The sequence below is a fragment of the Dendronalium phyllosphericum CENA369 genome, assembly GCF_016056275.1.
Classification (GTDB): domain Bacteria; phylum Cyanobacteriota; class Cyanobacteriia; order Cyanobacteriales; family Nostocaceae; genus Dendronalium; species Dendronalium phyllosphericum.
This window is the reverse complement of record NZ_JAECZA010000018.1, coordinates 1-55934: the sequence shown is the minus strand read 5'-3', so window position 1 is coordinate 55934 and position 55934 is coordinate 1. Positions and strand designations below refer to the sequence as shown.

The 55934-nt window shown below is 41.1% G+C and carries 51 protein-coding genes; 36 read left to right on the top strand and 15 right to left on the bottom strand.

The genetic code is table 11. The features are described 5' to 3' along the window. Nucleotides 1-117: 117 nt before the first annotated feature. The 4 genes from bchH to moeB all read left to right on the top strand — a co-directional run bounded on the left by bchH (nt 118) and on the right by moeB (nt 6360). Complete coding sequence (bchH, locus tag I8752_RS07195; RefSeq protein ID WP_214431624.1) at nt 118-3837, top strand: magnesium chelatase subunit H; 3720 nt, start codon at nt 118-120, stop codon at nt 3835-3837. A 101-nt stretch (nt 3838-3938) separates the two neighbouring features. After that, nucleotides 3939-4490 (top strand): Uma2 family endonuclease, encoded by a 552-nt coding sequence (locus I8752_RS07190; RefSeq protein ID WP_214431623.1) that lies wholly within the window; start codon nt 3939-3941, stop codon nt 4488-4490. A gap of 155 nt (nt 4491-4645) precedes the next feature. Next, the gene (locus tag I8752_RS07185; protein WP_214431622.1) at nt 4646-5113 is read left to right on the top strand and encodes a Mov34/MPN/PAD-1 family protein; all 468 of its coding nucleotides are present in this window, start codon (nt 4646-4648) and stop codon (nt 5111-5113) included. Between the two features lie 74 nt (nt 5114-5187). After that, nucleotides 5188-6360 carry a molybdopterin-synthase adenylyltransferase MoeB gene (moeB, locus tag I8752_RS07180; protein WP_214431621.1) on the top strand — a complete coding sequence of 391 codons (1173 nt, stop codon included), beginning with the start codon at nt 5188-5190 and terminating at the stop codon, nt 6358-6360. 238 nt (nt 6361-6598) lie between these two features. On the opposite strand, the gene I8752_RS07175 is transcribed toward moeB, so the two are convergent. Then, nucleotides 6599-6973, bottom strand: coding sequence for a DUF4870 domain-containing protein (locus I8752_RS07175; protein ID WP_214431620.1), 375 nt, complete (start codon nt 6971-6973; stop codon nt 6599-6601). A 346-nt stretch (nt 6974-7319) separates the two neighbouring features. Here I8752_RS07175 and I8752_RS07170 point away from each other — a divergent pair, with 346 nt between their 5' ends. The 5 genes from I8752_RS07170 to I8752_RS07150 all read left to right on the top strand — a co-directional run bounded on the left by I8752_RS07170 (nt 7320) and on the right by I8752_RS07150 (nt 10588). Then, nucleotides 7320-7580 (top strand): hypothetical protein, encoded by a 261-nt coding sequence (locus tag I8752_RS07170; RefSeq protein WP_214431619.1) that lies wholly within the window; start codon nt 7320-7322, stop codon nt 7578-7580. A 44-nt stretch (nt 7581-7624) separates the two neighbouring features. Next, nucleotides 7625-8200, top strand: a complete 576-nt coding sequence (locus I8752_RS07165) for a 5-formyltetrahydrofolate cyclo-ligase (RefSeq protein WP_214431618.1) — start codon at nt 7625-7627, stop codon at nt 8198-8200. Between the two features lie 9 nt (nt 8201-8209). Continuing rightward, entirely contained in the window at nt 8210-9259 is a 1050-nt protein-coding gene (locus I8752_RS07160) for a catalase family protein (RefSeq protein ID WP_214431617.1), read from the top strand. A gap of 133 nt (nt 9260-9392) precedes the next feature. Continuing rightward, nucleotides 9393-9647, top strand: coding sequence for a hypothetical protein (locus I8752_RS07155; RefSeq protein ID WP_214431616.1), 255 nt, complete (start codon nt 9393-9395; stop codon nt 9645-9647). A 101-nt stretch (nt 9648-9748) separates the two neighbouring features. Continuing rightward, nucleotides 9749-10588 (top strand): carbohydrate ABC transporter permease, encoded by an 840-nt coding sequence (locus tag I8752_RS07150; protein WP_214431615.1) that lies wholly within the window; start codon nt 9749-9751, stop codon nt 10586-10588. Nucleotides 10589-10779: 191 nt separating this feature from the next. On the opposite strand, the gene I8752_RS07145 is transcribed toward I8752_RS07150, so the two are convergent. Together I8752_RS07145 and I8752_RS07140 are read right to left on the bottom strand one after the other, a co-directional pair. After that, on the bottom strand, nt 10780-11487 hold the full coding sequence (locus I8752_RS07145; protein WP_214431614.1) for a sugar transferase: 708 nt from the start codon (nt 11485-11487) through the stop codon (nt 10780-10782). Between the two features lie 340 nt (nt 11488-11827). Then, nucleotides 11828-15877 carry a hypothetical protein gene (locus I8752_RS07140; protein ID WP_214431613.1) on the bottom strand — a complete coding sequence of 1350 codons (4050 nt, stop codon included), beginning with the start codon at nt 15875-15877 and terminating at the stop codon, nt 11828-11830. Between the two features lie 775 nt (nt 15878-16652). On the opposite strand from I8752_RS07140, the gene I8752_RS07130 reads away from it, so the two are divergent. The 3 genes from I8752_RS07130 (at nt 16653) to cobT (ending at nt 19308) form a co-directional block, all read left to right on the top strand. Next, entirely contained in the window at nt 16653-17351 is a 699-nt protein-coding gene (locus I8752_RS07130) for a Crp/Fnr family transcriptional regulator (protein ID WP_214431611.1), read from the top strand. 10 nt (nt 17352-17361) lie between these two features. Then, the gene (locus I8752_RS07125) at nt 17362-18099 is read left to right on the top strand and encodes a DUF2232 domain-containing protein (RefSeq protein ID WP_214431610.1); all 738 of its coding nucleotides are present in this window, start codon (nt 17362-17364) and stop codon (nt 18097-18099) included. Between the two features lie 69 nt (nt 18100-18168). Further along, nucleotides 18169-19308, top strand: coding sequence for a nicotinate mononucleotide-dependent phosphoribosyltransferase CobT (gene cobT / locus I8752_RS07120; RefSeq protein ID WP_214431609.1), 1140 nt, complete (start codon nt 18169-18171; stop codon nt 19306-19308). A 256-nt stretch (nt 19309-19564) separates the two neighbouring features. Here cobT and I8752_RS07115 read toward each other — a convergent pair whose 3' ends face one another. Continuing rightward, complete coding sequence (locus I8752_RS07115) at nt 19565-19939, bottom strand: hypothetical protein (RefSeq protein ID WP_214431608.1); 375 nt, start codon at nt 19937-19939, stop codon at nt 19565-19567. A gap of 819 nt (nt 19940-20758) precedes the next feature. On the opposite strand from I8752_RS07115, the gene I8752_RS07110 reads away from it, so the two are divergent. Further along, nucleotides 20759-21964 carry an extracellular solute-binding protein gene (locus I8752_RS07110; RefSeq protein ID WP_214431607.1) on the top strand — a complete coding sequence of 402 codons (1206 nt, stop codon included), beginning with the start codon at nt 20759-20761 and terminating at the stop codon, nt 21962-21964. 260 nt (nt 21965-22224) lie between these two features. Here I8752_RS07110 and I8752_RS07105 read toward each other — a convergent pair whose 3' ends face one another. The 3 genes from I8752_RS07105 to I8752_RS07095 all read right to left on the bottom strand — a co-directional run bounded on the left by I8752_RS07105 (nt 22225) and on the right by I8752_RS07095 (nt 23350). Next, on the bottom strand, nt 22225-22758 hold the full coding sequence (locus I8752_RS07105) for a hypothetical protein (RefSeq protein WP_214431606.1): 534 nt from the start codon (nt 22756-22758) through the stop codon (nt 22225-22227). 100 nt (nt 22759-22858) lie between these two features. After that, nucleotides 22859-22999, bottom strand: a complete 141-nt coding sequence (locus I8752_RS07100; protein WP_214431605.1) for a hypothetical protein — start codon at nt 22997-22999, stop codon at nt 22859-22861. Between the two features lie 138 nt (nt 23000-23137). Continuing rightward, complete coding sequence (locus tag I8752_RS07095; RefSeq protein WP_214431604.1) at nt 23138-23350, bottom strand: plasmid partition protein ParG; 213 nt, start codon at nt 23348-23350, stop codon at nt 23138-23140. 517 nt (nt 23351-23867) lie between these two features. On the opposite strand from I8752_RS07095, the gene I8752_RS38350 reads away from it, so the two are divergent. The 8 genes from I8752_RS38350 to I8752_RS07055 all read left to right on the top strand — a co-directional run bounded on the left by I8752_RS38350 (nt 23868) and on the right by I8752_RS07055 (nt 33232). Then, nucleotides 23868-24917, top strand: coding sequence for an aromatic ring-hydroxylating dioxygenase subunit alpha (locus I8752_RS38350; protein ID WP_214431603.1), 1050 nt, complete (start codon nt 23868-23870; stop codon nt 24915-24917). Between the two features lie 298 nt (nt 24918-25215). Then, entirely contained in the window at nt 25216-26241 is a 1026-nt protein-coding gene (locus tag I8752_RS07085; protein ID WP_214431602.1) for an aromatic ring-hydroxylating dioxygenase subunit alpha, read from the top strand. A 185-nt stretch (nt 26242-26426) separates the two neighbouring features. Further along, nucleotides 26427-27431, top strand: coding sequence for an oxygen-dependent coproporphyrinogen oxidase (gene hemF / locus I8752_RS07080; RefSeq protein WP_214431601.1), 1005 nt, complete (start codon nt 26427-26429; stop codon nt 27429-27431). A 384-nt stretch (nt 27432-27815) separates the two neighbouring features. Beyond that, nucleotides 27816-28517, top strand: coding sequence for a helix-turn-helix domain-containing protein (locus tag I8752_RS07075; protein ID WP_318780822.1), 702 nt, complete (start codon nt 27816-27818; stop codon nt 28515-28517). A 68-nt stretch (nt 28518-28585) separates the two neighbouring features. Continuing rightward, nucleotides 28586-30004: an FAD-binding protein gene (locus I8752_RS07070; protein ID WP_214431599.1), complete on the top strand. Its 1419-nt coding sequence runs from the start codon at nt 28586-28588 to the stop codon at nt 30002-30004. Between the two features lie 30 nt (nt 30005-30034). Beyond that, nucleotides 30035-31249, top strand: coding sequence for an ABC exporter membrane fusion protein (locus I8752_RS07065; protein ID WP_214431598.1), 1215 nt, complete (start codon nt 30035-30037; stop codon nt 31247-31249). 53 nt (nt 31250-31302) lie between these two features. Continuing rightward, nucleotides 31303-32460 (top strand): ABC transporter permease DevC, encoded by a 1158-nt coding sequence (devC, locus tag I8752_RS07060; protein ID WP_214431597.1) that lies wholly within the window; start codon nt 31303-31305, stop codon nt 32458-32460. Nucleotides 32461-32518: 58 nt separating this feature from the next. After that, nucleotides 32519-33232, top strand: coding sequence for a DevA family ABC transporter ATP-binding protein (locus I8752_RS07055; protein WP_214431596.1), 714 nt, complete (start codon nt 32519-32521; stop codon nt 33230-33232). Nucleotides 33233-33369: 137 nt separating this feature from the next. Here I8752_RS07055 and I8752_RS07050 read toward each other — a convergent pair whose 3' ends face one another. Continuing rightward, nucleotides 33370-33759 carry a hypothetical protein gene (locus I8752_RS07050; RefSeq protein ID WP_214431595.1) on the bottom strand — a complete coding sequence of 130 codons (390 nt, stop codon included), beginning with the start codon at nt 33757-33759 and terminating at the stop codon, nt 33370-33372. Between the two features lie 595 nt (nt 33760-34354). Between I8752_RS07050 and I8752_RS37205 the strand changes: the two genes are divergently transcribed. Beyond that, nucleotides 34355-34543: a hypothetical protein gene (locus tag I8752_RS37205; protein ID WP_225895492.1), complete on the top strand. Its 189-nt coding sequence runs from the start codon at nt 34355-34357 to the stop codon at nt 34541-34543. Nucleotides 34544-34629: 86 nt separating this feature from the next. After that, a complete protein-coding gene (locus tag I8752_RS07045) occupies nt 34630-35427 on the top strand; it encodes a superoxide dismutase (RefSeq protein WP_214431594.1) in 798 nt (265 codons plus the stop codon). 157 nt (nt 35428-35584) lie between these two features. Here the strand turns inward: I8752_RS07045 and I8752_RS07040 are convergent, their stop codons facing one another. The 4 genes from I8752_RS07040 to I8752_RS07025 all read right to left on the bottom strand — a co-directional run bounded on the left by I8752_RS07040 (nt 35585) and on the right by I8752_RS07025 (nt 38007). Then, nucleotides 35585-35755 carry a diguanylate cyclase domain-containing protein gene (locus I8752_RS07040; RefSeq protein WP_263985291.1) on the bottom strand — a complete coding sequence of 57 codons (171 nt, stop codon included), beginning with the start codon at nt 35753-35755 and terminating at the stop codon, nt 35585-35587. Between the two features lie 7 nt (nt 35756-35762). Continuing rightward, nucleotides 35763-36842: a WD40 repeat domain-containing protein gene (locus I8752_RS07035; RefSeq protein WP_318780821.1), complete on the bottom strand. Its 1080-nt coding sequence runs from the start codon at nt 36840-36842 to the stop codon at nt 35763-35765. Nucleotides 36843-37136: 294 nt separating this feature from the next. Beyond that, nucleotides 37137-37430, bottom strand: coding sequence for a hypothetical protein (locus I8752_RS07030; RefSeq protein WP_214431627.1), 294 nt, complete (start codon nt 37428-37430; stop codon nt 37137-37139). Between the two features lie 406 nt (nt 37431-37836). Beyond that, complete coding sequence (locus I8752_RS07025; RefSeq protein ID WP_214431592.1) at nt 37837-38007, bottom strand: hypothetical protein; 171 nt, start codon at nt 38005-38007, stop codon at nt 37837-37839. Nucleotides 38008-38357: 350 nt separating this feature from the next. On the opposite strand from I8752_RS07025, the gene ald reads away from it, so the two are divergent. The 9 genes from ald (at nt 38358) to I8752_RS37960 (ending at nt 50365) form a co-directional block, all read left to right on the top strand. Continuing rightward, a complete protein-coding gene (gene ald / locus I8752_RS07020) occupies nt 38358-39449 on the top strand; it encodes an alanine dehydrogenase (RefSeq protein WP_214431591.1) in 1092 nt (363 codons plus the stop codon). Nucleotides 39450-39893: 444 nt separating this feature from the next. Then, a complete protein-coding gene (locus I8752_RS07015) occupies nt 39894-41339 on the top strand; it encodes a cytochrome ubiquinol oxidase subunit I (RefSeq protein ID WP_214431590.1) in 1446 nt (481 codons plus the stop codon). Nucleotides 41340-41347: 8 nt separating this feature from the next. Further along, nucleotides 41348-42361, top strand: coding sequence for a cytochrome d ubiquinol oxidase subunit II (cydB, locus tag I8752_RS07010; RefSeq protein WP_214431589.1), 1014 nt, complete (start codon nt 41348-41350; stop codon nt 42359-42361). A gap of 762 nt (nt 42362-43123) precedes the next feature. Beyond that, nucleotides 43124-44983, top strand: coding sequence for an NAD(P)H-quinone oxidoreductase subunit F (locus I8752_RS07005; protein WP_214431588.1), 1860 nt, complete (start codon nt 43124-43126; stop codon nt 44981-44983). Between the two features lie 158 nt (nt 44984-45141). Continuing rightward, on the top strand, nt 45142-45843 hold the full coding sequence (locus I8752_RS07000; RefSeq protein ID WP_214431587.1) for a carbonic anhydrase: 702 nt from the start codon (nt 45142-45144) through the stop codon (nt 45841-45843). A 121-nt stretch (nt 45844-45964) separates the two neighbouring features. Continuing rightward, nucleotides 45965-47464 (top strand): NADH-quinone oxidoreductase subunit M, encoded by a 1500-nt coding sequence (locus I8752_RS06995; protein ID WP_214431626.1) that lies wholly within the window; start codon nt 45965-45967, stop codon nt 47462-47464. Between the two features lie 287 nt (nt 47465-47751). Continuing rightward, entirely contained in the window at nt 47752-49059 is a 1308-nt protein-coding gene (locus I8752_RS06990) for a CO2 hydration protein (RefSeq protein ID WP_214431586.1), read from the top strand. A 355-nt stretch (nt 49060-49414) separates the two neighbouring features. After that, nucleotides 49415-50227 carry a nucleotidyltransferase domain-containing protein gene (locus tag I8752_RS06985; RefSeq protein ID WP_214431585.1) on the top strand — a complete coding sequence of 271 codons (813 nt, stop codon included), beginning with the start codon at nt 49415-49417 and terminating at the stop codon, nt 50225-50227. Nucleotides 50228-50242: 15 nt separating this feature from the next. Further along, a complete protein-coding gene (locus tag I8752_RS37960) occupies nt 50243-50365 on the top strand; it encodes a hypothetical protein (RefSeq protein WP_263985290.1) in 123 nt (40 codons plus the stop codon). Between the two features lie 359 nt (nt 50366-50724). Here I8752_RS37960 and I8752_RS06980 read toward each other — a convergent pair whose 3' ends face one another. Further along, nucleotides 50725-51075 carry a hypothetical protein gene (locus I8752_RS06980; RefSeq protein ID WP_214431584.1) on the bottom strand — a complete coding sequence of 117 codons (351 nt, stop codon included), beginning with the start codon at nt 51073-51075 and terminating at the stop codon, nt 50725-50727. 126 nt (nt 51076-51201) lie between these two features. Here I8752_RS06980 and I8752_RS06975 point away from each other — a divergent pair, with 126 nt between their 5' ends. Continuing rightward, nucleotides 51202-51651: a hypothetical protein gene (locus tag I8752_RS06975; protein WP_214431583.1), complete on the top strand. Its 450-nt coding sequence runs from the start codon at nt 51202-51204 to the stop codon at nt 51649-51651. A gap of 30 nt (nt 51652-51681) precedes the next feature. On the opposite strand, the gene I8752_RS06970 is transcribed toward I8752_RS06975, so the two are convergent. After that, on the bottom strand, nt 51682-52113 hold the full coding sequence (locus tag I8752_RS06970) for a hypothetical protein (protein ID WP_214431582.1): 432 nt from the start codon (nt 52111-52113) through the stop codon (nt 51682-51684). Nucleotides 52114-52169: 56 nt separating this feature from the next. Beyond that, complete coding sequence (cobU, locus tag I8752_RS06965; protein ID WP_214431625.1) at nt 52170-52718, bottom strand: bifunctional adenosylcobinamide kinase/adenosylcobinamide-phosphate guanylyltransferase; 549 nt, start codon at nt 52716-52718, stop codon at nt 52170-52172. Nucleotides 52719-52987: 269 nt separating this feature from the next. Here cobU and I8752_RS06960 point away from each other — a divergent pair, with 269 nt between their 5' ends. The 3 genes from I8752_RS06960 to I8752_RS06950 all read left to right on the top strand — a co-directional run bounded on the left by I8752_RS06960 (nt 52988) and on the right by I8752_RS06950 (nt 55886). After that, a complete protein-coding gene (locus I8752_RS06960) occupies nt 52988-53803 on the top strand; it encodes a hypothetical protein (protein ID WP_214431581.1) in 816 nt (271 codons plus the stop codon). A 193-nt stretch (nt 53804-53996) separates the two neighbouring features. Beyond that, nucleotides 53997-54929, top strand: a complete 933-nt coding sequence (locus tag I8752_RS06955) for a glycosyltransferase (protein ID WP_214431580.1) — start codon at nt 53997-53999, stop codon at nt 54927-54929. Nucleotides 54930-54944: 15 nt separating this feature from the next. Continuing rightward, nucleotides 54945-55886: a glycosyltransferase family 2 protein gene (locus I8752_RS06950; protein WP_214431579.1), complete on the top strand. Its 942-nt coding sequence runs from the start codon at nt 54945-54947 to the stop codon at nt 55884-55886. Nucleotides 55887-55934 lie beyond the last annotated feature (48 nt).

Below are 55934 nucleotides of genomic sequence, written 5' to 3'. Positions count from 1 at the left end.
CCCGACACCCTACCCCCCACACCCCGCCCCAACGGAGCTTGGTTAACAGTCAACTAAGGTTTTACCGCAGCAGCCGATTTAAGATCGAGATAAAGATATATTTTTTAGCTTAAAGACATGAGACGCATCGTCTTGATTGCTGGATTTGAATCGTTCAACGCTGACTTGTATAGAAAAGCAGCTTTTTTGGCTAACTCTCGCTGTCCCGATTTAGATATTCGGGTATTTAGCGATCGCAATATTACCAGCAATAGCAGCGAGGTAGAAGCAGCACTCCAAGGCGCTGACGTATTTTTCGGTAGCTTGCTATTTGATTATGACCAAGTTTTGTGGTTGCGCGATCGCATTGCTCAAATTCCCATCCGCCTGGTGTTTGAGTCCGCTTTAGAATTGATGAGTTTAACCAAGCTGGGTGCTTTTGCCATTGGCGACAAACCCAAAGGAATGCCTAAACCAGTTAAATTCATCCTCGATAAATTTAGCAATGGACGCGAAGAAGACAAATTAGCTGGTTATATTAGCTTCTTAAAAATTGGCCCGAAACTGCTGAAATTTGTACCAGTGCAAAAAGTCCAAGACTTACGCAATTGGTTAATTATTTATGGTTACTGGAATGCTGGCGGCCCGGAAAACGTCGCAGCATTGTTTTGGACGCTAGCAGAAAAATACTTAGAATTAAAAGTTGGCGATATTCCCCCGCCAATTGAAACCCCCAACATGGGATTACTCCATCCCGACTACCAAGGGTTTTTTGAATCGCCCCGCGAATATTTGGAATGGTATCAAACCTATTGTAGAGACGCGACGCCAGTCGCTACAACGGGGGAAACCCCCGCAACGCGCTGGCTCATTAATCGCGTCTCTACAACACCCATTGTCGGAATTCTCCTCTACCGCAAACATGTCATCACTAAACAACCATACATTCCCCAACTGATTCGCCGTTTTGAGGAAGCTGGGTTAATTCCTTTGCCCATCTTCATCAATGGTGTAGAAGGACATGTGGCGGTACGGGATTGGATGACAAGCGATTATGAAATTCAGCAACGACAAATTGGTAATATTGAAACGCCTTCACTTTCCGATGAAGCCGTCAAAGTAGATGCGATCGTTTCGACTATTGGCTTTCCTTTAGTAGGCGGCCCGGCTGGTTCAATGGAAGCAGGTCGTCAAGTAGAAGTAGCAAAGCGGATTCTTGCTGCTAAGAATGTACCCTACATCGTGGCAGCACCACTACTAATTCAAGACATTTACTCTTGGACGCGCCAAGGTATCGGTGGATTGCAAAGTGTGGTGTTGTATGCTTTACCGGAACTAGATGGGGCAATTGATGCTATTCCCCTTGGCGGTTTAGTGGGCGAAAAGATTTATTTAGTTCCCGAACGAGTGCAGCGATTAATTGGTAGAGTCAAAAGCTGGATTTATTTGCGGCAAAAGCCAGTATCCGAACGCAAAATTGCGATTATTTTGTACGGATTTCCTCCTGGATACGGTGCTGTTGGTACAGCCGCATTATTGAATGTACCGCGCAGTCTTTTGAAATTTCTTCACGCACTCAAAAGCCAAGGGTATACCGTTGGCGATTTTTCTGATGATGGCGAAGAATTGATTCGTCAAGTAAAACAAGCAGATGAAGCTTTTAGTTTTGATAACACGGAAAATATCCCCGCTTCTGTCAGCGCCCGCACTCTCGAAAAATGGTTAGGATATCTCCGCACCTCCCGCATTGAAAAACAATGGAAATCTCTGACAGGTAGTGGGATTAAAACCTCTGGCGATGAATTTCAAATTGGTGGGGTACAGTTAGGAAATGTGTGGATAGGCGTACAACCACCTTTGGGGATACAAGGCGACCCTATGCGGTTAATGTTTGAACGAGATTTGACTCCTCATCCGCAATATGCTGCTTTTTATAAATGGCTGCAAAATGAATATAATGCTGATGCTGTGGTTCACTTCGGGATGCACGGCACTGTGGAATGGTTGCCCGGTTCACCTTTAGGTAATACGGGTTATTCTTGGTCGGATATTTTGTTAGGAGATTTGCCTAATCTCTACATATATGCAGCGAATAATCCTTCTGAATCAATGTTGGCAAAACGTCGCGGTTATGGCGTACTAATTTCTCACAATGTACCGCCTTACGGTCGTGCGGGTTTGTATAAGGAACTAGTGGCACTGCGAGATTTAATCTCAGAATATCGAGAAGATCCACAGAAAAATTATGCACTGAAGGAAGCGATTTGCAAGAAGATTGTGGACACTGGTTTAGATGCCGATTGTCCGTTTGCGGATGCGAAAAAGTTGGGTATTCCTTTTACTCCAGAAAATATTCGGATGTTTAGCGCCCATGCTTTTGATGATTATCTGGTGAAGTTGTACGAATATCTACAACTTCTAGAAAATCGTTTGTTTTCTTCTGGGTTGCATACTTTGGGTGAAGCACCGAATGAGGAGGAGTTGGCTGCGTATTTGGAGGCTTATTTTGGAGAGGAAAACGAACCAAGGCGCGAAGGACACGAAGAGGAAGAAAAGCAAATTACAGATTTATTGATGCAAACTACGGATGAGTTGACAAATCTATTGCGAGGGTTGAATGGAGAGTATATTCCGCCTGCACCTGGTGGTGATTTGTTAAGAGATGGCCCTGGTGTTTTGCCGACGGGGAGGAATATTCATGCTTTAGATCCTTACAGAATGCCTTCACCTGCGGCGTATGAACGGGGAAAAGAAATTGCTCAAAAAATTATCTCTCAGCATTTGCAGGAACACGGAACTTATCCGGAAACTGTGGCGGTGTTGTTGTGGGGATTAGATGCAATTAAAACTAAGGGTGAATCTTTAGGAATTTTGTTGGAATTGGTGGGGGCTGAACCTGTTAAGGAAGGGACTGGGAGAATTGTGCGTTATGAATTAAAACCCTTGGCAGAGGTGGGACATCCGCGCATTGATATTTTAGGAAATTTATCTGGGATTTTTCGAGATAGTTTTGTAAATATTATCGAATTATTGGACGATTTGTTTCAGCGGGCTGCTGATGCTGATGAACCGGAAGAACAAAATTTTATTAGAAAACATGCTTTAGTTTTAAAAGCCCAAGGTGTAGAGAATGTATCTGCAAGATTGTTTTCTAATCCTGCGGGTGATTTTGGTTCGTTGGTAAATGACAAAGTTGTGGATGGAAATTGGGAATCTGGTGATGAGTTAGGCAATACTTGGCAAAGTCGTAATGTGTTTAGCTATGGTAGGCAAGATAAAGGTCAAGCTAGACCAGAAGTGCTGAATACTTTGTTGAAAACAAGCGATCGCATTGTCCAAGAAATCGATTCGGTAGAATACGGTTTAACCGATATTCAAGAATATTATGCTAATACTGGCGGTTTAAAAAAAGCAGCAGAAAAACAACGCGGTAAAAAGGTAACTACTAGCTTTGTCGAAAGTTTCTCCAAAGACACCACTCCCCGCAATTTAGATGATTTGTTGCGGATGGAGTACCGCACCAAATTAGTAAATCCCAAATGGGCGCAAGCGATGGCAAATCAAGGTTCTGGCGGTGCTTTTGAAATTTCTCAAAGGATGACGGCGTTGATTGGTTGGGGTGGAACAGCCGATTTTAAAGATGATTGGGTATACGACCAAGCAGCTGATACTTATGCTTTAGATGCCGAAATGGCAGAGAAATTACGCAAAGCCAATCCGGAAGCTTTTCGCAATATTGTTGGCAGAATGTTAGAGGCCCACGGGCGAGGTTTTTGGCAAGCTGATGATGAAAAGTTGGACAAGTTACGCCAATTGTTCGAGTTGACAGATGAAGAATTAGAGGGTGTGATACTTTAATCCCATCGGGCTACTAGTCTGAGAAAAGAATCGGATTCATGCAAGAGGTTTTGTGTCTAAAATCGGATAATATAAAGCATCATTGGGAGGAATCAATCCTCATGACTGTTATTGTTGCGAAGTGGACGATTGACGAATATCATCGTATGATTGACGCTGGCATTTTAAGCGATCGCCAAGTCGAACTACTTCAAGGAGAAATCGTAGAAATGTCGCCAGAAGGGGAACCCCATGCTTATTGTAGTGATGAAGCTGGTGAGTATCTCGCAAAGTTATTGGGCGATCGCGCTAAAATTCGTCATGCTAAACCAATTACCTTACCCAACGACTCAGAACCCGAACCAGATATTGCCATTGTCCAACGTTTAGGACGCGAGTATCGAGAGCATCATCCTTATCCAAAAAATATTTTTTGGTTGATTGAGTATGGTAACTCCAGTTTAGAAAAAGATTTAGAGATAAAAAGCAAAATCTATGCCCAAGCAGGTATTTTAGAATATTGGGTTGTCAATCTCCAAAAGCTACATCTAGTGGTGTTTCGAGAAATTTCAGACGGAGAGTATGGGACAAAACTCATCTTGAGGGCGGGAACAATTCAACCGCTTGCATTTCCAGATATTGCTGTTTCAGTAGAACAGATTATTAATAGCTAAGGGACTTTCATTAACTCACCCAACTGGAAAAATAAAAGCAATTTTTTTACTAAAGTTAGTAGTGCTTTACGAGATTTGCTCAAAATGTTACTCGTTAAACGCACACTAATAATATTGCTATTTAACTGGTAACGAACGTCTTTGATTCACTTCTCATGAATAATACAGTTCTTAAACTCCTTCCAGAACACTTGCAAAATATCCGCACTCATGCAGAAAGTACTTATCCAGATGAGTGTTGCGGTATTATATTGGGTTATCTGGCTATTGAGGGCAAAACTGCGGTAGAAGTTATGCCAACAGCAAATGCCTGGAGTACGGAAGCAGCTAATTTCTCTCAAGAGAACGCCATGGATAGTGAAAGACAGCGCTATGCGATCGCACCCCAAGTCATGCTACAAGTACAAAGAGAAGCACGCGATCGCTCGTTGAATATCATTGGTATTTATCACTCCCACACCGACAATCCAGCTATTCCCTCAGAATGCGATCGGATCTACGCCTGGCAAGGATACTCGTATATAATAGTTTCCGTTCAAAACGGTAAAGCCGGCGAACTCAAAAGCTGGAGTCTGGATAACAATCATCAGTTCCAACTAGAATCAATTGAAAACGTAAATTAACATCTTACAAAAAGTTATTAACACTGATATCGTTTTTCGATAGGATTAATACTCCGTTCCACAATCAAACTTCTATGCTTAATCCCAATCTGGACGAAATCCAGTTAACAAAGGACGATTACGAACGCTACTCCCGCCACTTGATTTTGCCAGAAGTCGGTATGGAGGGACAAAAACGCCTCAAGGCAGCCAGCGTGCTTTGTATCGGTACGGGTGGACTAGGTTCGCCACTACTTTTATATTTAGCAGCAGCCGGGATCGGACGCATTGGTATTGTTGATTTTGATGTTGTCGATACTTCCAACCTTCAACGCCAAGTGATTCACGGGACATCCTGGGTAGGTAAACCCAAGATTGAATCAGCAAAAAACCGCATTCACGAGATTAACCCCTATTGCCAAGTCGATCTCTACGAAACTCGCCTGAGTTCCGAAAATGCCTTAGATATAATTAAGCCTTACGATATCGTTGTCGATGGTACTGATAATTTCCCTACAAGGTATTTAGTCAACGATGCCTGTGTATTACTAGATAAGCCCAACGTCTACGGTTCCATTTTCCGGTTTGAAGGGCAAGCTACAGTATTTAACTACGAAGGCGGGCCTAACTACCGCGATTTGTACCCAGAACCACCGCCACCAGGAATGGTTCCTTCTTGTGCCGAAGGTGGCGTATTGGGAATTTTGCCAGGAATTATTGGAGTCATCCAAGCAACAGAAACTGTCAAAATCATTACCAAACAAGGTAATACCTTGAGCGGGCGACTATTGTTATATGATGCCCTAAACATGAAGTTTCGCGAGTTGAAGCTGCGTCCTAACCCCATCCGCCCAGCAATTGAAAAGCTGATAGACTACGAACAGTTCTGCGGTATCCCACAAGCTAAAGCACAGGAGGCGAAACAGCAGATGGAAATTGCGGAAATGACTGTTAAGGAACTAAAGGAATTGCTAGATAGCGGTGCAAAGGATTTTGTGCTGTTAGATGTCCGCAACCCTCATGAGTACGACATCGCTCAGATTCCTGGTTCGGTATTAGTGCCCTTACCGGATATTGAAAACGGGGATGGCGTTGCTAAAGTCAAAGAAATACTCAATGGGCATCGCTTGATTGCTCATTGTAAGATGGGCGGGCGGTCTGCCAAAGCCCTTGGCATCCTCAAAGAAGCTGGGATTGTTGGCACAAATGTTAAAGGTGGAATTACCGCTTGGAGTCGAGAAGTCGATCCCTCAGTCCCAGAATATTAAAAAGATTGTCTGTTGCGACTGGGTTAATGGTAGTTAGGGTATAGAGGTGTAAGGATTTTGTTCGCTTACACCTCACACTCTTGTCTAAACTTTGATTTTTAGGATCGGGGCGTAAATCCGATGAAAATTGTCCTAGATTCTCACCTAGCCTACAGCAAAGAGCGATCGCATCATAAATAAAAAAGGGATTTGTCTCAATCCCTTTTCTAAAAATCAACTTTATTTTGAGTAGTCGTAATTAGAACACTCGAAAAATAAACGGATAACGGAACGGTTCATCAGGATTGCTCAAACAGTGCAAAATTGCCCAAATTGTCAGTCCCCAATGCAACGCAAAACCTAAAGCAATAACCGGAAAGAACAAAATTCCGCCGAGACCAAGAGTTATCCAAGATATTATCCCAAGAGGGATTCCAATGACAGTTGCCCAGAACCAAACATTGAAGTGAAAATTAATCGATTCTTTCGCGTTACTTTTAACAACAAGATCGTCGGTAAGTAAGTTAATTACAATGGGAACTCCAATCGAAAACAATGTTGTACTAAAGAAAATCGCCCCATGACACAGAGATGATAATAATTTACGCTTATCATAATCGTATGTACCTTGCATCCTGTGTGGCTCCTCAATTCACTTTATAGCTTTGATTTTAACGGACATTTAATCAGTATAGTATTGCAGTTTACCGTACTCAGGAATTTTTTCGGCTTTGCCTTTAGATAGATTAACCTTGACGGTTAATTACGAACTATCGGTTATGAGGTTTACCGAACTTCCACGGTAAAATAACAGTTTGGTCTTATTTCCCTGCTTCTTCTACGATTCTTCAGTCAGTCTCTACCAAGAATTTTCGGTTTGACACATCAGTAGGCAAAACTGCTACACCTCAACTAACATCAGATTATATAAAGCAGGTATCTTGTTTGCCCCAATAATTACTTTATAAAGGTAGAAAAAAATGGGTCGCATAAATCCCTACACGCTGCAAATGCAGATTACCCGGATGTTTGAACAAGGGCAATCATTCTTTGCTACAACCAAGGTGCAGGAATGGTTGAAAGAACGCAATCATAATCCAATGGATTATGACATTGTTTTTAATAAAAAACCCGCTCCTCCTGGTTCTAAGGAAGTGATGGTAGTAGAAATTGAATTGCGTCGCAAAGATGGACAACCTGTAGATCCGTGGTTGCAAGAACAAGCTAACCTTCACGCCTGATTTTTCCAAGGGACTTGCATCTTAATTACCACAAATGCGATCTTATGCAAGATGTGCCAAAAGCAGAGCAAAAAGCAGAACTACGGCGGACTCTGCTGAAAGCACGACAATCAATGTCCGTGCGAGACTGGAGAGAAAAAAGCGATCGCATTTGCTCTCATCTGCAAACTTCTGTTTTATTCGCCCAAGCAAAAACAATACTTGCTTATTTCAGCTTTCGCCAAGAACCTGACCTCAGTCCACTATTTGCAAACACCAAATACCGTTGGGGATTTCCTCGTTGCGTAGGGAAATCCCTTCATTGGCATATCTGGGAACCTAACGACACTTTGCAATTTGGTGCTTATGGAATTAGCGAACCTCATGCAAACGCGCCAAGCATAGATCCAGCAGAAGTGGATTTAATTTTAGTCCCCAGTGTTGCTTGCGATTATCAAGGATATCGTCTGGGTTATGGCGGCGGATATTACGATCGCTTGCTTAATTCACCGGAGTGGTTCGCCAAGCCAACTATCGGCATTGTCTTTGATTTAGCTTATTTGCCCCAATTACCTATCGAACCTTGGGATAAACCTTTAAAAACTGTTTTTAGTGAAACTGGCTTGACTGGAAAAGGCTAAAGGTTGAGGATGATGAGGACACATCATCAAATATTTGCCATGAGCGATCCAGTTTCACCTACCACTAACCAAGAAGCACTAATCGATGAGATTATAGCAAGTAGCCTGCAAGTTCAGCAGCAAAACGGCCCAGACCTGCGGCAAATTCATAGCAAAAGTCATGGCCTCCTTTGGGGAGAGTTTATTATTGAACCCAACCTTCCCGAAGAACTGAGAGTAGGTTTGTTCAAAACCCCTCAAACTTATCCAGCATGGATTCGTTTCTCTAGTGGTGGTTCGCCGGAAAAACGTGGTAAATTCCGCTCTGATACCCAGCCTGATGTCCGGGGTATCGCCATTAAGGTGATAAATGTGGATGGGCAAAAAGTGCTGGATGACGAAGAAAAAACTCAAGATTTTATCCTCAACAATTATCCTATTTTCTTGGCCAAAAATGTTCGTGATTACGCCGATCTCTCCAAAGCGGGTAGCGGACAACTTACCCCAGAACGCATGGAGGAACTTGCTTACGTCTTTGAAATTTTGCAAAAAATTGGTAGCCAAAAGGTAGGCAATCCACTTTTGATTCAATATTGGAGTATGGCTCCATTTAAATTTGGCGATAAAATTGTCAAATTGTCTGTCAAATCTCAACAGCCAGAACAACCTCCTGAAACGCTTCCAGAATCAGAAAACTACCTGAGAGAAGCAATGGTCAAATATTTGACGGGAGAAGGACAAGAAGCTTATTTTGACTTCCTGATTCAGTTTTATGTAGATGATGAAAAAACACCAATTGAAAACCATATTCAGGAATGGCAAGAAACAGATTCACCATTTATTAAAGTTGCAACTGTCCGCATTCCCAGTCAGAAATTTGACTTTGAAGAACGCAAACGTCTCGATGAGGGTATGTTATTTTCTCCTTGGCATACACTGCTAGAACATGAACCTGTTGGCAGTGTAAATCTCTCTCGTAAAAGGCTTTACAGCGAACTTGCAAAGTACCGCCGCGAACAAATTGCCCAACGCTTGCGCGAACCACAACCTTATACAGTTGTTCAAGATCAACCAGTGTAAATCAGCTTGAAACTGCTTCAATTAATGATTATATTATGTTCGGATAATATGACTTATTATTTAAAATTATGTATGTCTTAACGACAGCCATCATGAGAAGTCTTTAACCGAACATAATATTACTCTAAATCTCATGCAGCAAAATACCTATTCTCAATTTGGTGAGTGGATTTTTTCTCTAATTACAGCTTGTATGATGTTGCTTTTAGTTTCTCTGCCTTTTATTCGTTCAGATATAGGAATTTATGAACAAACGTCTACAAAACTTGTATTTCAAATTAGGTTTGTAGGTTGGAGAGTTCTCAGCTTATTTTTTGCAGGATTTCCTTTTGTTATAGCAATTCTTTTACTATATTATGATGTTTCAATACTAAAAGCAAGTAGTTAAGAGGATAATTTTATATATTTTTATTGCCAAATTGCCGATTCATTGATTAAGTAATTTCCAGGTTTATAATTAGATTTCAAATCAGTAAACTCAGGTTATTTATGAATATTTTCAAGCGCAATTCCCAACTGAATATTGTGTTTATTTATGTAGTTTTAGGAGCGATCGCTCTTATAATGCTCTTCCCGTTGCTGTGGCTAGTTAGTACGGCTTTAAAATCGCCAACAGAAAGTATCTTTCAGTCACCGCCGCAGTTGTTACCAAGTCAGCCGACAGTAGAAAATTTTTCTAGGGTGTGGCAATCTTTACCTTTTGGGCAGTACATATACAATAGTACTTTGGTGGCTGTGCTGACCGTAGGCTTGAATCTCTTGTTTTGTGCTTTAGCAGCGTATCCTTTAGCACGATTGTCATTTCCAGGAAGGGATTGGATTTTTATTGCGATCGTCTCGACAATTATGATTCCCTTTCAAATTGTCATGATTCCTTTGTATATTTTGACAGTCAAAATAGGTTTGCGAAACACTTATTGGGGAATGATTTTTCCTAGTTTAGCTTCTGCCTTTGGCATTTTTTTACTGCGACAAGCTTTTATGGGTGTCCCCAAAGAAATAGAAGAAGCTGCACGGATGGATGGAAGTTCGGAGTTAGGTTTGTGGTGGCATGTGATGTTACCAGCAATTCGCCCGGCATTAGTCACTCTGGCTATTTTCGTCTTCATCGGTTCTTGGAGTGACTTTCTTTGGCCTTTAATTGTGATTCAAGATGAAAGCTTATACACACTTCCCTTGGGCGTAGCAAAACTGGCAGGGACATTTTCTCTGGATTGGCGTTTAGTTGCGGCTGGTTCAATAATTTCTGTGCTGCCAGTACTAATATTATTTCTATTTTTACAGCGCTATATCGTACCTACAGAAACTGGTAGTGGAGTCAAAGGTTAAAGTATTTAAGTAGAAGGCAGGAGGCAGAAGGCAGAAGGCAGAAGGGAAAAGCCAGTTGATAATAGGGTTTCACAAATTGACATTTTACATTTAATTATGTCCACCTACTTAATTCAAAATTCATAATTAAAAATACCCAAATTTTAAATTTGAAATTCTTAATTTTGAATTTTGATCGGTCTGATTAATAACTAATAAGCGCCACTCTTTTTCAACACCACCCAAATAGTTTTTAATATCAAATGCAAGTCATAAGCTACAGACCACTTACGCTGATATTCAACATCCATACTCACAATAGTTTCAAAATCTTTGATGCTGGAACGGCCGTTAGCTTGCCATTCACCGGTCATGCCTGGTTTGACTCGTAATCTTTCCCAGTGGTGTGGTTCGTAATGCATGACTTCATCAGGAGTGGGCGGACGAGTACCAACTAAACTCATGTCCCCCATGAGAACATTCCAAAATTGAGGTAATTCATCTAAGCTAGTGCGCCGTAGGAATTTACCTACAGGTGTAATCCGCGGATCGTCAACAGATTTAAAAATATGACCTTTGGCTTGATTTGTGACTAGATGCTTGAGTTTATCAGCACCAACTACCATAGAACGAAACTTCCAGATGCGGAAGGGTCTTCCGTTTAAACCACAGCGAATTTGAGAATAAAATATCGGCCCGGGATTACTAATAAAAGTAGCAATTGCGACTGGAATTGCGATTAAGGCTGTAATTATCAACCCAACAACGGCTCCTAGAAGATCGATTGTGCGTTTTGTAACACTTGCAGTTGAACGATGTAGAGGTTGTTGGGAAAAATTAACTGAATCAAGATAAGTTAATATGGCTAAATTATCCACAGCACAACCTCTTTTATTAGAAGTAAAAGTGGGCAGGGACATAATTTTTAATTTTTACTGATTTACTGTTTATTGCTTGATACAAGCTCTGTACTGAGTGATAATATAGACAAATTTTTTATATAGATACAACACAAATCTTAAAGTTTACACAATCTTTCAATTCAACTAGAGTATTTTAAATTTTGCGTATTTTTCCCTAAAATAAAAACATAACATGCTGTGCTAACGCGCACGCTAATTCAACTTCTTGCAGAAGTCGGGGAAAGGGGGAAAGGGAAAATAATAAACCTTTCCCCTTTAACATGAGTTTCTTTTCCCACCTATGAGCAAAAGTTCTTTTTGCTCATAGGTCTATTAAAGGTGTCTTGAGCGATCTAACTCAGGTCTTATGAGAAATTTCTGAGACAAAGTTCACAATATAAGGTTCTTCCAGCGACTGCTGAATACTAGCTTTAATGGCATCCAAATAGTGACGCAAAGCTAACATCTGTTGGGAATTGGGACGATAGGTAAGATTCCCTTGTTTTTCAAAAAGTGGTGCGTTAGCGATCGCTTGGTAATCAGGATTTTCATCAGAACTCTGGGCAAGCCAAGCAGCAGTCTCTAGAGTCGAAGGAATCAAACCTGGAGGTAATTCACCTTCTAAGAAAGCCAACAGGCGTTGCTGACAAATACTAGTATTGATGCCACGATTTTCAAACAGTTGCAGAACTTCGTTAAAAGATAAGGTGCGGTTGGGTAAAAGCCTTAACAATTCCGTAAACAGGAAATAGTCGGTGTACTGTTGTCTAGATTCTTCTAAAACCTGGGGATGCAGAGGCAGCATCGCTAAACCATAAGCAACTCGACTACAATTAGGAGCGCCATTTTCACCGAGATACAAATCTTGAATAATCCTGGCATTGGGAAGTTTTTGCCGCAGCCAATTGTTAGCAACTCCTAAAGAAGCCACTCCACCAGTCAAAACAGCTTGGTTAATTGCTTCTGTGGGTATCCCCCGCGCTACCAATAATTTATTGAGTTCGCGGTTGAGGCGGCGCACAAAGGGAACAAATACTTGATTTTCTAAATCTCGTCGCTGCAACACCCAGCGGCGATCGGCCAATTCGAGAGTAAAAGAATCTTGGTGTTGTAAAATCAGCTTCAGAGCTAGGGCTGCATCTAATACAGCTTGTCCCAACAAAGAGCTTTCTAAGCGTTGCTGGAGGCGAATGCGATCTGTGATGTCTGGTTCGCCGACTCTGGGTAAATCTAATGCTTCCAATCCCAAACTCTGCCAACGCATTTGGTCTAAGCCAGCAAAAGCGGGTTGCCATTGCCAAGGATTACTAGTAGTTGTGTCATCAGCTTGGTTTTCATAACGCGATCGCTGATACTTTGGGGGAAACAGCAATTGGCAAATAATATCCTGCTCAATTCCTTTACTGGCATAGGCAAAGCCATGCAGCATAAAATCTTGATGCGTTAATTGCAGCAAATTTTCTGGCAAATCGACCAATGCCATTTCTGTGGTGGTTGCCCCAATGTTAATGGCAAGGGTATTACCTACCAAAGGGCGATCGCTAGTATTGACCGGACGCAATCCTTGCAGATCGCTGATTTGGACTGGTTCGCCGTTATCGCCATCCAGTATACTCAGCATACTCGCGATCGCTTCTTCCACAAAAAAGACTTGCTGTGGATGTTGAACTAATTTACTCGTGAGTAAAGCTTCGCGCACGTTGAAACGATATTGTTCCGACCAGTTAGATGGGCAGGTGCAGATGATACCAGCTATGTTATTGATAATTTGATGGAAAGTCTGTGCTTCTACACCAATAGCTGTAGCAATTAAACCTTGAGTTGTGCTGTGGCGGTCTGATTTCAAGGTTAACAGCAGTTTCGAGAGCGATCGCACTACCCAAATCAAAGGCCCCGCAGAAAATTCATTGAATTGCAGTACGGGTTCCCACTTTTGTTGTCTACTTTTATAGGGAATAGCTACCTGTAAATACGGTTTTAACTGCGCTGAATAGAGATTTTTCTTTGGTGTCGCTTGTGTCTCTGTGTGAGGTACAGAAGCAGCCGGCAGATAAACTTCTGCTGGCAAACGAAAAGATTGCTGGAAGGAAGTGCCTCCTGGTTGGTTTTCTGCTGACCAGTAGATGGGATGAACAACAAAAGTTGAGCGATTTAAAAGTGCCGCAGAAATCCCAGTTGTCCCTAAATCAATTCCTAAATACCAAACTGAGTCAAGCAGATTATTTATCGAGGGGGAATCTGCAATGATGGAGTTGTTTTCCCCAGAAGTTGTAACTTCCTTTTTTTTTTCAGTTGTGGGGCTAAAGTCTAAGTCAGCTTCTGTTTGCGGTAAAGATATAGGCGCAATTTTGGAGACTTCCGCAGGGGAGAAAGTACCATTTTGTTGTTCGCTGAGAGATTCTAATGGCAAATGTGAGAAATCATCAGCTAAATCATCAGTACTACCAGTTATCGCGAAAAAGTCTAGCTGTTCGTCAAATTTTGCCAAATCTTGATGCAATTGCTGTAACTGCTCTTCGTCCAGAGAAATATCAGGTACATTTGTTGGTTGGTTGATTTCTGGCGAGAGTAAATTTTCTTGAGGTGAAGCGGAAATGTAGCTATCTAACAACTGCTCTTGCTTTTCGTCGTTGTTAATCTCTACTTCTTCCAAGTTTTGGGCAATTGTTGGCATTGGTGTTAGAGGGGCTGCTAAATCAGCAGCAACTGCTGACAACTGTTCCTCTGTTTCTACATCAGTTAATAAATCGGTCAAAGTTGTAATTGTATCAGCATTGCTGGGCTGAAATTGGATATTATCTGTAGCTAAATTTGCTTCTTGTTGCCAACTAGAAAGACCTGGAGGTGTAGCTGGGTGATTTTCCTCAAAAAACAATACTTGCCATGATTCTAATAAAGATGTGGGTTGTGTTAAATCATTTGATGCTTCTGAAAGATTTGTGTTGCTCAAATTCAGAAGACCTGCATCTGATTTTCCCAGCCAAGGATCTGGTGTAGCTACAGCATCTATTTGTTCTACGGGATTCTCTAAAGGTGCTGTACTGGGGATAGCTGCCGATACATCCTCTGTTTCTCTGAGATTTGTGCTAGGAGTAGTCGTAGTGTCGGCAATATTTGAAGAAGATAAGTCCTCTTTTGCCACATTTTGGTCGACTTGGCTAGAGTTAGCCAAGCTAGCAGTACCGAACAAACTGGCATAAAGTAAGTCTACTTCATCACCAACTAATTCTATATCGGGTGATAATTCTACGGTGGTGGAATCGGAACTAGAGAAAGGTGTATCTATACCAAGCTGTAAAAGCACTGCATCTAGGTCTTCTTCAATTGCTATATCCCCGTCTTCTCGTTCAAACAGGCGATCGCTATCGACAAATGTATTTTCTTCGCGATCGCTTGCAAGTGCAAATAAAGTCTCTGCCTCGCTTGATGACACTTGGCTGACAACTTCAGTACTTGGATCTGGTTTTACGGCTTCTGGAGTAACAGCATTTGCCTTAGTTAACAAAGATGGCGATCGCAGTTGCGTTTCATTCTCTCCTGTTGAGACAGGCTGAAGATTCAGAGATTGTTGCTGTAAATACTGTGTCAAATTGTTAAGAAAGCTTGCCATCAGCTGCTCGCCTTGCACTCCCGTACTGTGCATTCTGGCTAGTGCTTGAGATAAAGATTCATGATATGTATTAATATTGCGCTGTAATGCGTCAAAGACAACATTAACAGTGCCATCCAGCGATAATAAACGCCGATCTAATTCTTTAGCTAGCTGTGTTAAGCGTTGCGCCTGCTCTGATGATTCTAAGAATGGTTGAGTCGTTAGTTCTGGATTGCTTAGACGCAAAGCTTCTTGTTGCCAGACATCGCTGGCTTTGGCAGAATGATTAGGACTTGCTAAATTCTCTGTTAGTTGGGGTGTTAAATTTGGTACTAGGCGATTCGTAAGTACCTGTAAGAATTCAGAAATCATCTGCTCTTGGTTTGCCCACTGCTGGCTTAAGGAGTAGTGATGCAATCGCTTTTGCTCTAGTTGCCTAATTTCTTGCGCCAGAGTAGCCCGCTCTTGCAACATCGCCGTTAATTCCGCTTGCAGAGGCTGGAGAAATGCTGACAATTCGCTTTTTAATTCTTGGGGTATAAAATTACTTTGTTCTTGTGTCGAAGATTGGTTAGAACCGCGATCGGCAAATTTTGTCAACAAAGGCGATAGTTGTGGCTGTTCGGCGGACTTTTGAATATCGTTTTCTAGTGCCTGACTCTGGTTTAGCTGCACCAAAAAAGTACGGATGCGTTCTAAAACCTCTCGTGGTTCCGATCCCTGGCTAGAAAGAAGCTTAGGCAGGCGCTTGCCACTACTAAGTAAGTTGTCAATGTCTGCGATCAGTTTTTTTATTTCATCTTCGCGGGAAGTCACTTTAAATTACCTTAGCTAGAACTGTACGTTAACTGGTGTGGGAATTACTTTACAATTATTAAAGTATTGAATTTTAAAAGCTGCTCTTTGGACTCCTGAGTGTAATAATTGGCTTACTGGGAGTCGTAGCGATCGCCAATCAGCGCCTTTGAAAAAATTAGCTTGAGAGCTAGTTTAAAGTCTAGAAATACCAAAAGTATTTTGCAGTTGTCAGCACAAGGTGGTCGTTCGGGCGCTGTGCCTTTTCACCATACAGGCGATGTCATAGTCTATCGGCTTCATCTTTATCAAAAAAATCAAAAAATGCAACAGCCAAGCAAATAGTCTGAGATAGACAAATCTTGGTGACAGACACCGGAATCTACAAGACAAATATCCTCCTCTTTGCACCTACACGAGCAATTAATGTAGCCAAAGAGTAACTGAATGGCAAGATGGGTTTTTTACTTGATTCTCTATTAACGCCAACAGGTAAAAATTTTACCTTAGCAAAAATTAACTACGTTGAGTATCATTGATGTTGTTTACATATATTTTCAGTAATCATCTTTGCATTTGACACCCAAATAATACTCTAAGAGAGGATAAACTGCTGTGTGCTCAAGGTTGACGTAATTTCAACCCCTATTAAATGAAGATTGGTTGCCAAAAACGCTCTGGTCGTTTTCTAGTGTTACGTAGTTTTATTTTTGAAGGGGGCTGTGCTTTGATAGCTTAGGCTGAATATAGCGCTCTTGTTTGTTTTATAGATAGCAGCTTTAATTAAGATGTCGTAATGGAAGACCGATATAGCTTGCAAGCACCGACTAATCCCTGGATGTTCTCAGCTCCCTTTTTTCAAGGGTTGCCAGAACCTGTTGTAGAAATAGCTCTTACCAATCTTGTTACCCGCACGCACCCAGCCAATCAAGTAATTCTCTTAGAGAATGACTGGGGTGGTTCGGTCTATTTTATCGTTGATGGATGGGTCAAAATTCGCACCTACAATATGGAAGGGAAAGAGGTGACACTGAATATTCTTGGCAAGGGGGAATTGTTCGGTGAAATGGCAGCGCTAGATGAAGTTCCTCGTTCCACCGATGTAATTACCTTAACTGCCACAGTAATTGGTAGTATGCCCTCTCAGGATTTTGTCAAGTTACTTCAGACAGAACCTATGGCGGGAGTGCGATTGTCTCAATTGATGGCACGACGCTTGCGGCAAGTAAATCGGCGACTGCGCCTGCGAGAATCTGACAGTCAGTCGCGGGTGGCTGACACGTTGTTATTTTTAGCAGAAGGACAGGGCAAGCAGGGACAGACAGGAACCGAAATTCCTAATTTACCTCAACGAGAATTGAGTAGTTTAAGTGGACTAGCGCGAGAAACAGTTACAAGAGTATTGACAAGGCTAGAAAAAAAGGGGTTGATTAGACGGGATCAGGACACAATTTGTATTCCCGATCTATCAGCTTTAGAAAGAATGATAGTTTAACAAGTCCAAGATGAGCATTTTAGATTCGCTGCCAGACGAGCCAGAACAAGACAAATCTCCTGAATCTCCAACTCCCCTAAATCAAAGGTCAGATCGGCAAGAGCAGTTAAAGCCTCCACAGATGAAAGTTGAGGCTCCCTTGAGGATGGTAGAAACAGCGTTTTTAGCCAGTACTGCCAGCCTCATTTGGTTTATTAATTACTACTTTCCCTTGGGGCCAGTTTTGCGGATATTTTTTCCTGTGCCGATCGCTCTAGTTTACCTCCGTTGGGGCAAACGAGCAGCATGGATGGCGGCAGTTACCTCTGGGTTGCTGCTGTCGGTGTTGATGGGGCCAGTCCGCAGTTTACTGTTTGTCATGCCTTATGCTTTCATGGGCGTGCTGCTAGGAGCAACTTGGTATCGTCGCGTTCCCTGGATTGTTTCCATTACCTTGGGCACACTTTTAGGCACTTTGGGGTTCTTTTTTCGGATGTGGTTGCTGTCTGTGTTATCGAGTGAAGACCTATGGATTTATGTAATTAACCAAGTCACAGAAATTACAGAATGGGTATTTCTGAAGCTGCAATTATTAGCTACTCCTAGCGTGTTTTTGATTCAAATAGGAGCCATTGCCTTGATTGTCCTCAATAACTTTATCTATCTATTTGTGGTACATATTGCAGCATGGTTACTTTTAGACCGCCTAGGAAATCCCATCCCCCGTCCGCCACAATGGGTACAAGTTCTCATGGATTATGAAAGCTAGTCAGCGGTCAGTAGTTAGTGGTCAGTGACAACAAGACACAACTGACAACTGACTACTAACAAAAAACTTATGATTAATATTTATACTCAAATAGAACAGGGTAAAGAATGGCTTACGAAGTATCGCGGCTATTTACCCGTGTTTGCCTGTGTTTTAGGTTTTACCGAAACAGGGTTGATTCCAGGGATTTCAGCGGCTGGACTTACTCCTGAGGATCGAAAATATACTGCTTGTGCTGATGCCGAGTTTTTATATTATGGCCCGGAACGAAAACCCCAATATCCTCTACCACCACTAACAGCTGGAGCTTCACCCGTGCTGATTTCTCGTGCTGTGGTGGAAGCACTCAATATTCCAGTTTATTTATTTGATGCTGGCTTATCACAGCCACTAGCAGTGCCAGCAATTGATTTGGGTGGTACTCCTGCTAAATGTTTAAGTGAAGGTGCTGCTATGGAACTAGCAACAGTACGCCACCTACTAGAGCAAGGATTGCTTTGGGGAGAACGCCTTGCTGCCAATATCTCACAAGGGTATCTGATTATAGGTGAGTGCGTCGTTGGGGGAACCACAACAGCCCTAGCAATTTTAACTGGTTTGGGTATAAACGCAGCAGGGAAAGTCAATAGCAGCCACCCTATTTGTAACCACGCGCAAAAGTGGGAAGTCGTGCAAGCTGGGCTGGAAAGGTGGAGGGCTGGGGGAGATAAATTAACTTCCTCATCTCCCTCATCACTTCTATTTGACCCTCTACAACTCGTTTCTGCTGTGGGCGATCCGATGCAAGTAGTGGTAGCTGGGATGACGATCGCTGCTAGTCGCAGTTGTGGTGTTATGCTGGCAGGCGGTACGCAAATGCTGGCGGTTTATGCATTAACGAGTGCGATCGCTCAAGTTTATAATTTATCTTGGCAACCAACAGAAGTTGTTATAGGTACAACTCGCTGGGTAGCACAAGACCCAACTGGTGGTACTGTAGATTTAGCTCTCAGCCTAGGAGCCAAAAATCCTCCCCTACTGGCGACTGAACTAAGTTTTGCTAATTCTCGTTACCCCCAACTCCAAGCTTATGAGCAGGGCTTTGTAAAAGAAGGTATGGGCGCTGGAGCCGCTTGCATAGCCGCCCATCTCAGTCACAATTGGTCGCAACACCAACTTTTGACAGCCATTGAAGTTCAACTTGAGCGGCTTAGTCAAATCTGTAGATAGGGGTATAAGTATGGGTGTAGGTATTCTAAGTCAGTTTCTTCAACAGGTAGAGGCGGTTTAGTACAATGATGTTATTAATCTCGCGCTTTAATTTAAGAAGCTTGAACATGTAGTGCATGTAAAGGTTATGCAAGATTTTACCTTACACCCTACACCCTCATACTTTTACGTCCCTTTTGCGGTCAATAGTCAATAATAAAAGTACCGGACTCTGCAAGCTCCCGGTAAATCTTAGGTATATTGGCTATAAAACTAATTAGTGAATTCTTTCTCTAAGCAATTGTTCTTCTAAAGCGGCAATGCGATTATATGCTGCTGTTAATTGGGCTGTCAGTCGTTGTATTTGAATTTCTGGGGTCAAGTTCTTTTCTCCACCTTGACGATTCATGTCTGGATAAATGCCATCTATTAAAACATCCTTATGTTCTAATTCCGCATAAGAACTCATATGTGCTTTTAACTGATAGCTCCTTGTATTGCTATTTTCCAAATAATTTTCCTTTGCTTGGGAATTTGCTAAAGAGCATTCTGAAAAAGCTTGAGCAACTTTACCGTCAAGCTCCTCAATCACTTGATAGAGGGCATCCAGTTTCTGGCTCAAAGTCAAAATCTGATTTTGTAGTGGCTCCATTTAATACCCTCATCCGCATATTTTCTCTATGTTATTCAATTTACTTACAAAGTTAACCATACTTATGGATTATTTAATTTTTCAAATATTCTGTGGTAATGCGATATCTAAATAATTACTTTTAAATATAACTCAATATTTTTCAAGAGTATGATTTCAGCTTAGTATTGAGAAAAATTAAGTTAATAGCAGTTATTTTCCGAAAAACACGTAAATCTAGCTACCATTTCCCATTTGTTCGGAATTAACAGCTAAATCTAACTCTATCAGCACTTATGAGCATAAGGTATATATCAGTAAAAACAACTCAAAGTCTCGCTATGAGCAAACTGTGACAATTAATCCAAGTGGCAGATGAGCGGCTGTTCAAAATTCAAAATTAAAAATCAAATCCGTTTTTAATCTTAAATATTTAATTAAGATGGCTTTATCGCTCAATTCCAAGAAAACAGCGCAAAGAGGCTGCTTAACAGTAAATTAGACATAATTACTACATTTTATTGCTGCTAGCACAAAAAGAAAAACAACAAAAAGAATCTAAAGAAATTCTAAATTATCCTACTAGTATTTCTAGTAGGATAATTTCTACCCTTATATACTTGTCAACCTATATTTTGACTGCCGAAAAAACTTTGTCTACCTGAATAAAATAAGACTGCTATATCTGCCTAAAGTGGTATAAAAGCATATTCGGGTAAATTTGCACCTTAGCTGGAAAAATCAACAGAATTTTAACTTTTCCAGTGCTTCAACTCCTGGTCTTCCTTTGCTTACATATATATGTATAGTCTAAAATCTCCAATTCCAAATCCAAAATCAATGGATCGACGGTCTTTTTTGCTAGGTACAGGCGGACTGGCACTTTCACAACTGCTGGTTGGGTGTGGTGGTAAAAACCAAGCGAAACTCAACGTGCAGTTACTCAAAGGTTCTATTCCAGGTCAGGTAGTTAATCAATTTCAGCAAAGTTTGCCACACAAGGTACAGTTAAAGTTTGCCCCTGTGGAGCAGATACGAGAATTATTTAAGCAATTGCAAGTTTGGCAGGAAAAACCAAAAGCAGACAATAAGCAGGCGTGGACTCGCTTCATCCCATTTGGGCAATCTCATACTGCTGCGGTAGCCGACCTCGTGACATTGGGGGATTATTGGCTCAAAGCCGCGATTGAGCAAAAATTAATTCAACCATTGGAAGAAGCAGAAATTAAGCAGTGGTCAACTGTGGATCAAAGGTGGCAGAAACTAGTAACGCGCAACGACCAAGGCAACTTAGATACTCAGGGAAAAATTTGGGCTGCTCCTTACCGTTGGGGTAGTACGGTAATAGTTTACAATCGTGACAAGTTCCAAAAATTGGGATGGAAGCCCCAGGATTGGAGCGATCTGTGGCGAGATGGACTGCGCGATCGCATTTCCTTACTAGACCTACCTAGAGAAGTGATTGGTCTAACCTTAAAGAAACTAGGAAAATCATACAATACAGAGAATCTAGATACAGTCCCAGAACTAGAAAGAGAACTACAGAAATTAAACCAACAAGTAAAATTCTACAGTTCTAACACCTACCTCGAACCTTTAATTATTGGGGATACTTGGCTAGCAGTTGGTTGGTCAAGCGATGTAGTGTCAATTTTAGGGCGTTATCCGCAACTTACCGCTGTTATTCCCAAATCAGGAACAGCAATCTGGGCAGATTTATGGGTACGTCCTACAGGTATTGCCAAGGATGCTTTATCATCCCAATGGATTGATTTTTGTTGGCAACCAAACATCGCTAAACAAATTTCTCTGCTGACCAAAAGTAATTCGCCCATTGCTACAAACATTGTCGCTGCTGATATTCAGCAACCTTTACGCAATCTCTTAGAGAGTAATCGGGAAGTTTTCGCCAAAAGTGAATTTTTGCTTCCCTTAGTTCCATCAGCAGCAAAACAGTACGAATCTTTATTCGCTAAAATCAAAGCCGCCAAAAGCGGCAAGGCAGAAGGCAGGAGGCAGGAGGCAGAAGGGAAACCTCTCCCATAAAGGGAAGACGTTTGATAATGGACGTATCTTTTCTCGTGCTACGCATCTCGCAAAGAATGTTTTTGATTTTTTGCCTACAAGGGGGAGCCACTGCGGTGGACGGGTTTCCCGGCATATAGCAAGTGGCATCAAGGTTTGTACCTTTTTCTTCCTTCAGCATAGCTGCCCTCTGCCTCCTGCCTTTCTTCTATCAAAAAAGCATAAAGGCTCAAGTCTGAAATTTCAGACTTTATAGCACGAATGCAAAGCCTTGCGCCCTTTCACTTTTTCCCTAACCCTAACCTATTCTGAGCATTTATGCGGATATTACATAACGCCGGGGCTAATTGAAAGTTACAGGTGTAAGTTGCTAGCAACTCTTGTTGATAATTGAAAATCCGAACGTTATAACCGTCCTTACGCGCTAAACTACCCAAGCGATTCACAAAGCTGTAGCGTTCTAGATAGCTTAGTAAACTCCAGATTTGCTGATTTACTATCAGGTCTACTCGACTAGCTTCTTTGGCAGAAGCTGGATATGCTATCCAGTTATCTAAGAGTTTGTTTTCTGAGTTTTCTTGTGCCCACCATAAACTAGGAACTGTTAATCCTTTTGGGTCAATGGTGTTAGCTGTAATTACAGCACCCTTTGGTTTAGTCAATAAGTTTAGTTCCAAAGGAGCATCTGAGGGCTGGGGTACTGAGGAAGTTTCTGCTAGTGAGGATGGAATTGGTAAAAGGGAAATAGTGGCTAGGCTAATAGTTAAGATGAGTGTGTGTAATATTTTGCAATCGAGAGATTTGTATTTAAGCATAATTAAGAATTAGGGAGTAGGGGCTGAGTACTGAGAATTAGAGACTGGGCAATGAATATGGCTAAAACCTACTCCCTAAACCCTTAATCTCCTATATTAGTTAGGGGTAATATATTTTACCAACTACTAACAATTTTTCTAAATCAACGCGAGTTGCCAAACAACTGTCAAACTCCAAAAGAGAATTTGGTTGTATGGATATGATGTACGCGATCGCTACTTGCAATTGACATATAAACATAGCTGTTTTTAAAAGCAAAGTTTATTAATAGTACTTATATTTTTTCCCTCCTACTACCCGATTACTGTTAGTAAAAAAATTACTGTCGTCTTGGTTAGTTTCTAGGAGGACTAATTGTTCTCTAGTCATAATCGTCCTTCACTGTTTTTGCTTTGGAGAGAGTTTACTTTTAGGAGTGGAAGAATTTTTCTGTGAGGTTGGCAGTTCTATATCATTTTTGGCTAACCAATTTTCAATGAGTTCCGCTGAAACGTCAGACATATTGAGTCCTTTAAAAAAGCAAACTGTTTTAAACCTGTCTTTTATTTCAGGCGATAGGTAAACCCTGATTGAAGATTCTCCTTGTGCCACACTATACTCCGATTTATGAACTTATTCACTAGTTTATTAGTGCAATGGTTCATAGAGCAAAATTATACATTGGTTGACTAATCAACTGGTGCATTGGTATGCTATCATCTATACCCAAAGACGGACACATAACAAAAGCAATAGACGCTAGAAAGTGTCGCCAGGGGTAAATAAATATCGAAATCAGCGAACAAAGCCAAACTGAGCTGAGTTTAACTTAACTGTCGTGCGATCGCGGCTTGTAGTTCAAGGTGAAACTAGATGATTGTTTGCCAACAAACCACAGACGATATTTGTAAACCCCATTCTTTGCAAATAGCCTGTACGCATTATTCAGGATATGTTTGAGCGTGATTCGGTTTTAGCCGTGATGCTAACTACTGAAGCGAGGGCTAATCTATATTCAGCACCGAACGCACCTGATATCAAAAACATAGAAACTGAGTTAGAGATTCGTATTTCCGTTAAAAAGTCGCTTTCAAATAACCTGTTTATCTAGGATAGTAGGAGCTTTGGTGTGATAAAAAACTTCTGGTATGCTTGTGAATTTAGTTCAGCTATTACCAACAAGCCCAAGCAAATTGTGATGTTAAATCAGAGATTTGTTCTTTATCGCAATTTGCAAGGACAAGTCGTAGCGCTAAAAGATCGGTGTTCTCATCGTGGTGCTGCATTATCTATGGGATGGCTAGAAAACGGCTGTATCCGTTGTCCCTATCATGGATGGAAATTTCAGGCGAATGGTCAATGTATCGAAATTCCTTCCAATGCACCTGGAACGCTCATCCCTAAAAAAGCTAGTGTAGACAGCTATCCAGTGCAGGAAAAATATGGTTTTGTCTGGCTGTTTTATGGAGACTTGCCAGAAGAACAGTACCCACCAATTCCTCCATTGCCAGAATATCAAGACCCGACAATGCATCCGATTTACTTAGAATATGAAATGAAAGCTCACTATACCAGAGTCATAGAAAACGCTCTTGACCCGGCTCATTTGTATGCAGTTCATGCTAATTCTTTTGGCGCTGGATTCGCACAAGATCCAAGAGTTGAAGAGTATGTAGTTCGAGATGAAGATTGGGGTATAAGTGCCAAAATTACATACAAAAATTACACTAAACCCAAGAATGGTATATTTAAATCATTCTTTCGCCCAGCCCGCACACAGTTAAATGCAAAAACTAGCTTTTATCTTCCCAACATAACTAAGATTGAAAGTGACTTTGGTCGTGGCAAAATGATTAATTATGCTGTCCATATTCCTGTTGATGACAACACGACCATTAGTAAACGAATTCAATTTCGCAATTTTTTTACCTATTCTTGGGCAGATAGGATATTTGTGAAGTTTCACCAGAAAGTTGGTTTAGAAGATAGGGTAGTAACTGAATCCCAACATCCCAAATTAATCCCTGATACTTTATCAACCGAAGTTCACGTTCCTGCTGATGCTTTAACTATTGCTTATCGTAAGCTTCGCCAGAAATATTTAGCTATGGGTTGGGGTTTAGAGCCTAATAAAACTGCATCAGATAACTCAAAAGTACACTTTCTTACACTTCGTTAATGAATTAGATTGATATTTTCTCCAGCATCTTGAAAAAGATTTCTTGTATTTGTGTTAACTGCGAACTACATAGCATCAAATACAAAATGTCTGGTTGCAATCTAATACTGAGTAAATTTTAAAATCCCAAAATAGACTTATTGCATGAGTATTATGGCAGCCTAGCGATAATACTATACTTCGCGCGAGGAAAAGCACAAAGACAAGTATTTTTCTCTAAAGAATGTTTTTGTTTAAGACAAATCTGGAGCACAATTCACTATTCAACTATCGAGACAATAAATAGGAGGTGAATACTTTGAAAAACTTCTGGTATGCTTGTGAATTTAGCTCAAAAATTACTGATAAACCCAAGCAAATAGGGATGTTCAATCAGAGATTTGTTCTCTACCGCAACTCTCAAGGACAAATCATCGCGTTGAAAGACCAGTGTCCCCATCGTGGTGCTGCTTTATCTCTTGGCTGGGTAGAAAACGGCTGTATCCGTTGTCCCTATCATGGATGGAAATTTCAAGCTGATGGCCAATGCATTGAAATACCCTCCAATGCGCCCAGAACACCTATTCCTCAAAAAGCTAGTTTAGATAGCTACCCAGTGAAGGAAAAATACGGTTTTGTTTGGCTATTTTATGGAGACTTGCCAGAAGAAAAACGTCCTTCTTTGCCAACTTTTCCAAAATACATGGTTGAGACTATGCGGCCTGTTTACGATGAGGGTATAGATAATGCTAACTATGCTCGTCTCATGGAGGCTAATCTTGACTTTACCCATGTGATCGCAGTGCATAGAAAATCGTTTGGTCAGAGAATTCCCATCAATAAAACTATTAAGTATAAAGTTGATAAATACGATTGGGGTGCAGTTGCCAACGTTAATTATGAATCTTTAGGTAATTCCAAAAATTTTTTAAATTTATTACTTGGCGGTCGCCCAGAATTGCAAACAAAATTGACTTTCTACTTACCCAATGTTACGTTAGCGGAAATAAGGATAGGTAGAGGTGAGAGGTTTGATATCAAGTTTGGTATTTTAGTTGCTCATCTTCCTATTGATGACAAAAATACTTTAGTCAAACGCGTTTTGTATCGTAATATTTTACCTATACCTTGGCTGGATGTTTTCTTTAGAAAACTCGACCATAAACTTGCCCAAGAAGACACAGTAGTAGTTGCAACTTTAGATTCTCAATCAATGCCCAAAATATCAGAAGAACTTCACGTTGCTGCTGATGCTTTAGATATTACTTTTCGCCAATTTCTTCAAAAGCATTTAACAGTATCTTCTAAAAATTTTGGATGTGAGATTTTAGATTCACAGTATTAATGACAAAACTAAATAGTAAGGGGCTTCCAAGCAAAAAAATATTCCTTTATTATTGTTGACTGCGAACAGTTAACAGTCAACAACTTTAAGCGGAATAATTTATTTTTTGGAGTTCTCTAACTAACATGTTTGTGGCTTATCGCATAGCAACAAAGACTTAATCAATAGTGAGTGAGGAGATAACTATGAGCCATGTCCTAGAAAAATCGGTGACACAACCATCAACAATGCGCGGAGTAATCGACAAGTCTTTCAGACAAATGTTTGAAAACACTTGTCAGGCTCTAGAAACGCTAGATGGAAAAGGGTTCGCCGAACAGTCTTGGACTCGCGATCGCAAAGGTATCTGGATACCTGGCGAAAGTAGCGAAGACACCATCTATATCGATCGGTGTTTGCACAATGGCAATGTCTTTGAAAAGGTAGGGGTTAACTATGTAGCGATAGAGGGTGAATTACCTTCTGGAACGTCTTTCCAGCAATCAGGAGCACTCGCCACAGAAGTAGCAGATCGAATAACTAGCAATAAAGGCAACCGTTTCTTTGCTACAGGGTCTAGCTTTGTTATCCATCCTCATAACCCGATGACTCCTACCGCTCATGTTAACTACCGCTATTTCCAGATTGATAACGGTACAAAACCAGTTTATTGGTGGCTTGGAGGTGGAGCAGACCTCACACCGGCTTACCTTTTCCAAGAAGATGCTGTTCATTTTCATCGGATACATAAAGAGGTTTGCGACAAGTACGATTCTTCTTACTATCCCCGCTTTAAAAAGTCTTGTGATGAGTACTTCCACATTCCACATCGTGGCGAACGTCGAGGCATAGGCGGGATTTTCTTCGACCATCTCAATCAAGGTAATCCCCAAAAACTTCTTTCATTTGTGAAAGATTGTGCCGAAGCTTTTCTCCCGGCCTATATGCCGATTGTAGAAAGACGTAAAGATATGCCTTTTACAGAGAAGAATAGGTACTGGCAGCGTCTGGTGCGTGGGCGCTATGTGGAGTTTATTTTATCTTGCGATCGCGGTATTCGTTTTGGTCTAGCAAGCGGTATGGTCAAGCAGCAAAGCGTGTTCAACTGTATGCCTCCAGCTGCCAGTTGGGAATATGACGACCAACCTGCCCCTGGTAGTCAAGAAGCAATGCTCAAAGAAGTACTTAAAAATCCTAGAGAATGGCTATAAATTTTTCCAGCCAGATTGTTATTTGGAATTGAAGCCAGATTAAGCAGAGAACATACTCATTGGGAAGTGAAATGAGAAAAACAAAATCGGTGGATGTGAGGCAACAAAAAGTAAAATTCACGAGACAGTACAACGAATCTATAACGAACGAACTCGAAATAGATATTGTATTAATCTGTGTCAATGCTTGTAGATATGTGCTACTCGGAATAATTTGGCTTTGTGTGTATGCCAGTAGATAATTCGTAATTCGTGAGGCAGTTGCCGTCTTGGCGCTTTGCGTCGTTGGCAAACTGCCGTTAGCGCAGCGTTAGCGAGGTACGAGCGTCACCCGAAGGGTAATTCGTAATTGTTGATGTGATTTTACAGCTTTAGTTCTCGTGAGTGATTGGAATTACGAATTATTTTAATGATTTGCTAGTTGTGATAGTGGAGAATCAGAAAGAAATGAAAACAGAAAATGAACTAGTTACAGGCAACTTACGTATGGAAGATATCATCACTATTGATGAATCTAAAGCCATGAAACTATTTAGAAATAGATTTAAAAGATATAAAGTCCTAGTAGAAGAACTGGGAGATGAAGCCGCTTTTGAAAAAATGATGGAAAAATATCCCCAGCAGCAACAGGCGTTAATGGGAACTTTTATTGAGGATAATACCCTAGCTCAAGGCTTTAAGAAAGCAGATCCTTTATTAGAATTGATGGGCTTTGCTATGGAAATAGTTGATATTTCTCAAAATGAAATAGATGCAGCACTAGAAATTCAAAGAGTGTGCCCAGTTTTAGCGATCGCTAAAGAATATGGTTTCGATAATCCGTGTCGTGTCTTCTGTGAAATGGAACAGGAAGCAACTAGAAGAGCTTTCCCTGGTATGAAGGCTGCAATTCTTAGTAAACAAGCTGAAGGTAGCTGTGTTTGTGTATTTAAGTATGAAAGACCTGCAAAGAAGGTAATGGCATCAAGTACGGATAAGCAGAGTTTTTTTTATAAGCTAAAAAATCATATTTCCAAGGTAGCTGCATTGGTTACTAGCTTAATTAAAATTGGTTTCAAGATGCTCGCTATGCGGTTTATTAATTAATGGAATACATCATCCTGTCTAAAGAGATTGATATATTCAAACTATCCTTTACCATTTTTTGAAGCTACATGAATAGCATTCTCTCAGATTTAAATCATCTTATAGAAGGTGAGGTTAGCAATAAAGAAGCAGATTTAAGAGAAGTTTCTCAGGATTTTGGCAACATTATTCAAAAACAGCCTCTAATTGTTGTTCGCCCTCAAAATTCTACTGATATTGCTAAAGCTATTAAGTATGCTGCCGACCAAGAGTTAACTATTTCATCACGAGCGGCAGGACATTCATTAAGCGGCCAATCTTTAAACCAAGATGGCATCCTCTTAGATATGAGGAATCTAAATCAAATTCATGAGTTTGACTTGGATAAACTTTGGTACAAAGCTGATGCTGGTGTTACTTGGAAGCAAGTAGTTGATACTTCAATACCACATGGTGTAATTCCTCCTGTTCTAACAAATAACTTTGAAGTAACTTTAGGAGGTACTCTTTCCGCAGGTGGTTTAGGTTTGAGTTCTTTTCGTTACGGTTCTCAAGCTGATAATTGTTTGGGTTTAGAAGTTGTAACCGGAACGGGAGATATTGTTTGGTGTACGCCTGAAGAAAACAGCGAACTTTTCTATCACGTTCTTTGCGGTTATGGGCAGTTCGGCATTATCACTAAAGTACAAAACCGACTGAGAAAGTTCCGTCCTTTTACTCGCACTTATTTCCTTTGCTATGACGACTTAGAGCATCTCTTGAATGATGAAGTATTCTTAATCTCAGAAGGTCTTATTGATGGTTTAGTATCTTTATTTTCTCCTTGCTTACTCGGATTTTCTAGGGGAAGTGAAAAGAGAATTAAGCCATTAATCCAGTGGTTTTACAGAATGCAATTTACTTTAGAAGTAAATAATCTAAATAAGATAAAGGAACATAAAATACTTTCTGAATTAAATTATTATCGTCACATTTACACTGAAGAACTAAATTTTGATAAATTCATTCAACCAATATCACAAGTTCCTCATCCTGTAGAGACTGCTAACTCTTGGATAGACGTTCTGCTACCAATGTCTGTGGCTAAAGAATATATCGACATCGCTCTCGAACGTCTACCTTCTTTTATTGACTTCCGGACTGTACCTGTAGGTTCATTTTGTCTAGTTTCTGGCAATACTAAAATGCCGATGTTTCCTTTACCTGATGAAGAGTTAATTATTGGGTTGGGAATGTATCCTACTATTCCTAAATCACAGGTAAAGCCTGTCGTAGAGCAGTTAAATTTACTTACCGACCTTGGTTTTCAAATGGGTGGCAAAAGATATATGGCTACTTGGACAGAATTTGACTTGCCACGATGGCGACTCCAATTTGGTAATTACTGGTCTAAAGTCAATGAAATTAAAAGGAAATATGACCCTAACGGGATACTCAATCCTGGCTTTTTCAAGTACGAAGAAGTTGCACAGACAAATGTGAATAGAACTTATATTCAAACTCATTAAATATTCCTCGTGAGGAAATTTCAAAAAACGATGTTGCAAGATTCTGAGAAAATTAGTAAACCATATCTATTGCCACCCAATTTGCGTTGGTTAGTTACTTTGGCTATTGTATGTATAGTGGGAATCGGGACAGGAGTGTTTTATTTAGCTCGGATATCCGCTACTACTAAACGTTCTATAGCAGTGGCACAAGTTAGACGGCCAATTGCTTCCAAAGTTAATGCATTGGGAAGATTAGAGCCAGTCGGTGAAGTAATTAAAATCTCTGCTCCAACTAATCCTAATATCGGCAGTGGTAGTCGCGTAACTGAATTGTTAGTCAATGAAGGTGACTCGGTGCGATCGCAACAAATAATTGCGATTTTAGATAACCGCAATAGTTTGCAAGCCAGTTTGCTCGAAGCCCAAAAGCAAGTCCAAGTCGCCCAATTGCGTCTAGCTCAGGTGAAAGCAGGGGCAAAACCAGCCGAATTAGCAGCCATACAAGCAAACGTGAAGAATTTGCAAGCAGAGTTAGCAGGCGAAATCCAAAGCCAAAAAGCCACTATCGCTCGCTTGGAAGCAGAGTTACAGAACGCAGACATTGAATTTCATCGCAATCAAGCTCTTTACAAAGAAGGAGCGATCGCAGCTTCAGCACTCGATAGTCGCAGACTTGCTCTCAGAACTGCCCAAGAGCAGTTAAATAGTGCTAAAGCAGACTTAGAACGAACAAAACTCACACTTGCCGCCAAGATTCAAGAAGCCAAAGCCACCTGGGAAAAAACAGCCCAAGTACGTCCTGTGGATGTAGCAACAGCACAAGCAGAAGTAGATAGTGCGGTGGCTACAGTGGAAAAGATTCAAGCCGAACTGGATTTGGCATACGTCCGAGCGCCGAAAGCTGGAAAAATTCTGCGAATTCAAGCTCGTCCCGGAGAAACAGTAGGCAACGAGGGAATTGTGGAACTCGGTCAAACCGAGCAAATGTACGCCATAGCAGAAATTTACGAAAGTGATATTGCCAAGATTCGCCCCGGTCAAACTGCCAGCATTACCAGTCTCAGCAATGCCTTTCCTGGCAAGTTAAGCGGAAAAGTCGATCGCATTGGTTTAACAGTAGCTAAAAAAGATGTCCTAGACACCGATCCAACAGCGGCAACAGATGCCAGAGTCATTGAAGCCAAAATTCGTTTAGACAAAGCTTCTAGTAGACAAGTAGCTAGCCTCACAAACCTTCAGGTCAACGTTGAAATTGATTTATGAAGAGTCCGTAGAGACGCGATTAATCGCGTCTGTCCTCCTTACCCCCAATCCCTATGTTTAAACGCAAGATTCCATTAGCTTGGCTACAACTAATGAAGCAAAGGGGACGTTTTATTGTTGCTCTTTGTGGAATTACTTTTGCTGTTTTTCTAATGTTGATGCAGTTGGGTTTTCAATCTGCGTTATATGACAGTAATACGCGCTTTCACGAACTCTTACAAACAGATTTGGTGGTGATTAGCCGCCAAGCACAGAACTTGGGACTTCTGGGTTCTTTTCCTCGTCGGCGTTTATTTCAAGCTGCGAATCTTTCAGATGTTGAGTCAGTTAATCCTTTGTATATCCGCTTGGGAGTTTGGAAAAGCTTGCAAACTAAGCTTGATGAATCAATTCTAGTTATCGGCTTTAACCCAGAAAAACCTGCATTCAATTTGCCAGAAGTCAATCAAAATTTGGATCTGATTAAATATCCAGATACTTTTTTATTTGACCGTAATGCTAATGGTAAATATCAAGAAGCGATCGCTCAAGTAGCTCAAGGGAAACCCGTTACCACAGAACTGCAAGCACGTAAAATTACAATTGCAGGTTTGTATGAGGTAGGTGCATCTTTTGTAGCCAATGCCAGCTTAATCACCAGCGACCAGAATTTCTTGCGAGTTTTTTCAACACAGCAAGCAGGTGAAGTCAATATTGGTCTAATTCAGTTAAAAGCTGGTAGTGATGCCAATGTAGTAGTTAAAGCTTTGCAAGCTTACCTTCCAGATGATGTAAAAGTCTTCACCCGTCAAGAATTTATTGATTTCGAGAAGAAATATTGGCAAGAGAGTGGTGCAATTGGTTTTATCTTCTCATTAGGTGTGACTATTGGATTTCTGGTTGGTGTAATTATTGTTTATCAAATTATTTACAGCGATGTTATGGATCGCATAGCCGAATATGCCACGCTCAAAGCTATGGGATTTCGTAATATCTATTTTTTATCTGTTGTATTTCAAGAAGCATTGATATTAGCAATACTTGGTTATATTCCTGGCTGTATTATTTCTTTTTGTATGTATACACTGACTCGAACGGCAACAAAATTACCACTATTTTTGACTTTTGAGCGTATAGTTCAAGTTTTAATCTTGACAATTGTCATGTGTATAATTTCTGGGGCGATCGCTATGCGTAAACTTAATTTGGCAGACCCAGCAGATATATTTTAATAATTCGTATTTCGTAATTAATATTAAACAAATAGAATCCTATACAAACAATACAAATATGCAAACTTTAAACAATCTTAATTCAAATCAATTAATTACTAGTAATCCTGTTATTTCTATCCACCAGATTAATCATTTTTTTGGTAAAGGAAGTTTACGCAAACAAGTTCTATTTAATATCAACTTAGATATCTATCCCGGTGAAATAGTAATTATGACTGGGCCATCTGGGTCAGGGAAAACTACTTTGCTCTCACTAATTGGTGCATTGCGTTCTTGCCAACACGGTAGTCTAAAAGTAATCGGTCAAGAACTTTGTGGTGCTGGACAAAACCAATTAATTAAAACACGGCGACAGATTGGATACATTTTTCAGTCATACAACCTCTTAGATAGCTTGACAGCACGACAGAATGTTGAGATGTCTTTGGAATTGCACGAGCATTTATCTTGGACAGCAAGACGAGCCAAAGCATCAAGAATGCTAGAAGCAGTAGGATTAGGAAATCGCCTTAACTATTATCCAGAAAATTTATCTGGCGGTCAAAAGCAAAGAGTAGCGATCGCCCGCGCCTTAGTAGCAAATCCTAAAATTATTCTCGCTGATGAACCGACAGCATCACTAGACAAAAAATCAGGACGCGATGTCGTAGAATTGATGCAAACTCTTGCCAAAGAACAAGGCTGTACTATTTTACTGGTCACTCATGACAACCGGATTTTGGATATAGCCGTTCGCATTATTCACATGGAAGACGGTTATTTGGTGTAGCACCAGCGAATTTTCAATTTAAGAAACTCCAAAAAATAAATTATTCAATTTTCTACCCCTTTCCTTAGTAGTTTCCTAGTACTTGTGTGTATGCCGTAGTCCCTTACTAAGGGGCTACTGTGTACTTTATATGTATCTTATTTGAAGAGATTTTTTGGTGGAAATTCACCCTTTTTTGGTGAGTATTCCGGACAATTTTTAGCTTCTTCTGTCAGAACAACAGAAGGATTAACTGCACATTTTAGATAATTATTATTTGCATAAAATTGACAGTTTTTACACGGTACTTTGTATAGTGTTTTAACTGTCGGAACCATCTTGTTATCTAAAACTCTCCGGGTTTTTTGTAAAACTAGAAAAAAAATTATCCAACTAACAAGCAAACCTACAGGAGCTAAGGATACAACTATATCAGGAACATTTGAACTATTGGTTTTTACTTGTTCTTGTTTGACTTCACTTCTAGTTATCTGATTAAATTTTAGATTGGCTGCAAATTCATTTTGCAATAGTATTTTGTTGGACATATTATTTATCCTTGCCTAAGTATTTTTAATACCTTAATTTTTGATACGAAAAAATACGATTAACTTGGTATTTATTCAACAGCAATTATTTTTAAATGTCACCATGAAGCCTTAACAAGTTGAAAGCCTAAGCATTCACTACTTGCCGTTGGTCAGGACAGGATCGGAAAAGTTAAAGCTACTGCCGATCGAAAATACTTCACACTTGGAATGACTTCTTACTGATTTTTCTTAGATCAGTTTATTTCATTCAAAGCCTTACGCTTACCAATGTAAATAACTGAAGTAATACTAAATCTCAGTGGTTAGGCAAAATAGAGTATGGGCAATATTCTAATTATATGTTTAGCAAATGAAAATCTTTCCTATCTCTGTCGATGGTTTTGCTTACTATTGAGAGTTATATATCTTTAGATATATACTATAAGTTTTAAGTATAAATATATGCTTATTTTAAGCTAGCTACGATTAATTATATCGAAAACTACTGTAATTAGCAATTTATAGTATTATTTATCTTGGTATAAAATAGCGTAAATTTTACACTAGAGAACTCATATTTGATTTTTGAGATATACGTAAAGGAGCCAGTTACGTGGTGAGACAGGGCGAAAGAGGGAGTTTCCATGCTACTTATAGCAGGAGGCAGAAGGCAGAAGGCAGAAGGCAGGAGGCAGGAGGTAAAACTATTACTGTTCCTAGCATTCACGCTTGTCATTATGTCCTAAAGGGTGTAACTACGGCTATACAACAGAGAGGCAGTCTGTTCGATCGCCAGACTTGAAAGAGCTGCCATGAATCTGCATGATTGTATGTAGATATTTTCCAGCTTTTGGAATAAAAATGTTGAGATTCTACCAAGGATTTATAATGAAATTTGTGCAGAAAATAAGTGTTTTTTTGTTAGCAGTAGTTATGGTAGGGATGCTGCTAATTGCTTGTGAATCATCATTACCACAAGCTGATTCACAATCTCCCACAGCAAATCCGAATCCTACTCCTATTACATCACTTCCTCCTGTAGCTTCTCCGAATGGGGAATTGAGTGCCTACCCTGCGAAGTTACCACCATTGCCTTATGATTACGGCGCACTAGAAAAAGCTATTGATGCTGAAACAATGAAATTGCATCATGACGCGCACCATGCTACCTACGTCAAAAACCTCAATGATGCTTTGACTAAGTATCCAGATTTGCAAAAAAATAGTGTTGAAGCTTTGCTCAAAGATTTGAATAAAGTACCCGAAGATATTCGTACTAAAGTACGAAATAATGCTGGCGGTCATCTCAACCACACAATTTTCTGGCAAATCATGAGTCCTCAAGGTGGTGGAGAACCGACAGGAGCGATCGCTCAAGAAATCAATCAGACTTTTGGTAGTTTTGATGCATTTAAAAAACAGTTTAATACAGCAGGTGGCGATCGCTTCGGTAGTGGTTGGGTTTGGCTAGTGCGTAACTCCCAAGGTAAACTTCAGATTATGAATACACCGAATCAGGATAACCCGATTACAGAGGGTTTATATCCTATTCTGGGTAATGATGTATGGGAACATGCTTATTATCTCAGATATCGCAACCGCCGCCCTGAATATTTAAATAATTGGTGGAATGTAGTGAATTGGTCTGAAATTAACAAGCGAAATCAAATTTCTTCAGCTAAGTAATATTTCAGCAGATAGGTCTTATTGACAATAATTGACCTATCTTTTTTCATCATATTTTTAACCGCTTACAGCAGTTTTCTTAATAATCAATGATTTTCAAATCGCTACTAAGTAGATGGATATAATTAAATGTAAAATGCCAACTTATGAAACCTTGTTATAAACTGGCTTTTCCCTTCTGCCTTCTGCCTTCTGCCTCCTGCCTTCTACTTACTATACGATTTACAACTTCGTGTCCCAATGTATCATTGATATGCTTCAATCCATCTATATCTAGAAATAACAGACAACAGAACTTTTCTCGCCGATGGGCAAGTTTTAATTGCATTGCAGTTTCAATTTTGAATTCTCGGAAGTGGTTGAGCGCGCCAGATATTAATTCTTTTATCAAATCCGCCACTGGCAAGGGTTTGACCATCTGGACTAAATGCGATCGCACTCACCCAATCGCTATGTCCGTAAATTGTATTTAATAACTTGCCTGTAGTTAAATTCCACAGTTTTATCCCATCTCTACCAGCACTAGCCAAGGTTTGCCCATCGGGGTTAATTGCGATCGCATTTACCCAATTGTTATGTCCTGTGAAGGTACGAACTAATTCTCCAGAGTTGATATTCCACAGTTTAATCGTGCGATCGCGGCTAGCACTCACTAAATTTTCTCCATCTGGTGTGAAAGCTACGCCAGTTACGACATTAGAATGTGCGGTCAATTCTCGAATTAATTTACCAGTACTTAAGTTCCATAACTTAACTACACCTTTATTGTCGCCACTAGCTAAAGTCTGACCATCAGGACTCATTGCTAAGGTGTAAATCGAGTTATCAAAGCGTACCAGAGTAGCCAAAGGACGCTGCTGTTGCAAATCCCACATCCGAATTCCGTCTAAAGCACCACTGACGAGAACTTTACTATCAGGAGATACAACTAAAGACAATACATTACTGGTATGTCCGACAAAAGAGCGAGTAAATCTGTTAGTTCTCAGGTTCCAAAGGTTAATAGTGTTGTCATTACTACAACTAGCTAAAGTTTGTCCATTTGGCGAAATCACCAAAGACTCCACAGATGTTTTGTGTCCCTTTATCCGCCCCACCAATTTGCCTTTTTCTAGATTCCACAAACGGATTCCCCCATCATTGTCAGCACCGCCACTAGCCAGAATTTTGCTATTTGGGCTGAACACCAAAGATTTAATAGTTCCTGTGTGTCCGAGCAGGCTATAAACTAAGTAGGGATTGGCAAAGTTGGTTCTTGCTTGGGAATTTGGCGTTTCTTGCGAGGCTGCATTAGCAATATGAATATCAAGCCCTTGCCAGATACTTACTGGAAGAGCGATCGCTGCCATCAATGCCACAATAGTGTACGAGCGTAGTACAAAATTACCTCTACCACCTCTTCCCTCACGACTCACAAATTTTTCCTCACTGTTTGAATAGTTATGCCATTTTATTGTTAAAAATTACGAGTTGAGAAATAGAACCGTTTCTTCACTTAGCCTACTTTAAGAGAAACGCCCGCAGGATACCTGCAACAGCAGGAAAATTCCCGCACAAGCTTCTACAGTTCGTGTACGGGCACAAGGTTTTGCAACCCTCCTCACTCAGCAACGCCACTTGCGTGACTGTCGGGGAACCCGCCCAACGCAGTGGCTCCTCAGCACTCAGCACTCAGCACTCAGCACTCAGCACTCAGCACTCAGCACTCCCTAATAGGGTGGCTTCTTTTTAGTAACAGTCAGCATAGGCAGAGTTGGACTAGAAGAGCGAGAAGGCAAGTAATGTTGCACCACAGGTTCCTCTGGGATAGAGCGGCGTTGCTGAATACGCCACAATTTTAGGGCGAGGGTTATCCCTGCTGTTCCCAAGCCAAAGGCAAACAATGACCAACTATCATCTAATCCACCAATCAAGGCATCTACGACACCTACAGTAATCAATACACTAATTAGTGGGTCTTTCCTGTAGGTTGACTTTAAAAAACGAGGTAATACAGCATTCATCACAGTTTGGTTTTCCAGTTTACCTTTAGTGTCAATTTAACCGAGAATACCTCACCTGCAAGTTGTCTTTCTAATGAAAAACATCTAAATATTATAATTTTCTTCACTAGGGTAGTAACTGTAGTAATTAACCATCTTAGGTGAGTCATTTGCAAGTCTAAGATAACACTGACACTTTTTGGTGTAGTTCATAGTCATAGACGGCAAATCAAGCGAGGTGGTTCGCTATCAATCGCTATAGTCAAAACCAGCTAGGTATTCCAGCTGGTTCAAACTCTTCTAATTACTAGCTTACAACTTACCAAAATAGGTAGGGAGGCAGGAGAAGATAAAATTCCTAACTCCTGTACAGGAGGGGATTAATCCCCTCCTGTAGAGACGCGATTAATCGCGTCTCTACTATTAACTATTTCAGTCCAAGCCATGACAGCACGCCTTGATTGGTCAGGTACTCAATCAAGACCATCAAGCCAAAGCCAATCATTGCAGCTCGACCATTCAATCGTTCGGCGTACTCATTAAAACCAAATTTAGGCTCTTCTAGTTTGGGTGTAACTGTTGGTTGTGGTTGTGTCATTTTCAAAAAACCTCTTTTTGGCAAATGGGATTTGATAGCGAGAAGTCTAAGCGGAGGCTTTCTCCCAGTAGAACTTCAATTAGGTTTTGAACTGATTGCATGGCTTGAACACCAAGGTAGCTCGAAAAATTTAGCGGATTCTTGGAAGAAGCTATGCAAAAGCGTTCTTAACAAATTGTAATTATTCTTTATATATTGTAGAAATACTTGGTTAATAGTCAAGAGTAAGAGTTTGAAGGTTCTATAGCGGGGTTGAGAACGCTAAGTTGGTATGTAGTTAAGCTGAATACGGAAGTGCTGGTCTAAGACTGGCAGGCTAAAGTTGAACAAAAAATCATCAGAGGCGGTACATGGAAATCGGCGTTCCCAAGGAGACTAAGGATCAGGAATTTCGGGTAGGTTTGAGTCCTTCGAGCGTGCGGGTGCTAAAGGAAAATGGTCATGCCATCTTCGTTCAGACACAAGCAGGTAGTGGTGCTGGATTCACAGATGATGATTACATAGGCGCTGGGGCGGAGATTGTCCCCACATCAGAAGCGGCTTGGAATCGGGAGTTAGTTATCAAAGTTAAAGAACCACTGGCAAGTGAATATAAATTTTTGCAAAAGGAACAAATATTATTTACTTATCTGCATTTAGCTGCCGATCGCAAATTAACTGAGAATTTAATTGATTGTGGCACTTGTGCGATCGCCTACGAAACCGTAGAACAATCTGGTGCTAACAAACTACCTTTGCTCACCCCGATGAGCATTATTGCCGGACGGCTATCCGTACAATTTGGGGCTAGGTTTCTAGAACGCCAGCAGGGAGGCAGAGGCGTACTTTTAGGGGGAGTTCCTGGGGTCAAAGCCGGGAAAGTGGTGATTTTAGGTGGGGGCGTTGTCGGTACAGAAGCAGCTAGAATTGCCGTTGGCATGGGTGCGATCGTGCAAATTTTAGATGTAAATGTCGAACGTTTATCCTACCTAGAAACTTTATTTGGTTCTAGAGTCGAATTGCTGTATAGCAACTCTGCCCATATCGAAGCCGCTGTTAAAGAAGCTGACTTACTCATTGGTGCTGTTTTAGTCCTAGGACGTAGAGCACCAATACTAGTATCCCGCGAATTGGTCAAACAAATGCATCCTGGTTCTGTAATTGTTGATGTTGCTGTTGACCAGGGTGGTTGTATAGAAACTTTGCACGCTACATCCCACACTCATCCAGTGTACTTGGAAGAAGGCGTAGTGCATTATGGCGTGCCCAATATGCCAGGAGCAGTACCTTGGACAGCAACCCAGGCACTGAATAACAGTACACTACCTTACGTCGTCCAATTGGCAAATTTGGGCATGAAAGCACTGGTAGCTAACCCAGCATTAGCGAAGGGTGTAAATGTGCAAAATCATCGCTTAGTGCATCCGGCTGTGCAAGAAGTGTTTCCCGATTTAGTCAATTAATTTTACACTGCACTAAAAGCAAAACATCGTTTTTTCAAATAAGCGGCTCGATCCGTGAAAAGTAGCTTAGAATCCCATTATTAACCCCTCCCCACAGATAGGAGGGGTTAATGCCATGAAAATATCTGGAATTTCCATCAATTTATTTTGGCAAAACAGAATATTTCTTTTAATTTCATACAAACGTTTATTTTAACGTTCGTGTAAATAGCACATTTTCTGCAAAATATATCTATCTAATCAGATAAATTAATGAAAATAGTGAATGAATAAGCGTTGAAATTTTGCACCAAATTAAAGATGTTTTCATAGTGATAACATTCAAATAATTGAGTGTCATTACTACTTTTAGAGAAAAGCATTGCAGGTGTAAACTTTTAGTGCAGCAGTCTCAGCGCCGAAACGTTTATCCTATTAAGTGTGGCTAGCTGATGGAGAAAATTCGTGGAATTTTTATCAGATTCCGTTGTGCTATCACGGATGCAATTTGCGCTGACTGCTATATTTCATATACTTTGGCCTGTCCTAACTACTGGGATGGGTGTTTATTTAGTCATTGTGGAAGGACTATGGCTAAAAACTCGTAATCCAGACTACTACCTTCATGCCCGCTTTTGGTCTAAATTCTACGTCCTGAATTTTGGGATTGGTGTAGCAACGGGCATTCCAATGGAATTTCAGTTTGGTACTAATTGGGCCCCTTTTTCGGAAGCAGTAGGTAATTTTTTTGGCAGCGTTATCGGGTTTGAGGCTTCTTGGGCGTTCATGCTAGAAGCTGCTTTTTTAGGAATTATGTTATTTGGTTGGGAGCGCGTCAATCCTGCCATTCATTATCTTTCGACAATCTTGGTTGCTGTTGGGGCTAACCTTTCAACTTTGTGGATTTTAACGGCAAATTCCTGGATGCAAACTCCATCGGGTGGGGAACTAGTCAATGGCAAGTTTGTTGTCAGCGATTATTTTCAAGCGATGTTCAATCCTTTCATGGCCAACAGCGTACTCCACATGTTCTTTGCCACATTGGAGACTTCTTTGTTTGTCATTGGGGGAATTAGCGCTTGGTACATTCTTAAAGAACGGCATCCAGCTTTCTTTGCTCGGTCTTTGAAAATTGCCTTAGCAGCAGCTATTGCAGTTGCCCCATTACAAATTTACATCGGGCATTTGAGCGGCGAACAAGTTTATCACTATCAACCGACAAAATTGGCAGCAATGGAAGCCCAGTGGAAATCAACACCCGCCGGACAGCCTGCTGATTGGAGTTTAGTAGCGATACCCAACGAAAAAGCCCAGAAAAACGATTGGGAAATCACCGTTCCCAACGCGCTGGGATACATTCTGGAATTCAAAAAGAATCTTTCCGAACCAGTACGCGGTTTGAAAGAGTGGAAACCAGAAGATCGTCCCCACATGGTAGGTTTGATTTACTACGCTTTTCGGGTAATGATTGCGATCGGCTTTTTCTTTGCCGGATTAATGCTGTTAAGTACGCTGCAATGGTTACGCGGCAAACTGTCAGCGGAAAATATTACTCAGCAGCGTTGGTTAATGCGAGCTTGGATATTTGCAGCTCCTCTGGGATATATTGCTGTAGAGTCAGGCTGGATTGTACGTTGTGTGGGACGACAGCCTTGGACTTTGTACGGGCAAATCCGCACAGTTGATGCTGCTTCTCGTCTACCCGCTAGTAATGTTTTAGTCTCCCTCACTAGCTTTGCGGTAGTTTACAGCCTTTTATTTATTGCGGTTTTGTACTTTGGCAGCCGCATTATTTTTAGAGGCCCAAATCTCGATTTGCCAATACCAAGCCTGGAACCTAACAAACCCGCAATCGATACCACTCCTGGAGAATTTGTTCCAGACGAACGCCCTGTAGAAGCAGAACAGTAGGAGATTGTATGGAGACGCTAAAGTATTTTCTTCCCCAAGTCTGGTTTGTGATTTTAGCTCTCTTTTTGTTTCTCTACGTCATGCTAGATGGTTTTGACTTAGGGGTGGGTATCTTGTCTCTGACCTCTTCTGATGCCGAACGTCGGGGCATCTTAATGACTAGCTTGAGCAATATTTGGGATGCCAATGAAACTTGGCTAGTCCTGATGGCAGGAGGTCTATTTGGAGCTTTTCCCCTAGCTTACGGCACGATTTTAAATGCTTTATACATTCCGATTCTCGTAATGGTGTTTGGGTTTATTTTTCGGGCTGTAGCATTTGAGTTTCGGGAACTATCAAAGCGTAAATTATTCTGGGATTTTGCCTTTGGTGCTGGAAGTTTTACTGCCGCACTCGGTCAAGGATTCGCCCTTGGTGCTGTGCTTAAAGGAATTAAAGTTGATGAAGAAGGGCACTTTCTCGGCACAACTTGGGATTGGTTGAGCTTGCCATCGGTGTTAGTCGCTTTGACGTTAATTCAAGGATACGTTTTGATTGGTTCAACTTATCTGATTTGGAAAACTACAGGAGAATTGCAGGAAACTCACTATAAAACTGCCAAAATTGCTGCTTGGACAACGATGATTGGCGCAATTTTCATCACGATTAGCACGCCAATATTTTATGAAAGTGCTAGGTTGCGACTGTTTCAACCACCTCTAGTTTTTATCTTTGCCATCATTCCCCTGTTGGGAGTAGTGTTAATTTCGCAACTTCTTAGCAGCCTCAACCGAAAAGAAGAAAGAGCGCCTTTTGTTTGGACGATTCTGTTGTTTGTGCTGTCATTTATTGGTTTGGGATTGATTGTCTTCCCTTACATTATTCCGACTCGGATTACTATCTATGAAGCATCTGCCGACCCCAGTTCATTGGTAATCATGATCGTCTTCATCGGTTTCCTCATTCCCGTGATGCTGTTTTATAACCTCTACCAGTACATTGTTTTTCGGGGTAAGGTGACTGGCGGTAACTACGGGGAATAAAGTAGACCTATGAGCAGAAGTCGGGAAAAGGGGGAAAGGTTTGGTATTTTCCCTCGCCCCTTATCCCCTTCAGGGGCCCCACCTTCCCCAATAAAGATGAGTCCCTTTGACCACAAGAGTGCAAAAAGCACTTTTGCTCATAGGGCTAGTGTTGAATGGCACTAAGTTAAACGTAAACCCTTGATATAACTTGCTTTAGGGTGTGGGGTTGCAGGTTCGGGTGTGGTGAATTAAGAAGATGTTGAACGCTTTGAGCAACTAAAATTTAATTGTTTTAAACACTACACTCACTCAGCCACCCCCTACACCCTGCCAAAAGCGACGTTTCATCTTTTCTTAGTGACATTCGGTCTAGTGTTGACTGTGACCGCTATGAGTATTTCTGAAAATTAAATCCGCTTTAGGAAACCCCTTCGGTTTCGCCACTTTGCCACCCTTCGCACGCTCTCGAAGAGTAGTGGCTGACCGCAGGCTAGGAATAAGAGTTTCAGAGAGTTCTTGCGTAAGTCCTATAATTATTCATAGAGAAAGAATAATAGTTATGATTCAATAATTAAATAGCTCCATCATATAAGAATTATTTAGAGGAAACATCTCAGATTTATTTAGTTATAGTAATTCCCTTTTGGCAAATATAAAGGTAAGCTATTTCTTAACAAAATTAAGCAAAGATAAATTTGCAATATCAATAGTGGGATCGATTGGGATCAACGCTAGTTGATTTAAAATTGCGAACTTCGATGAAAATATAGAGGTAAGTTAATGGCTCAGTTTCTATTGGAGACTGTTTGGCTGGTTCCTTGCTATGCCTTAATAGGTGGACTTTTAGCCGTGCCTTGGTCGCCGGGTTTAATTTCTAAAACTGGGCCAAGACCAGCGGGTTATGTCAATTTGATAATGACATTTTTGGCATTTGTTCATGCTGCTACTGCACTACAAGCGACTTGGAATCATCCACCCCAAGAAGTATTTATTCCTTGGCTATCTACAGCTGGTTTAAACCTAACCATCACATTAGAAATTTCTTCAGTGAGTGTGGGTGCGATCGCTGTTGTCACTGGTTTGAATTTGCTAGCGCAGATTTATGCCATAGGTTATATGGAGATGGATTGGGGTTGGGGACGTTTCTATTCTTTATTGGGATTGTTTGAAGCGGGATTGTGTGCTTTGGCACTATGTAATAACCTGTTCTTCAGCTATGTAATTCTGGAAGTCCTAACTCTGGGAACCTACCTACTTGTGGGGTTATGGTTTAGTCAGCCGTTGGTAGTCACGGGTGCGAGAGATGCTTTTCTAACCAAGCGGGTGGGAGACTTATTCTTGCTGATGGGGGTGTTGGCATTATGGCCCCTAGCTGGAACTTGGAATTATACAGAATTAGCTGAGTGGGCGACTACTGCTAAGGTCGATCCAACAGCAATAACGCTTGTCGGTTTAGCATTAATTGCCGGGCCAATGGGTAAATGCGCCCAGTTCCCCTTGCACCTGTGGTTAGATGAGGCAATGGAAGGCCCTGTTCCCAGTACAATTTTGCGGAACTCGGTGGTAGTTGCTAGTGGTGCGTGGGTACTGATTAAACTCCAGCCTGTGTTAAGTCTGTCGCCGATAATTTCCTCAGCGATGGTAGCAATTGGTGCAGTCACAGCGATAGGTGCTTCTTTAATTGCGATCGCTCAAATCGATCTCAAACGCTGTCAATCTTATTCTGTAAGCGCCTACATGGGTTTGGTATTCATCGCTGTGGGAACGCAGCAAGACGAAGCCGCACTATTGTTGGTACTTTCCAATGCCATAGCCGCAGCTTTGTTGGTGATGAGTATCGGCGGAATTATTTGGAATAGCATCACCCAAGACGTAACTCAATTAGGGGGATTGTGGAAGCGTCGCCCGATGTCGGGGTTAGCTTTTATTGTGGGAACTTTGGGATTAATTGGTTTTCCTCCCCTCGGCGGCTTTTGGGCGTTGATGGAACTAGCAGATGGGCTGTGGGAAACTCACCTTTGGTTAGTCGGAGTAGTGATAACTGTAAATACTTTAACGGCAGTGAGTTTAACTAGAGAATTCGCTTTAGTTTTTGGCGGTAAAGCTAAACAGATGAGCGAGCGATCGCCTGAAGTTCACTGGCCGATGGTTTTACCAATGATGATTTTACTTGGCTTTACTCTGCATCTTCCTTTAGTGTTGCAAAGCTTATCACTGTTACCCAGTTGGGCAACTCTCAATAAAGATGTCGCACTACTGTTAATTTGGTCAACTCTTTTCGGTTGTAGCGTTACTGGCGTGATTTATTTAGGTAATGTTCCGAAACCAATTCGCCTACCTTGGAAAGGTTTGCAAGATTTGCTGGCATACGATTTTTACACGCCAAAACTTTATCGTATAACTATTATTTTCGGCGTTGCCCAACTTTCCAAACTTGTCGATATGATTGACCGCTTCGTAGTCGATGGCATCGTCAACATGGTTGGTTTGTTTTCGCTGTTGGGTGGCGAAGGTCTCAAGTACAGCACTACCGGACAAACCCAGTTTTATGCCTTCACAGTCCTCTTAGGAGTAGGCATATTAGGAGGATTTTTAACTTGGCAATACTGGGGAAATGTGTTTTTAAATCTTATTTTTTGAAGAAGAATGGAGAAGACAGAATTCAGAATAAATCATCAGGAAATGAAACCCAAATATTCATCTGTAAACCTGAGAAAAATAATACTGACTCCTGAATTCTGACTCCTGAATTCTTTCTTATTAAATCTCTACTTTTTCGATCCAGTGAGGAGAATCCCATGACTACAAACTATCTGTCCCGAAGAAATTTACTCAAATATAGTGCAGGTGCGATCGCTACAGGAGTCGTCACAACAAAAGTTGGTTCTCACTTAGCTATAGCAGAAGCAGCCCCAGCAAAAGATGAAATTACTCCTGATAAAGCATTGCAAGAATTAATGGATGGAAACGATCGCTTTGTGAAAACAAAACGTAGAAATCCTAACCAAAGCCTGACACGTTTACACGAAATCGCTAAAGGTCAAAAGCCATTTGCTTCTATTCTTGGTTGTGCAGATTCACGAGTTCCTTCCGAGATTGTCTTTGACCAAGGTTTGGGAGATTTATTTGTCTGTCGTATAGCTGGGAATATAGCCACTCCCCAGCAAGTTGGCAGCCTAGAGTTTGGTAGTTTAATATTAGGCTCAAAGTTAATTTTGGTGTTAGGTCATGAAAGATGTGGGGCGGTAGAAGCCGCTCTCAAAGGTGGTTCAGTACCCGGACGAATTGGCAGTTTAATAGATGCAATTAAACCAAATTTAGAAAATCCCAAACAAAAATCAGGAGATAGGTTAGAAAATGCTTGCAAATCTAACATTTTGGCGCAAATTGAAATACTTAAATCTTCATCAGTGCTATCTGAATTAATCAAAGCTGAAAAACTGAAAATAGTCGGTGGCTACTACGATTTAGATACTGGCAGAGTTAGTCCTGTAAGTTAACTTTGTCTGATTCTATGACGCTTTTACGCTAAAAAATTGCACATTCGCCCAAGTAGACTGTTGCCAAATGATAGTAACAGTCTCCTGTCAAAAATCAACTTTTACCAATATCCAAATTGCCATGTTGAGTGTTTTAATTTTACTCCCAATTTGTGCAGCAGCTATTATAGCATTCCTCCCGAAAAATATACCGACAAATGGTATTCGTTTAGGAGCATTATACTTTTCTGGAATCGTCTTACTCTGGAATTTATTTATTCTGTTGAAATTTGATATCAAAAATCCAGGGATGCAATTTCAAGAATATCTTCCTTGGAATGAAACTCTAGGTTTGAGCTATCAATTAGGAGTTGATGGGCTATCAATTTTGATGCTGGTTTTAAATAGCCTACTCACTTGGATTGCTATTTATAGCAGTAGTAAAGAAACCGAACGCCCCCGCCTATTCTACTCAATGATTTTATTAGTGAGTGGCGGGGTTGCGGGTGCATTTTTAGCAGAGAACTTACTACTATTCTTTTTATTCTACGAACTAGAATTAATTCCCTTCTATTTGCTGATATCCATTTGGGGAGGAGAAAAGCGGGGTTATGCTGGTATCAAGTTTTTGATTTATACCGCTGTTTCAGGGGCTTTAATTCTGGCAACCTTCTTGGGTATGGTGTGGTTGACTGGTTCTACCAGTTTTGCTTGTGATGCAGTCTCTACTCAAACCTTATCAACAGGAATGCAAATCCTCTTACTAGCGGGGATAGTGTTAGGTTTTGGAATTAAAATTCCTCTGGTTCCCTTCCATACATGGTTGCCAGATGCTTATGTTGAAGCTTCAGCACCAATTGCCATTTTGCTGGGTGGAGTGTTAGCCAAGTTAGGAACTTATGGACTATTGCGGTTTGGGATGGGTATGTTTCCCGAAACTTGGAGCATTATCGCACCGACCTTGGCAATTTGGGGAGCAGTTAGCGCCATTTATGGGGCAGTAGTTGCGATCGCTCAAACCGATATCAAGCGCATGGTAGCATACAGTTCCATCGGTCACATGGGCTATGTCTTGCTAGCTAGTGCTGCTAGTACTTCCCTATCACTTGTCGGTGCTGTTGCCCAAATGTTTAGCCACGGACTCATCCTGGCAATTCTTTTCCACTTAGTTGGAGTTGTAGAAGCGAAAGTCGGGACGCGCGAGTTAAGTAAACTCAATGGCTTAATGAGTCCCATACGCGGTTTACCTTTAATTAGCGCTTTACTAGTTTTAAGCGGCATGGCTAGCGCCGGTATTCCCGGTTTAACAGGATTCATCGCTGAATTTATCGTCTTCCAAGGTAGTTTCTCTGTCTTTCCCATCCCTACACTGTTGTGTGTTGTCGCGTCTGGCTTAACCGCAGTCTATTTTGTTATCCTCCTCAACCGCACCTGTTTTGGCAAACTCGATAACGACTTAGCCTACTATCCGAAAGTCTTGTGGTCTGAGAAAATACCAGCTTTAGTTTTGACAGCTTTTATCATCTTTTTGGGAGTACAACCCACTTGGTTGGTGCGTTGGAGCGAACCGACAACTACAGCAATGGTAGCCGCAATTCTCCCAGCCGAAAAAACTGTAATCTCTCAAGTAGCTTTGAAGTAATGAAGAGTACTGAGTGCTGAGTGCTGAGTTAGTTGTCAGTTGTCAGTTGTCAGTTGTCAGGAGCCAGGAGTAAGTCAAAAGGTAAAAGTAAAAAGTAAAAAGAAAAGAATTAACAATTGAATCTCAAAATTTCATCAGTTCTGTTTTGCCTTTTGCCTTTTTACTTTTGACTTTATCTTGTCTACCTTGTCTTTCCCAACTTCCCCAGCTCCCCCAGCCTCTTTGCCCCTCTGCTCCCCTATCTCCCTCATCCCTTATTCCCTCTTTAATAAAATCAATTACCTACCATGACAGCAACTAATACAGCAACTAAATTACCTCCTTCCAAACATGAATTTGCTGAAGTTATTCATCGCTTAGAAGCTGGTGGGGCAATGTTGCCGGATACCCCAGAAAATTTAATGCAAATCATCGGTTTATATAAAGCTTATGCAGTGCCGATGGACTTTTACTGGCGCGACTTGCTTTATATTGCCGAACATGTATTTTTAAATCCGTTTCCTTTCTTTAAATACTTCTTGCCCAAAGAGTATTTAGAACTGCATAATCATTATGCTGGCGATGATGCCGATTTACGAGTTTGGCGCGGCGAAGCCACAGCCCATCCAGAACTTTTGGCATTTATTGACAAAGGTCGAACTTTCAAAATGCCGAAGTTATTACATCACTTGTTCCACGATCGCATTAACATGGAGTTTGCCGAAGCTTGTATGCGGGCGATGCTGTGGCATAGAGGTATGGGCGGAAAATTTGATCCTTACTTAGATTCTGAAGAATACAAAGCCAACGCCGACAGGGCAATTAAAGCTTACTTCCAAGGCAACCCAGTAATGCAGGGACTTTACAAGCTGTTCCCAGATATGTTTTTGGAACAATGCCGCCAGATGTCTTACTACGCAAATCTCGGCTTGTTCTGGGAAGTCATGGCTCCTGTATTTTTTGAAATGTCCGATCGCTATGATGAAGGTACGATCTCCAGCGTTCCAGAGGCGATGAATTTTATAGTCAATGGAATATTTGCGATCGCAGACCGCCCAATTTACCATCATGTTTATATTCGTGGCGAATGCTACGAAATTGTTCCTAAATCCAAAGGATTTGTATGGCTGTATGAAGCAGCATTACCCTATGTAGAAGCTGTTTTCTATCGCACTGCTCCGTTTCGCGGTACAAAATCTTATAATGCTCAAGCGCGTCAAATACCAGAAGACCAGAAAGATTTCCATTATGGGATTCTCTATGCTGATGTATTTCCAGTAGGTACGGCTGGCATTCCGCCGACATTGTTAATGCAAGATATGCGGCATTTTCTGCCACCTTATCTTGTTGATTACTACAGCAAACATTGCCGCGGTGAAGATGATATGTTGATTCAACTAGGTATTAGTTTTCAAAGGTCAATGTACTGTGTAACTTCTGCGGTAATTCAAGCTTTGCGGACAGCACTTTCACATCCTTTAGACGATCCCGATCCCGAACACCTACAAGCAAATCGGGATTTCTTTGAAAAGCAACTCGATCGCTTTACTCGTTCTGACTACAATATTCGTGATGCTGCACGTCTGCGTAACATTCAAAACCAAGATTATAGATAGATGATTCTCTAAGCTCCTTTTTTAAGGAGCTTTAATATTATGATGTAATACCAATTCAAACAATGTTTGCGACAGATAAGTCATTCAAAATGAAATCATAGTTAGTCACAGAAAATGAGCATAAGTAAGAAAAAAGTAAGCCAGGAAATTTTTTTAGTCGCTGCAAAGCTTCACACGTAAAGGTTTTAATAGCTAGTGCTGTGCATCTCTATTGTACGGTCGCGGCTGGGGCGATCGCATCCAACTCAAGAAAACGTGACGAACTAAGCTTGTATTCTTTACTTTAAAGAAAGTGTAAAAAAAGTGACATCAACGCCAGTTATTGTAGAAGTTAGCGAATTGACAGAGCCAACAGATGAAAAATAATATGCCAATTCCCGAACCACAGCGTTCTTTTTTGGAAAAGATGCTAATGAAGTTGCAGACGGATGAACGCTTATTAGGTGTGGCGATCGCTGGCTCTTATTTAAGAGGAGAAATGGATGAGTATTCTGACTTAGATTTAATAATTGTTGTAAATGATGCTCATTATCAAAATGTTTTACAAGAGCGCCAAATTTTTGCAGGTCAATTTGATTCATTGCTGGCAGCTTTTACTGGTGAACACGTCGGTGAACCGAGAGTGTTAATTTGTCTTTACGACAATCCTTTAGTACACGTCGATCTGAAGTTTTTGCTTTTACAAGATTTCACAATAGATCGAGTAGAAGATCCGGCGGTTTTGTGGGAGCAAAAAAATTTACTGACCTTAGCTATTGCCAATAACCCATGTCACTATCCACCTATTGATTTGCAGTGGATTGAAGACCGCTTTTGGGTATGGATACACTACTGCGCCGCTAGATTAGGTAGAGGTGAACTGTTTGAAGCCCTTGATTTTTTAGCGTTTCTGCGGGGGCAAGTTTTAGCACCGTTAGCTAAAGTCGAAGCTGGGCGACTACCGCGTGGTGTCAGAAATCTAGAGAGAGAAATTCCACAACGGCTTGGGGATTTTTATCAAACTATTCCTACTAAACACAATCAGCATGAAATTGCCCAAGCAATACAAAATAGTATTCACTTTTATCGCCAGTTGCGAGATGCGTTAAAGTTACCGACTTTGGTGGTGCGAACGCAAGCGGAAGTTGCCTCCACTCAATATCTACAAAGAGTCATTGATAATTTCTGATAGTATTAATCAGCAATGGCTACCCTCCAACCGTCTGCTTTAAGCGATATCTTGGGTGTGAGGGCATGTATAGCCATTACCTCGCAAGGAAGTTGCTCAACACTGGCGGCTGGAAGCTTTGCAGATAAAGCACTTTGAGCTAAGTAATCAAATTTTTCTTAATTTGTTTTCTTACTTGCAGCCTAATTCAATTATCTTTAAATTTACAATGAGGTAATTTCAGGTGCTTTTGTTACTAAGCAATCCCAGATTCGTTTGAAATTTTCTTTTTGAGATTTTCAGTACGTTAAGACGTTCCATCCATAACGTACCCTATCAAATTAAAGTTAATCTGAAGCGGGTTTTTCGACTTGTGTAAACCGTAGCTTAAAAAGGAAGTTTTTATATAGTCAGTTTGTAGTAAATGCTTAAACCCTTATTTAAGTGTTTAAGCGATCGCCACGAGCTAAGAATGTACTGATGCAGATTTGATGAGTTGGCGATCGCTAGCCAATAAATCAGCCCACTTGTTCTAAATACTGGTTAACGTCTTCAATCAGTCGGGTAAGTTCGGCTTCTGTGGTTAAGCGAATGCTGACATCGCGCACAGTTAGTAGAACTTTAGCAGCAAAAGGTGTAGGCCAAATATTGGGATTACAGAAAATTTCTATAAAGACTTCGCCAGTGTAACGATATTCCAAAGGAGGCTGGGGAGTGGCTTTAGTGCCTGGAGTTGCTTTTGTACTGACAGCTTTCAGCCGTTCCATCAATTGAGCGATCGCAGCCTTTAATTCTCGTGCTGCTTGGGGTGAAAAACTAAAAGAGACAGAACCTTCAACTAAGTTAAGTGTGAGAGGAGTCGAAGCCATGAGCTATTGATTAAAACTTCTCGATCATTACCTATGTTACCGGAACAGGTAGTCTATGCTGATGCATTCATGCCATAAGTAGAAATGCTCTAAAAAGCGTTAACTCAAAAAAACAGTAGTAAAAATATGCCTCAGAACTTTTGCGTCCGTTTTGGCGACGCAAATCATGGTTGGCTTCCTGTTAAATTAATTACCAATAAGGAAGAATTCTTATTTACAGCCTCTTATGTACCGTATGACTCACTTTCGGAACTTGTAGAGGCATTAAGTTTATTTCTTAGAACAGGTGCATCAAAACTTGTGAGGTGGAATACAGAGCCAATAGAATACGAATTTGTTCTTTCAGAATATGCCGAACAAGCACGGTTAGAGGTGTTTGAGTATCCTGGTTCTCAGCGAATCCAAGGCACAGGTAAAGCTGTCTTTGAGTTTAGCGGCTCAAGAAAATCATTGATTGTTCCGTTCTGGCCTGCTTTGCGCGATCTTGAAACTCGCGTCGGTTTTGAGCAGCAATGGCAGCGATCGCTACCCAAGCACAAAATGCAACTACTTGGGCAACAAATAGATAAGTTATAGCTTTTGTTTGATTATGTTTACTACTTAAATTTAATTATTTTTTGATGAAATATTACTCAAAAGCCGATCGCGGATTGCCATTAGTTGCTCTTGGGAGCTAATTGGACTTCTTGGCGATGGTAGTTCGCTATTGGGCCAACCAGGTAAATCATTGCAGGGACATAAAACGGCTGGCATACCCACGTTTCGCATAGCTACTGGCATATTACAACGACTGCAAGGCTCTAATTCCCACGTTGGTGTTAGTAATTCGGCAATAGTTTCCTGAGTGCCCTCAAGATAACAGTCACTATTTTCTGGCGAGATAATCTTCTGCCAGCAAGCTTCAAATTCTTCACTGTAGCGATCGCCTTTTAGCACTGGCTGGGGCAAAAAGCTTGCCTGACCATTGCCCGTCACCACCTTCTTACCTAACTGAAACCAGTAAGCAAGATATTTTTTAACTTCTTGTTTAGTTGCCATACCACAATTCTAGATTTTAGATGGGTCAGTTTTGCGATGGAATACTTAATTTCGCGTTAAGACTTCGGTGCTGGCAATGGGGAACCAAGAATGCTGAGATTTAGAACATGACCGCCAGTGACTAAATAAACGGTGTCACAGATTATACTTAATTGGCGTACCAGAAAACCCAAGCGATCGCGAAATTTCCGACCAAGCGGATAAGCTGGCACTACACCCCAACCTGTCTCTTCTGCAACAAATAGCATATCGGCAGCAACCAATTGTACTGTTTCTAACAACTCACAGAGCGTGTTTTCCCAGTTCGCATCATCTTGTTCTAAAGTATTAGCTACCCACGTTCCTAAAGAATCTACCAAAAGGCAAGTGTTTGGTTTGGCATCAGCAAGAGTAGCAGATAATTCTATAGGTACGCAAAGTGTTACCCAATCTTGGGGACGGCGCTTTTGGTGTTTTTGAATGCGTTGATGCCATTCTTCATCGGTTGGGTTTTCAGTAGCTGTTGCCACGTAAATAACAGCTTTCTCTGACTGCATTGCCAGAGTTTCCGCCCATTCACTTTTACCAGAGCTCGCCGGCCCCGTAATTAAAATAACTTTACCCAAAGCTGTTTCCTTAATGTCTTTCAATTAATCGTTGTTCATCACCAGAGGAGCAGAGGAGATAAAACTCCTAACTCTTGTACAGACGCGATGAATCGCGTCTGTACTCAGCACTCAGCACTCTTAATGAGATTATTGGTCACAAATAACTTTTAAGAGATAAAATTAGCACCAGCATAATTTATGCCAAAATTGGCAAAAGCTAAAAATCCTCACAACCCCATTTTGAATTATTCAATACTATTGGGGATAGCAAATTACAGGTTATTTTTATGAAAGCAGGTATAAAACGTATTGAAGCAACTCTACACGATTTAGGGAATCGCAGCACTGATGAAGTCGAAGCCAGTGATTCTACGAAGCGACCTTTCTCTTTTAGGATTAGTGTTGGAGCAACGGAGTCATCAGCCAATGCTGACACTTTGGCTAATGAGGAAATAAATACACAAAGACAAACAGATGACCTTGGTGCATCCGATCGCAGTAACTATACCGAACAAAATATATTTCCTCACCACAGCCCGGAAGTACAGACCTTTCCCGCACAAGATAGTGGTAGTAAAACACCCAGCCTACCAAAGTTCAAAAATCCGACCTTCAGTAGTCACCGCCACGGTGCAAATCCAGCCTTAGCGATGAATCTTCTACAAGAAATTCAAGAGCATGTCGCTGGTTGGCAGATAGAGTTGCAAACACTTTTACAGCAAATTCAGGATATTTACTTAGAAGGGCCAATAGTTAATGGTTGGTTAGAATCCAATACCAGAGAACCAGAACAGGGAGGAACTGCAACTCTGCGTCATGCGGAAGTCGAACGCTTGATGGACTACGTGGAAGAAATTTGTACAAACGGTGGGCAAGTATCTTATAAATCTTCCCGTACAGGTTATCGCCTCTGTGGTTTGGATACTTCTGGTAAAGTATGGTCGCGTCCGTGTCCGCCAGAGCAAGTACCTACTGTAAGTATGGCAATTGCCCGTCACCAAAAGTTACGTCAACTCCTAGGACGCAAGCAATACCTAGAAACTCGTCTTAGTCAATTGGCTGAAACTCTAGTAGTTTTACACAGTCACATCCAACAAGCTTAAAGTTTTCAAGGTATTTCCGAAAAATCTCGGTTGGTGAGTGAGGAATTTTTGGTATAGATTAGCCCTCAGCAGGCGTTAGTAAGATATTGTCAGTGGTCAGTGGTCAGTAGTCAGTGGAAAATAAACGACTAACAACTAACAACTAACAACTGACAACTAACAACTAACAACTGACAAAATTCATCATTATCTTATGTCAGACATCCAAATCTCTGCCATTATCTGTACTCACAATCGAGATAGCTATTTAGGCGCGGCGATTGATAGCCTGTTGGCGCAGGATTTTGCGGCTGACTTTGAAGTTATAGTCGTAGATAATAATTCAAGCGATCGCACTCGCGAAGTTGTAGAACAAAGAGCTAGCAATCCCCGCTTGAAGTATGTCTTTGAACCTACTACCGGTTTATCTGTGGCTCGCAATACGGGTGCAAAAATTGCAAGTGCTGAAATTCTCGCTTATTTAGATGATGATGCAGTCGCCAGCACTCACTGGCTGCAAGTTTTGGATTCTGCCTTTAAAAATAACTCTAAACTAGCGATCGCAGGTGGCAAGGTGACTCTCTTGTGGCCCCAAGGTATTCATCAGCCACAATGGCTTTCTCCCGGACTAGCTGGAAATTTGGGAGCATACGATCTAGGCGATAGCAGCATCTACATCAAGCAGCCTTCTTTAACTCCCAGAGGCTTGAATTACTGTATTAGACGCAGTTTTCTCCAAGAAATTGGTGGTTTCGATCCTCATCTTGGTCGAGTGGGGAAAAACTTACTATCTAATGAAGAACTGCAAATGACCGAGTTTGCCTTAGAGCGTAACTGGCAAGTCGCTTATCTTCCCGAAGCTGTAGTCGCTCACAATGTCGCCCCAGAACGTTTGAAACGCTCCTGGTTTTTAAACCGAGGCTGGTGGCAAGGTATCAGTGAATGCTACCGCGAACAACTTGCTGGCAGATCTGGTATTGGTCAACTGCTGCGGGGTAGCGAACGATTTTTGCGGGGCTTATATAAAGCACTGCAATATTTTTCTGACCCAGCAGAACGCTTTGACAAACTTGTGTACGCCTATGGGCAAGTGGGTTACTTAAATGCTGTCCTTCAAGGTCTGCTGTCCACATCCAATAAAAAATAACAAGTAATAACTTATATGTCAGCTAAAATACCAGTTTCTGTACTCATTCCGGCAAAAAACGAAGAAGCAAATTTGCCTGCCTGTCTCGCTAGCGTCAGCAGAGCGGATGAAGTATTTATTGTAGATTCTCAAAGTACCGATAAAAGTGCCGAAATAGCTAAAAGTTACGGCGCAAATCTCGTGCAATTCAACTTTAATGGTCGCTGGCCGAAAAAGAAAAATTGGTCTTTAGATAATCTACCTTTCCGCAATGAATGGGTATTGATTGTAGATTGTGACGAGCGCATCACCCCCGAATTGTGGTCAGAAATTGCCCAAGCAATTCAAGATGAAGAACATACAGGTTACTATCTCAATCGCCGCGTATTTTTCTTAGGCAAATGGATTCGTCACGGTGGAAAATATCCCGATTGGAATCTGCGTTTATTTAAACACAAACAAGGTCGCTACGAAAACCTCAATACAGAAGATATTCCCAACACAGGCGATAACGAAGTTCACGAACACGTTATTTTACAAGGTAAAGTCGGATATCTGAAAAACGATATGCTCCATGAAGACTTCCGCGACCTTTTTCACTGGTTAGAAAGACACAACCGCTATTCCAATTGGGAAGCTCGTGTTTATTATAATTTGCTCACAGGTCAAGGTGACAGCGGTACTATTGGTGCAAATTTATTTGGTGATGCAGTGCAACGCAAGCGCTTTTTGAAAAAAGTCTGGGTACATTTGCCATTTAAACCATTTTTGCGATTTATTTTGTTCTACATTATTCAGCGCGGTTTTTTAGATGGCAAAGCTGGATATATCTATGCACGCCTGCTCAGTCAATACGAATATCAAATTGGAGTCAAACTCTACGAATTACGCAGTTGTGGCGGCAAGCTCAATACTACAAAAACTCCTCAGTCCGTGCCATCGTCCCTAGCTCAGGAAATTGGGCAAACAGTCATTTAGAGGGGCACAGGGAGAAGAGAGCAGGGGGAGCAGGGGGAGCAGGGGGAG

What these genes read in the sequence shown, in the direction of transcription:
- bchH (WP_214431624.1), top strand. Translation starts at nt 118, where the DNA reads ATGAGACGCATCGTCTTGATTGCTGGATTTGAATCGTTCAACGCTGAC.
- I8752_RS07190 (WP_214431623.1), top strand. Translation starts at nt 3,939, where the DNA reads ATGACTGTTATTGTTGCGAAGTGGACGATTGACGAATATCATCGTATG.
- I8752_RS07185 (WP_214431622.1), top strand. Translation starts at nt 4,646, where the DNA reads ATGAATAATACAGTTCTTAAACTCCTTCCAGAACACTTGCAAAATATC.
- moeB (WP_214431621.1), top strand. Translation starts at nt 5,188, where the DNA reads ATGCTTAATCCCAATCTGGACGAAATCCAGTTAACAAAGGACGATTAC.
- I8752_RS07175 (WP_214431620.1), bottom strand. Translation starts at nt 6,973, where the DNA reads ATGCAAGGTACATACGATTATGATAAGCGTAAATTATTATCATCTCTG.
- I8752_RS07170 (WP_214431619.1), top strand. Translation starts at nt 7,320, where the DNA reads ATGGGTCGCATAAATCCCTACACGCTGCAAATGCAGATTACCCGGATG.
- I8752_RS07165 (WP_214431618.1), top strand. Translation starts at nt 7,625, where the DNA reads ATGCAAGATGTGCCAAAAGCAGAGCAAAAAGCAGAACTACGGCGGACT.
- I8752_RS07160 (WP_214431617.1), top strand. Translation starts at nt 8,210, where the DNA reads ATGATGAGGACACATCATCAAATATTTGCCATGAGCGATCCAGTTTCA.
- I8752_RS07155 (WP_214431616.1), top strand. Translation starts at nt 9,393, where the DNA reads ATGCAGCAAAATACCTATTCTCAATTTGGTGAGTGGATTTTTTCTCTA.
- I8752_RS07150 (WP_214431615.1), top strand. Translation starts at nt 9,749, where the DNA reads ATGAATATTTTCAAGCGCAATTCCCAACTGAATATTGTGTTTATTTAT.
- I8752_RS07145 (WP_214431614.1), bottom strand. Translation starts at nt 11,487, where the DNA reads ATGTCCCTGCCCACTTTTACTTCTAATAAAAGAGGTTGTGCTGTGGAT.
- I8752_RS07130 (WP_214431611.1), top strand. Translation starts at nt 16,653, where the DNA reads ATGGAAGACCGATATAGCTTGCAAGCACCGACTAATCCCTGGATGTTC.
- I8752_RS07125 (WP_214431610.1), top strand. Translation starts at nt 17,362, where the DNA reads ATGAGCATTTTAGATTCGCTGCCAGACGAGCCAGAACAAGACAAATCT.
- cobT (WP_214431609.1), top strand. Translation starts at nt 18,169, where the DNA reads ATGATTAATATTTATACTCAAATAGAACAGGGTAAAGAATGGCTTACG.
- I8752_RS07115 (WP_214431608.1), bottom strand. Translation starts at nt 19,939, where the DNA reads ATGGAGCCACTACAAAATCAGATTTTGACTTTGAGCCAGAAACTGGAT.
- I8752_RS07110 (WP_214431607.1), top strand. Translation starts at nt 20,759, where the DNA reads ATGGATCGACGGTCTTTTTTGCTAGGTACAGGCGGACTGGCACTTTCA.
- I8752_RS07105 (WP_214431606.1), bottom strand. Translation starts at nt 22,758, where the DNA reads ATGCTTAAATACAAATCTCTCGATTGCAAAATATTACACACACTCATC.
- I8752_RS07100 (WP_214431605.1), bottom strand. Translation starts at nt 22,999, where the DNA reads ATGTTTATATGTCAATTGCAAGTAGCGATCGCGTACATCATATCCATA.
- hemF (WP_214431601.1), top strand. Translation starts at nt 26,427, where the DNA reads ATGAGCCATGTCCTAGAAAAATCGGTGACACAACCATCAACAATGCGC.
- I8752_RS07070 (WP_214431599.1), top strand. Translation starts at nt 28,586, where the DNA reads ATGAATAGCATTCTCTCAGATTTAAATCATCTTATAGAAGGTGAGGTT.
- I8752_RS07065 (WP_214431598.1), top strand. Translation starts at nt 30,035, where the DNA reads ATGTTGCAAGATTCTGAGAAAATTAGTAAACCATATCTATTGCCACCC.
- devC (WP_214431597.1), top strand. Translation starts at nt 31,303, where the DNA reads ATGTTTAAACGCAAGATTCCATTAGCTTGGCTACAACTAATGAAGCAA.
- I8752_RS07055 (WP_214431596.1), top strand. Translation starts at nt 32,519, where the DNA reads ATGCAAACTTTAAACAATCTTAATTCAAATCAATTAATTACTAGTAAT.
- I8752_RS07050 (WP_214431595.1), bottom strand. Translation starts at nt 33,759, where the DNA reads ATGTCCAACAAAATACTATTGCAAAATGAATTTGCAGCCAATCTAAAA.
- I8752_RS07045 (WP_214431594.1), top strand. Translation starts at nt 34,630, where the DNA reads ATGAAATTTGTGCAGAAAATAAGTGTTTTTTTGTTAGCAGTAGTTATG.
- I8752_RS07040 (WP_263985291.1), bottom strand. Translation starts at nt 35,755, where the DNA reads ATGCAATTAAAACTTGCCCATCGGCGAGAAAAGTTCTGTTGTCTGTTA.
- I8752_RS07030 (WP_214431627.1), bottom strand. Translation starts at nt 37,430, where the DNA reads ATGAATGCTGTATTACCTCGTTTTTTAAAGTCAACCTACAGGAAAGAC.
- I8752_RS07025 (WP_214431592.1), bottom strand. Translation starts at nt 38,007, where the DNA reads ATGACACAACCACAACCAACAGTTACACCCAAACTAGAAGAGCCTAAA.
- ald (WP_214431591.1), top strand. Translation starts at nt 38,358, where the DNA reads ATGGAAATCGGCGTTCCCAAGGAGACTAAGGATCAGGAATTTCGGGTA.
- cydB (WP_214431589.1), top strand. Translation starts at nt 41,348, where the DNA reads ATGGAGACGCTAAAGTATTTTCTTCCCCAAGTCTGGTTTGTGATTTTA.
- I8752_RS07005 (WP_214431588.1), top strand. Translation starts at nt 43,124, where the DNA reads ATGGCTCAGTTTCTATTGGAGACTGTTTGGCTGGTTCCTTGCTATGCC.
- I8752_RS07000 (WP_214431587.1), top strand. Translation starts at nt 45,142, where the DNA reads ATGACTACAAACTATCTGTCCCGAAGAAATTTACTCAAATATAGTGCA.
- I8752_RS06995 (WP_214431626.1), top strand. Translation starts at nt 45,965, where the DNA reads ATGTTGAGTGTTTTAATTTTACTCCCAATTTGTGCAGCAGCTATTATA.
- I8752_RS06990 (WP_214431586.1), top strand. Translation starts at nt 47,752, where the DNA reads ATGACAGCAACTAATACAGCAACTAAATTACCTCCTTCCAAACATGAA.
- I8752_RS06985 (WP_214431585.1), top strand. Translation starts at nt 49,415, where the DNA reads ATGAAAAATAATATGCCAATTCCCGAACCACAGCGTTCTTTTTTGGAA.
- I8752_RS37960 (WP_263985290.1), top strand. Translation starts at nt 50,243, where the DNA reads ATGGCTACCCTCCAACCGTCTGCTTTAAGCGATATCTTGGGTGTGAGG.
- I8752_RS06980 (WP_214431584.1), bottom strand. Translation starts at nt 51,075, where the DNA reads ATGGCTTCGACTCCTCTCACACTTAACTTAGTTGAAGGTTCTGTCTCT.
- I8752_RS06975 (WP_214431583.1), top strand. Translation starts at nt 51,202, where the DNA reads ATGCCTCAGAACTTTTGCGTCCGTTTTGGCGACGCAAATCATGGTTGG.
- I8752_RS06970 (WP_214431582.1), bottom strand. Translation starts at nt 52,113, where the DNA reads ATGGCAACTAAACAAGAAGTTAAAAAATATCTTGCTTACTGGTTTCAG.
- I8752_RS06960 (WP_214431581.1), top strand. Translation starts at nt 52,988, where the DNA reads ATGAAAGCAGGTATAAAACGTATTGAAGCAACTCTACACGATTTAGGG.
- I8752_RS06955 (WP_214431580.1), top strand. Translation starts at nt 53,997, where the DNA reads ATGTCAGACATCCAAATCTCTGCCATTATCTGTACTCACAATCGAGAT.
- I8752_RS06950 (WP_214431579.1), top strand. Translation starts at nt 54,945, where the DNA reads ATGTCAGCTAAAATACCAGTTTCTGTACTCATTCCGGCAAAAAACGAA.